Consider the following 55,289-nt stretch of genomic DNA (forward strand, 5'->3'; position numbering starts at 1 on the left):
GCGCGCCGTCACCGGCCCGGACTATGGCCGCATCTACGACCATGAGCTGGTCTCCGCTGTGCAGCGCATCGCGGGCGACGGCGTCGGCGACACGCGCTGGAAAGTGCCGGGCGTGCTCGACTGGTCGACCGGCATCTACAACCCGATGGTCGACGTCACCAAGGACACGACCACGCTCTACGCGTCCGATCGCGATGTGTTCCTCTTCCTGGTCGACGATCTGAATCCGATCGAGGCGGGCACGCTGCCCGATGGCTCGCCCGACCTTTTCTTCCGCGGCTTCTACTGTTGGAACTCGGAGGTCGGGGCGAAGACGCTCGGCATCGCGAGCTTCTATCTCCGCGCCGTCTGCCAGAACCGCAATCTCTGGGGTGTCGAGGACTTCCAGGAGATCAGCATCCGGCATTCCAAATACGCCGCCAACCGCTTCGCGCATGAAGCAGCACCTGCGCTCGCGAACTTCGCCGACTCTTCACCGCAGCCTTTCATCCAGGGCATTCGCTCCGCACGTGAACGGATCGTTGCGCGCAGCGACGAGGACCGCATCGACTTTCTGCGCAAGCGCGGCTTCTCGAAGGCGGAGACCGGCAAGATCGTCGAGACCGTCCTCGCCGAGGAAGGCCGCCCGCCCGAGAGCGTGTTCGATTTCGTGCAGGGCATCACCGCTGTCGCGCGGGCCAAACCTCAGCAGGATGCGCGCCTCACCATGGAGAGCCGTGCCAAGAAGCTGCTGGAGGCGGCCGCCTAGGCCCGCCGTTCCGCTTCGGTCCTTACGCTCCGTCCACGGTCCATCGCTTCCGGAGAGGAAGAGGTGGGCCGTGGTTTTCGCGACGGGTTTGGAGGTCAGAGAGAGTCTCATGGCCGCCCGTCGCGGAGAAATCTAATGACGAAGTCCAAAAAGATCACCCTCAGCGCCTCGCGCGACTTTCCCTTCAACAAGCTGGTTCTGAGCCAGTCCAACGTCCGAAAGGTCAAAGCCGGCGTCTCGATAGAGGAACTGGCCGAGGACATCGCCCGGCGCACGCTCCTGTCGTCGATCACGGTCCGGCCCGTCCTCGACGATGATGGCGCGGAAACCGGCATGTTCGAAATCCCGGCCGGCGGGCGGCGCTACCGCGCGCTCGAACTGCTCGTGAAGCAGCGTCGTCTGAACAAGACTGCGCCCGTGCCGTGCATCGTGCGGACCGAAGGTCTGGCGGAAGAGGACAGCCTCGCCGAGAACATCCAGCGCGCACCGCTGCATCCGCTCGATCAGTTTCGTGCCTTCCAGGCCATGCGCGAGAAGGGCAAGTCGGAGGAAGAGATCGCCGCGGCCTTCTTCGTCTCGGTCAATGTCGTCAAGCAACGCCTCAAGCTGGCCGCCATCTCGGCGACACTGCTCGACGCCTATGCCGAAGAGGAGATGACCCTCGACCAACTCATGGCCTTCACGGTCAATCCCGACCACGAGCGCCAGGAACAGGTCTGGGACGCGCTCAAGCAGCACTACAACAAACAGCCCTACGAAATCCGCCGAATGCTGACCGAGGGCGCAGTGCGCGCTTCCGACCGGCGTGCGCAATTCGTGGGTCTCGACAACTATGTCGAAGCGGGTGGCGAGGTGCTGCGCGATCTGTTCCAGACCGATGATGGCGGCTGGCTGCAAGACGCCGCCCTGCTCGAAACCATGGTCAGCGAGAAGCTGAACGAAGAGGCGGAAGCCATCCGGGCCGAAGGCTGGAAGTGGATCGAGGTTGCGACCGACTTTCCCTACGGTCACACCTACGACCTTCGGCGCATTCGCGGCGAAGCGGAGCCGATGAGCGAGGAAGAAGAGAAGACCTACGAGGCACTCAAGACCGAGTACGACAAGCTCGAAGATGACTACGCCGAGGCGGATGAACTTCCCGAAGAAGTCGATGCGCGGCTGGGCGAGATCGAGACGGCGATGGAAGAAATGCAGAACCGTCCGATCCGGTTCGAGGCGGAAGACTACGCCATCGCGGGCGCATTCGTCAGCATCGACGGCTCTGGCGGATTGCGGGTCGAACGCGGCTACGTCCGGCCCGAGGACGAACCGGCAGTCGAAGCCGAGGACGATCCGGAGGGCACGACCGTCGACCCCGATACGGACGATGCAACCACTGACGCACCCGATCCGGTGACGGTTCAAGATGAGGACGAGGATGATGACGTCACCAAGCCGCTGTCTGATCGCCTCGTCTGCGAACTGACCGTTCATCGCACCATGGCGCTGCGCGATGCGCTGACGAACGATCCGCAGCTAGCGATGCTCGCCTGCCTGCACGCGATGGTCCTGCAGCTCTTCTACCATTGCGGCCAAGACAGCTGCGTCGAGATCAGCCCACGCTCAACGCAGTTTGGATCGCAAGCCCCGAACCTCGGCGACGCTGCTTACGTTCAGTCGATCGATCTCGGGATCGAGACCTGGGCGGGCAATCTGCCGAAGCAACCGGAAGAGCTGTGGGATGCGCTGACCGAGTGGGACAGCGACAGCCGGGACGCGCTCTTCGCCCATTGCGTGGCGATGACCGTCAACGCCGTGCAGGAGCCGCACCACCGCAAGCCGCGCCAGATCGCACATGCCGATATCCTCGCATCGACGCTCGGGCTCGACATGGTGAAGGCGGGCTGGACGCCGACGGCCGACAGCTATCTCGGTCGCGTGACCAAGGCGCAGATCCTCGCCGCCGTCCGCGAGGCGAAGGGCGACAAGGACGCCGACCGGATCGCCGGGTTCAAGAAGCCCGACATGGTCGAGGCAGCGGAAGAGCTGCTGGCTGGCTCCGGCTGGCTCCCGCAACCGCTGCGCACGGCCCCACTCGCGGAAGACCCGGACGAGCCGGAATTCGAGATCGTCGATGATGGCGATGTCGCGTCAGAGGAACCCGCCGTCGAGGACGACGAGGAAGCGGTCGCGCTCCAAGCCGCCGAGTGAGGGCACAAAGGCAGGCGTTCGGCGGCTCTTGGTCGATGGTTCGAACCACCCGATTGGGTGATGATCAACCTGTCGCCGAAGCCGCCTTCGCCCAATTCTTCGAGCAGTTGGCGACCACCAACCGAGGGAGACGCTCCCCCAACTCCCTCACCCTGGGGCCTGTCGGACGCGGCAGGCCCTTTTTTTGTGTATTTTTCAGGAGACCGACATGGACAGTCCCGCAACGGACCTATCGCAAAAGCTGAGCCGCGAGGCCGAGGCTGTGTGCCGCCAATACCTCTCCAATGGTCGAAAGCATGGCAATTACTGGGTCGTCGGCGACGTCGACAACACTCCTGGTCGCAGCCTCTATATCCGTCTCTCTGGGCCGACCCGCGGCAAGGGTGCGGCGGGCAAATGGACCGATGCCGCCACCGGCGAACATGGTGATCTGCTCGACCTCATAGCAGCCAATCTCAATCTCTCCACACTCCGCGACACGCTCGACGAGGCACGACGCTTTCTGAGCCTGCCACGTCCCGAACCGCCCGCAAGACAGCCCCAGACGCCGGTAGCGCGTGGATCGCCCGAGGCGGCACGGCGGCTTTGGGCGATGGGTCAGCCGATCGCGGGCACGTTGGCGGAGCGTTATCTCTCGGCACGCAAATTGAAAGACCTTCGAAGCGTGAGCGCGCTTCGATTCCATCCGAACTGCTACTATTGGCGAGAGGACGCGGACCCCAACGACGCACCCGAATCCTGGCCCGCCTTACTTGCGAAAGTCACCGACACTACCGGAATGCTGACTGGCGTACATCGGACCTGGCTTGACCCGGAGACGACCAAAAAAGCTCCGCTCGCTCCCAACCGCAAGGCGATGGGCAATCTGCTCGGCCACGCCGTCAGGATCGGATCACCGACCGACATTCTCGCCGTCGGCGAAGGCTTGGAGACGATGCTCTCGCTGAGGCTGGCACTTGCCGGTCTGCCGATTGCAGCGGCGCTGTCGGGCAATCATCTCGCAGCGTTCGATCCGCCGACCGATCTTCGCCGACTGTATGTCTCCATCGACAATGACGAGGCGGGACGGACGGCTTTCAACGCATTAACCGATCGCTTGGCGGACCGTGACCTGCACCTCCTGCCGCTGCGCCCAATGTTCGACGATTTCAACGGCGATCTCCGGAACTGCGGCATCAACGAGATGCGCAGCCACTTGCGTCCACAGCTCGTGCCGGTCGATGTTCCGAATTTGCTCGCAGCCGACCCCGACTGAAGCAGAGAACCGGGTCTCGTCAGCTGGACAGGCGACATGAGCCCTCGCCAAAGAGCCGCGCCCGTCGGCCTTCCCGAGAGGGGCGAGCCGGAGCGGAACCCGCCCGGTCCGGCAATGGCTGCGGCGACACCGTTTTCCGCCGCCGAGCGAAGCTCGACTTTGCATCGCGATCCAAAACGGCGTCGCCTCCGCCATCCTCCGCTGACGCTCCGGCCGACGCAGCCACGAGGTCCACACGAAGTACCACTTCGTGGAGAGTTGCGTCGGTGCAGGCCCGGTCGCGTCCCGCTTTCCGTCACCCATGAAGGCCGCGCGAGGCGCGGTCAGCGACAAAGAGGCCTTTTTCACCCATGACCCAGCACGAGCCCGACACCCGCTCCGCCACAGCCCTCGTCCTCGACGAGTTGCAGCTCTTCGGACATCGACCGTTTGCCGACGAACCCGACCCGCGGCCACTCCCAGACGCCGGAACCGTCGAAGGCGCGATCGCGGATATCTTCGACGCCTTGGTCGTCGCTCTCGGCGACACCCGGCTCGAACCCGATCTCGAAGACCTGCTCTGGTCGACCACCAACGTCTTCCACCGGATGGCGACGCGCAGCGACCGCAAGCTCGACGACAACGAACAGGCGCAACGGCGCGCGCAGCGCAGCCAGGACGGATCCGAAGTCCGCTCGGTCGAACTGGAACGCCTGATCGCCGAAGGGCTGACTCTCACCGAACAGCGCAACGCCTATGAGGGCATGCGCGATCTCGCCGCCGAGCACTTCGAAGCCCATCTCGGCCAGACCTGGCATCCGCGTTCCGGCAGTCACGTGGATCGCAAGCATATGACCGCCGCGATGATCGACAGCCGCGATTATCTCGATGCCAAGCGCAAGACCGAGCTCGAACCGCTGCTTCCCACCGGCACCAAGATCGCCTTCACCGGCGGGCAGGACGTGGCCGACACCGGTGCCATCTGGGCGGCCCTCGACAAGGTGCGCGCCAAGCATGACGACATGGTGCTGCTGCATGGCGGTTCGCGCAAGGGCGCCGAACGCATAGCCGCCTGCTGGGCCGACAATCGCAACTGCCAACAGATCGTCTTCAAGCCGGATTGGACCCGCCACGGCAAGGCCGCGCCGTTCAAGCGCAATGATCTCCTCTTGGAGACGCTACCGATCGGTCTGATTGTCTTCCCAGGCTCCGGCATCACCGACAATCTCGCCGACAAGGCCAAGGTGCTCGGCATCCCGCTCTACGATTTCCGCGCGAAAAACGGCGTGTCGTCATGACCCGTGATGCGCATATCGCATCGCGATGCGATCAGGGGGAATATTCCGTGAACACCGCAGCTATGCTATGCTTCACTAGCGCCGTGGCGGTGGTGGAGGCGCATCCCATGAGAGGAGACCGCCCATGTTCGTATCAGCCTTCCTAAGTGTCATCGGCCTCGGCTTCCTCGTCTGGGTGTTGTTCGCACTCGCTGTCTACGCGCTCCCCGCCTTTGTCGGGATGAGCGTCGGCATGTATGTCTACGACACCGAGGCGGGCGTGATCGCGGCATTAGTGGCTGGTATGTTTGCCGCCGTCTTCACCTATCTCATTGGCCAGATTGTCTTCGCCAAGGTCCAGTCCGTCCCCATCCGTCTCGCCGTCGGCGCGCTCTTCGCGGCGCCTGCCGGCGTCGCCGGTTTTTCCGCGATTAAGGGCCTGTCGCAGATCGGGGGTGCTTCCGAAACTTGGACACTGGCATTCGCGATCATCGGCGGGATCGTCACCGCAGGCACCGCTTGGGTGCGGATCGCAAGCCTCGCCGGTCCTATTGGCGAGGATGATGGGCAGCACATAGACGCCATCCAGGCGAGCCCTTTCGCGAACGATCGCTGACACTTGCCGTTTCAGAAAGCCTGACATCACGGTATAGCGCAGGTCAGGCCGAAGCTCGGATATGGGCGTTCGGCTGAGCGCGTTTGATCTCGTTAAAGCGCCTCGACCAAGCACAACGCATATCAAACACTTCCAAGCCTCAGTGGGAGGGAGCATTCTCGCAATGCCGGGAGAGCTTGTCGATGAACATGCTCTACGCCGTTCTGCACGCCAGAGCCTGTCTTTCTCCGACCGACATTGCCGATGGATTGCCCGGTCCGAGGGTGGCGGTCATTTCTCATCCCATGCCCTCGTCACCCGCGTCCGTCACGGCCTCTCATTGGGCTGATCTGACCGGGATCGGCTGACGCCTCGACCGCCTCAGCCGCAACGCCGGGTTCGGACTTTCTTCCCCTGGGCTATCGCCCATTCCTCGCGGGACGACCCTGACGGGTCCAAGAAAGACCGCCCCCGGCGTCCTCCGCTGGCGCTGCGGGCCAAGGGCTGCGTCGGCGGATCGTCCCGGTCCTGACGATCGCCATCGAGACCGCGATGGGCGCGGGATCGAAAGCCAAAGGAGAAATGACATGTCCACCATCGGAACCTTCAAGAAGATCGGCAACGAATACGTCGGAGAAATCGTCACCCTCAACGTGCAGGCGCAGAACGTCCGTATCGTCCCTGAGGAAAGCACTTCCGGCGAGAACGCTCCCTCCCACCGGGTCTTCGTCGGCCGCGCCGAGATCGGCGCCGCCTGGTCGAAGCGCTCGAACGAGAGCCGCGACTATCTGAGCCTCAAGCTGGACGATCCGAGCTTCACACAGCCGATCTACGCCAACCTCTTCGATGACACGGTCGTCGAAGGCGGCGAAGAGACCTTCAGCCTCATCTGGTCCCGGGCACGCCGGAAGAACGGCGACTGAGCACCGCGACCTCAGCCCCGCCTGGGACACCGGGCGGGGCTTACGTCTGTTCAACGTCCTCGGTAGCGCTTTCCCTCAACAAAAGATCCGGCCGCACTTCCAGCGCCAGCGCGGCGTGCCAAAGCGTGATGATGGTGACGTTCTGTTGGCCGCGCTCCATCGAGCTCACATGGGCGCGATCCACGCCCATCTTCACGGCCAATGCCGCCTGGCTCATGTCAGCTAAGGTTCTGTAGTGCTTGAGATTGTTCCCAAAAATCTGCCGGATATCCATCCGACGACAAAAGACCTATCGCGTATTTTAGTGCGACGTATTATAATGCACGCTCTACGCCACGTCGTTCAGCGATCAGATACGGGAATGCAGCCTTTCAGCCGTGCGGCAGTTGCGCGAAGCCATGTAAATGAGGCATTAACCATATGGGCATCGACGGTGCTCATGGGGGATAAGATGAGCAGTGAGATTAGTCGAAAACTTACCGATACCCCGCCAAACAGCGACCACCTGACCGACTATGACCGCGCCCAACTCAAGCTTTACGCACGCCTCCTCGACGCGGAAGCCGATGGGGCGGCGCTTTCGGAAGTCGCGCACCACCTGTTCGGGATCGACGCCGAAGACGAACCGGAGCGCGCCAGACGCGTGCATGACAATCATCTCGTGCGCGCTCATTGGGTCGCAGAGCAAGGCTACCGTGAGCTTCTGACCAACCCATAAAGCTGCAAGAAGCGTGCAGACGCGTGATGCTTTTCGCGCATCACTCTATGCCGCCCGGCTCCCTACGCTTTCCCGTTTAACGCGAGCATATTGCTGAGTCCAAAGCTTCTGACGCTCGGCGCGTAACAGTGGGAGAGCGGATATGCCGACGAACTGGCGAGACGAAACCGATTACGCTTACATCGAACAACTCGATGCGTCCGGCCTGGCTTGGGAATGCCTCAGGCGCAATCCCGACTACCGGGCCGCGTTTCCGAACATGACCGAGAACGAGGCGGCCGCTTGGGGGTTACGATTTCCCGGTCGATCCTGAGCTCAAGGCGACGGACGCGAAACTCTACTGGCGACCTTCTATTGCACCAGCCGTGACCTCTTTGATGACGGCCGGGACACTCCGCGACGCAGAGCCAACGGCTTTGAATCATGTGATCGTGGAAGCAAGGCGCGGCGCCCGTGGCCGCTATTGGACCCGCATTCGTTCCGGATTGATCGTCGTTTCCGACGATGAATTGACCGCAGAACGGCCGCGCGCTTTCATCGTCCCATGGTCGCCCGACTGGTCGATTAGGATCGCCACCGCGGAGCGCCTTAGGCGCGTCTGGGGTGGTCAGATACCGCGCGCTCTGTTCACCCTTCAACGGCGTAAACGCATCGGTCATGCGCTGCGCACGAACGATGCGCGGCAATCGGGGGTGCGTCTGCGCGACATTGCGGTGACCTATTTCGGCGCACGACGGGTCGCCGCCGAACCTTGGAAGACGAGCGCTCTGAAAGCGCAGGTCGCGCGTCTTGCAAACTACGGCAGGCATCTGACGGAAGCGGGTTTCAAACAGCTTCTGCGCGGAAAAACGAAATAATGCCAAATGATTGCGGCATGCTATCGGGCTGATACTCTAAAATCATGTCGATCGAGTCTAAACCTTCAGTCAGCCCTCCGCGCATTCTCGGTCGCACGCGCCGTCTGCCTACGAAATCGCGAACAATCTTCGATCAGATTTTTCACAGCGGTGGCGGATACGTTCTCGATTTCTCGGACCGGACGATGGCCGAATGGTTCGAGGAGACGTTCGATCTGAATATCTTCCAAGAGCGTTTCCAGATCGAAGGACACAGCAAGGGAAAGACGCTGCGCGGTTTCGTCGAAGTGGCGGAACCGCGCTTTGTGGCCCAAGTCATGCGCGCGCTTTGGGACTACCGATGCAGCCTGGCCGACTACCGCGAGGACGATGCAGAAGAAGAAGCGCGCCTCGCAGATTGGCTTCAACGCTTCGCAGACGAACTCGAGGCCGCATCGACCATGAAGCTCGAAGATGCGCTGACCGACTTCTCGCGCGACACGACCCTGCCGAAGCTACGCGCCGCCATCGCAAACGATCTGGTTGCCGAGAAGCCCGACGTCGCGCTTGATCGCGTGCATACCTACTGCGTCAAACGCTTCCGCCATTTGCTCTCCGAACGCGGCCAGCCCGTCGACGCCAAGACACCGCTTCATGCGATTTTCGGCGCCTATGGGAAACTTCTCCGCGATGCAGGCGAGGTCACGCAGTTCGCGTTACCGACCCTACGCGTGCAGCATAAGCTGTTCGAAAGTCTCAACGACGCACGCAACAAGCGATCCTTCGCGCATGACAATGACCTGCTGTCGGTATCCGAAGCGCAGTTTCTGATCGACTGCGTACTCTCTTCCCTGGCCTTCATCGAACGGATCGAGAGCAGCCGTCCGCGATCCCAAGACGACATTCGCTTCTGAAAATTACTGTCTGAGCATACGCGTATCCCGATTTTCAGGGGTGACGATTCCGCGCGAAAATCTTCGTCATCCCTCCCGGGCGCTCTTCTCCGCTTCTCTGGCCACGAGCCGTCCCTCGCATCCCGCGACGGACCCGCGATGACCAGAGGAGCCCCAAATGCCCGATCCAAATGCCGGCCTGCCGCCGCGCTATCTCAGAACCCCTGAAGCCGCCCGTTTTCTCGGTCTGTCCGGCCGCACGCTGGAGAAACACCGCACCTACGGGACCGGCCCGCGCTACTCGAAGATCGGCGGTCGCGTCGTTTACGCGGTCGAAGATCTGCAAGCCTGGGTCAGCCGCGGCGAGAAAAACTCGACCTCCGACGACACCGGCGACACCGTCCTCCCTGCGAAACGCCATGCCGCGATCTCGCCAGCCTATAGCGGCGAGAAGCGCTCGTGAGCGCGCGCACGACCATCGAACTCACGTGGGTCGAAGACCGCATCGAACGCTGGCTGCGCTTCGGTCGGATCGTTCAGGAGACGATCAGAAGCCGGTCGGTCCGCGTGGTCGGTATCGATCCCGGCGGCATCTTCGCCTTCGTCCGCTGGGCTGCGAACGACTACGGCACGGTCGAGAGCCGGATCGATATCCTGCAAGCCGCCTGTCCCGGCGAGCGCTATTCGACGGTGCCGTTTGTCACGCCTGGCGGGGTGTCTCTGTTGCGGCTGTCCGGCTGGCCCAAGGTCGAAGCGGTACTTCTCTCGATCGATCAGATCGAGGCGGAGAAGATCGCGCCGGAAGACGTCTGTCCGGACCATTGGCGGCACGTCCATAACCGCCTCAGCTGCAATCTCGAGCCGCGCCGCTACACGTCGTTTCGGCATGGCGCCTGGCTAAAGAGACAGGCGCTGGCGGCATGAAACGCGCGCGCCCCTCGCTTCTTATCGGCGGCGCCGGTATCGCGTTGATCGCGCTTTCCGCGATCATTCGCGCCAACCCGATCCTCGTGTGGAACGCGTCGGCCAGCGTGCCCATTGGCTTCTACGCCGTGCAGCAGCTCGACACGCCGAATGTCGGCGATCTCGTCGTGCTCGAACCGCCATCACCGCTCGGCGACTGGCTCCTGGAGCAAGGCTATCTCGGCGCCGATGTGCCGCTCATCAAGCATGTCGCCGCGCTTCCCGGACAGCGCGTCTGCCGCACCGGCGTAACGATCAGCATCGATGGCGTTGCAGTCGCGACCGCCAAGACACACGACCGTTTCGACCGCCCACTACCCATCTGGCAGGGCTGCCAGCAGCTCACCGACGATCAGCTTTTCTTCCTCAATCCCGACACCGAAGGGAGCCTCGACGGCCGGTATTTCGGGCCGCTTCCGAACAACACGATCATCGGCCGCGCAGTGCCGATCTGGACACGGGAGGGCTGACCGTATGGCTTTCCTCCTTCCTTCCGGCCATCGCCTTGTTGCCGCTTCTGCGATCCTGATCGCGCTTTCCGGCTGCGCCAACCCGCATGCCGCAGACGCACAGGATACGGCTTCCCGTTCCGATCAGGCGGCCGCGCCAACCTCCGATATCGACGGGCACATCGCAGAAGCCGCGCAACGCTTCCGTATCCCCGAGCGATGGATACGCGCTGTCATGCGCGCCGAAAGTGCGGGCAACGCGCGCGCCGTCAGTAGCGCCGGTGCGATGGGTCTGATGCAGATCATGCCCGGGACCTGGGCCGAGCTTCGCGCAGCCCATGGCTTCGGCTCGGACCCATTCGACCGCCGCGAAAACATCCTCGCGGGCGCTGCCTATCTTCGCCAAATGTACGACCGGTTCGGCGTGCCGGGGTTTTTGGCTGCCTATAATGCTGGCCCTGGACGGTATGCCGAGCACCTGCGGACCGGGCGCGTGTTGCCGCGTGAAACGCGCCGCTACGTTGTAGCGCTTTCGCAGGAGCTTGGCTTTTCGGATGCAGCGCCGTTGCAGCCGGTACGCACCGTTTCTGCCGACCGATGGCAAGCGGCCCCGCTCTTTGCGCCTGTTTCCGCATTGCGTGAACCGCAGCGAAATGCAGATCCAAACCGCACATCCGTCGATGTTAAGATCGCGGAACGACCGACCGGGCCGGGTTCGCAGAACCACCAACCGAACCCGCTCTTCGTCTCCAGAACCGGGGAGCCAGAGCGATGATCGCACCGATCTGGCTCCGCCCCGTTCTGTCGTGCTGCTTCGTATGGAATGCGGCAGACGGGGGATTGCAGCCAAACTCAACGACGGGAGGGCAAGATAAAAGGCCGGACGCGCGGAGGCGCTACGGCGTTGTTGTTGTTGGATTTTTTGCGTGCTGCACACTTGAGCACAGTGCTGCGCCCACAGCTATCGCTCTGATTCTAATCAGCTTTCACCGTGCCATGCCTGACTTTTGGGAGGCACGAACATGAGCCAGCGCGATAACGACATTCGCATCAAGCCGGGGCGTATCCGCGACAAAGGCCCGTCAGCCAAACGCGCCAAGAGCTTCATCGGGCAGGTCATGCGCGCCGCGAAGAAAGCGGGGCATACCGGCAATCATTTCAGGACGAGCGGCAGTCGCGCTGGTCGTTCGACGTTTGGACGAGGACGCTTCGTGCGAGTCTCAAGTGGCCTCGCGCGAACCCAGCGTCGGGTTGTCGTGAATGCGCGGATCGTTAGACATCGCGGCCAGAAGTTTCGCTCGGCGCCGCTTGCCAAGCACCTCGACTATCTGAAGCGCGAGGGCGTCACCAAGGATGGCCGAAATGCGGTGATGTTCGACAAAGAACATGAGCAGGCCGACGACCGCGTTTTTGCCGCCAGCACCGAGGACGATCGGCATCATTTTCGCTTCATCGTCTCGCCGGAAGACGCCGGACAGATGGAGGATCTGCGCGCCTTCACTCGTGACCTCATGGCCCAGGCCGAGCGCGATCTCGGCACCGAACTCGATTGGGTCGCCGTCGATCACTGGAACACCGACAATCCGCATGTCCATGTGCTGGTCCACGGCAAGGCCGATGACGGCAAAGACCTGGTTATCTCCCGGGACTACATCAGCCGCGGTCTGCGGGGCCGGGCCGAAGAGCTTGTGGAGCTGGAGCTCGGTCCCCGCAGTGAGAAGGAGATCGCGGCCGGGCTCGATGCCGAAGTGAAAGCCGAGCGCTGGACCGGTCTGGACCGAGTGCTGCGGTCTTACGCCGATGACACCCTCGGCGTCGCTGACTTGCGGCCCGGCGCACCCGATCTCGACGACAAAGACCTCAAGCGCCGAATGATCGGACGGGCACAGACGTTGGAACGGTTCGGCCTCGCCGAAAAACTCGCGCCCTCGGTCTGGCAGCTCAGGCCAGGCATGGAAGACACGCTGCGCGAAATTACCGTGCGCGGCGACATCATCAAAACGATGCACCGGGCGATGGCTGGTCAGACGCGGTCGCCATCCGAATTCGCTATCGAAGGTCAACCGGACAATCCGATCCTCGGCAAGCTGGTCGATCGCGGCCTGCACAACGAACTCTCCGGCGAGGCCTACGCGATCATCGACGGGGTCGATGGGCGTCTCCATCATCTGCGCTTCCGCGATCTCGATCTCACCGGCGACACGCCTATCGGCGGGATCGTCGAGACGCGGACTTGGGCCGGGAAAGATAGTGGGGCGCGACGCCTCGCCTTAGTCGGGCGGTCGGACATCGCGCTCGACAATCAAGTCGATGCCGACGGCGCGACCTGGGTCGATCGGCTGGCGCTCGCCAAGACCCGTGCGCCGCTCGCGCAGAGCGGGTTCGGAGCCGAGGTCCACGACGCTCTGGAAAACCGAGCCGAGCATTTGGTCGGTCAAGGTCTGGCGACGCGCCAAGGTCAGCGCGTCACCTTCGCGCGCGATCTTCTAAAAACGCTGCGCCAGCGCGATCTCGATAAGGCGGCAAGAAAAGTCGCCGACGACACCGGCCTAGCATTTCGAAAGTCCAGTGACGGCGAGACCGTTGCTGGCACGTATCGCCAGCGCCTCGACCTCGCCTCCGGTCGCTTCGCCATGATCGATGACGGGATGGGCTTCGAACTCGTCCCCTGGAAGCCCCAGCTCGAAATGCATCTTGGCCAGACCGTCTCGGGAACGATCACGGCAAGTGGCGGCATCGACTGGTCGCTCGGCCGCAAGCGCGGCCTGTCGATCTGACCCGGAGAGCCCTATGACCTCGAAGAAACACGCATCGCCGGCCACCGCAATCCTCTGGGGTCAGATCTTCATCGTGTCGACCGTCGCTCTGCTCTTCGTCTGGGCCGCGACGCAATGGGTCGCCTTCCGGCTCGGGTTTCAGTCCGAATTGGGCGAGCCGATGACGACGATCCTCGGCCTGCCCATCTACGCGCCGTGGAATGTCTTCGTCTGGTGGTATTGGTACGACGCCTATGCGCCGCGCGTCTTCATGGAAGGCGCGATCGTCGCCGGTGCGGGTGGTATCGCTTCTGTCTGCGTCGCGATTTTTCTTTCCGTCCTGCGCGCCCGCGAAGCGAGCAACGTGACCACTTACGGCTCCGCCCGCTGGGGCACCGAGAAAGATATGCGCGAGGCCGGATTATTCGTCGACGACGGCGTGGTGCTCGGACGCTACCAGTCTCGCTATCTCCGCCATGACGGACCCGAGCATGTGCTCTGTTTTGCGCCGACAAGATCCGGCAAGGGTGTCGGGCTGGTCGTGCCCTCACTTCTAACCTGGCCGGGCTCGGCGATCGTCCACGACATCAAGGGCGAGAACTGGCAGCTCACGGCCAGTCACCGGTCGCGATTCAGCCGGGTGTTGCTCTTCGATCCGACCGATCCGACCTCGGCTGCCTACAACCCGCTGCTCGAAGTGCGGCGCGGCGACAGCGAAGTGCGCGACGTCCAGAACGTCGCGGATATCCTGGTCGATCCCGAAGGGCTGCTCGAACGGCGGAACCATTGGGAGAAAACCAGCCACTCGCTTCTGGTCGGTGCGATCCTGCATGTTCTCTATGCCGAAGCCGACAAGACTCTGGCGGGCGTCGCGGCCTTTCTCTCCGATCCGAAGCGTCCGATCGAGTCAACGCTCGCGGCGATGATGCGGACGCCACATCTCGGCGACCACCCGCATCCGGCCGTCGCACAAGCCGCGCGGGAACTCCTGAACAAATCCGAAAATGAACGGTCGGGCGTGCTCTCGACGGCGATGAGTTTCCTCGGGCTCTATCGCGATCCGGTCGTCGCGAAGGTCACGCGTCGTTGCGATTGGCGAATCGACGATCTCGTGACCGGCGACAGGCCGGTGACGCTCTACCTCGTCGTGCCGCCCTCAGATATTTCGCGCACCAAGCCGCTGATCCGTCTCGTGCTCAACCAGATCGGCCGCAGGCTGACCGAAGACCTGCACGCGAAGCGCAGCCATCGCATGCTGCTCATGCTCGATGAGTTCCCAGCCCTCGGGCGGCTCGACTTCTTCGAAAGCCAACTCGCGTTCATGGCGGGCTATGGGATCAAGGCGTTCCTGATCGCGCAGTCGCTCAATCAGATCGAGAAGGCCTACGGGCAGAACAACGCGATTCTCGACAACTGCCATGTGCGCGTCGCCTTCGCGACCAATGACGAGCGGACGGCAAAACGGGTGTCCGATGCCCTCGGCACGGCGACGGAGATGCGCGCAATGAAGAACTATGCCGGCCACCGGCTGTCTCCATGGCTTGGGCATTTGATGGTCTCGCGACAGGAGACGGCACGGCCGCTGCTCACCCCCGGCGAGATGATGCAGCTCCCGCCGACCGACGAGATCGTCCTCGTCTCCGGTGCGCCGCCGGTGCGGGCGGAGAAGGCGCGCTATTATGCTGACCCGCAGTTCAAGGCACGGATTGGCCCTCCGCCGGATCGCAATGCGCAAGCTAAGGGAGTCCGCACTTCGGCAGACGATTGGAGCGACCGCGAACCGATTGTCGCGCCGCCACCGAAGAAACGGAAGGGATCGAGCGAGGATGTCGATGGCGGCATCCGTCGGCAGCCCGACCTTCCGGAACATGAAGACATCGCCCCAGAACCGACCCCAGCCCGCAGCGAATTCGCCGATCTCGACGACGAACCGGAGGACGATGCGCAGAGGGCCAAGGCCATGCGCGACCGGTTCGGAACGGTCGCGCGGCAGGCCTCGCTCGATCCCGATGACGGGATCGAGCTGTGAGGTGCCCGGAATGAGGAAGGCCAGATGAAGAAGGAGCGCCTCAACGTGTATTTCGACCCGTCGCTGTCTGGAGAATTGGAGGCGCTCGCGGCGCGACGGAAGGTCTCCAAATCACAGGTCGTAGAGGCAGCGCTCGCGGCGTTTCTATCTCCCGATGGAGCGGATCAGCGCGAGGCGGCAATTGTGCGTCGATTGGATCGCTTGACCCGGGCCGTCGAGCGCCTTGAGAGGGATCAGTCAATCGGCAACGAAGCCGTGGCACTCTTCGTGAAATTCTGGCTCACCACCACGCCGCCGCTGCCGGACGAAATGCGCGAGGCCGCGCAGGTTTCAGGTAAGGAGCGATATGGCGGGTTCCTAGAGACGCTTGGGCGTCGGTTGGCGAAGGGGCGCACGCTGACGAAAGAGGTCTCGGAGGACAGATCCTGAATCGGCAAAATGTGACCCTTCTTTCAGATCAGTGCTCACTGCTGTCCGAGAGCAGCATCGCCTTGGTGAAGTCGATGAAGACCCGCAGTTTCAGCATGACCTGCGAGCGACTGGCAAAATAGACATGAAATCCCGGGATCTTGGGCAGGTGATCGTTCAGGACGTGGACAAGCTCGCCTTCTTCGACATCGGCCCGCACCATGGGCTCGATCTCATAGGCAAGTCCGAGGCCAGACCGGGCCGCGTGCAGCTTGGCGTTCGGGTCATTGACGATGACGTCACCGCGCACCGGGACATGGCGGTCTTCGCCGTTTTCCACGAACCGCCAATGATAAAGCGTCTTGCGCGTCGGTCGCCGGAAATTGATGCAGCGGTGATTTGCGAGATCGTCAGGTGTCTCGGGCGTACCATGCTTTTCGAGATAGGCGGGAGACGCGACGACGGCCATGCGCGAGGACGGCGTGATCGCCGTCGACACCATGTCGGTTTCGACCATCTGCCCGAGCCGGATGCCTGCGTCGAAGCCGTCTCCGACGATATCAGCAAGCCCGTCGTCGAGGAAGAGTTCGACCTGGACGTCGGGAAAGGCGTCGTGGAATGGCGTGAGCACCCGCTCGAAAATCACCGGCAGGGCGAGCCGGGGCGCATTGATCCGCAAGAGCCCCGAGGGCCGTTCGCCAAAGTCTCGGACGCTGTCAAGCGCATCGGAGATCTCAGTCATTGCGGGGCCGCATCGAGCGGCCAGCACTTGGCCGGCCTGGGTCATACCGACGCTTCGGGTCGAGCGCGTGAGCAGCGGAACGCCCAAACGCTCTTCGAGCGCCTTGACGGACTGGCTCACGGCAGACGGCGTCACGTTCAATCGCCGGGCGGCGGCGCGGAAGGTCCCTTCTTCCACGACTGCAAGGAAGGGTAGAAGCCCGTCGGTATCGGTCCGCTTCATTGTTAAGCCCTGCTAATTGGGTCATCCAAGATATAGCGGATTATCTTATCAGTTGGCAGATGTCATCTTTTCTCTCGAAGACGCGGAATGATCTGCGTCGCAAAAGCAAAGGAGAAAACCGATGACCAACGAAACCAACAATGACCGCCGCGACTTCCTGCGCCTCGGCGCTGCCAGCGGGGCCGCCATCGCCGGAAGCGCACTGGCCGCGGCGACCGGTGCTAACGCGCAGACCAGTGGCCAGACAGGTCAGCTCGAGGGCAAGGTGGCCTTGGTGACGGGCGCCGCCCGCGGCATCGGTCGTGCGGTTGCTGAAGCATATGCCCGCGCAGGCGCTTCGGTCGTCATGCTCGACATCGCCGACCCCAATGCCGTCCCGGCCGTCGACGGCTTTCGCATCGCCAATGCCGAGGAGTTCGAAGCGGCCTATCAGAGCGTGCGGGCGATCAATCCCGATACGCTGAAGATCGTCGCCGACGTCCGCAGCGAAGGCGATATGGCCGGCGCCGTCGCCCGCACGGTCGAACGCTTCGGCGGGCTCGATATCATGGTCGCCAATGCCGGCTATGTGCGCTGGCATGGCTTTGCCGACGGCACCGAGCTCGATTGGAAGAGCGTCTATGACGTGAACGTCCACGGCGTCTTTAACTCGTTCAAGGCAGCCATCCCGGCATTGCGCGAACGCGGCGGTGGATCGCTGATCTCGCTCTCCTCCATCGCGGGCCGACAGGGCGTGCGCGGCAACGGGGCTTACAACTCATCCAAATGGGCCGTCATCGGACTGACCAAGCAAGCCGCATTGGAACTCGGCCCGGACAACATCCGCGCCAATGTCATTGCTCCGGGTCCGGTCGACACGCCGATGTACCGTTCCGATGGGCAGAAGCGGTCGATGGGCATCGACGTCGCATCCATGACGGCGGCGGAATCGAGCGCCCGTCAGGACGAGATGCTGAACCCGGCACTGCCGCTCGGCGAAAAGCCAGCGAGCGAGCCCCGCGAGATCGCCGATGGTGCTGTCTACCTCGCCTCGGATGCGGCGACGTCCGTCTCCGGTCTCGTTCTCGACGTCGCGCTTGGCTACAACGCCAGTTATACGGCATAGACCCTCGACGCTCAGCGAGTGAGGGCGCAAAGCACTCAATCGCAGGCACATCGAACTGCCAGAAGGAGCCACAAAACCTGTCGGCTCCTTCTTTGCATCTCGATAGCGTGAACAACTTGGCGGGCTGCGATCCACCACGCAGCCTGCCTTTCCACGCTAGCCCACTACGACACACCAAAACTTGTTGCCGATGATCGATTAACGGTCTTCTTGATCGACCCCGTAACCAGATGCGGGGCCGCCAATGACCGTCCACAAACTCAAATCAGCAGCGATCGAGCGCGGTTCCCGCATGCTCCGCACGGCGCTTGGGGCCGATATCGCGGCCTGGCTCGACGAGGACGCCGTAGTCGAAGTGATGCTCAATCCATGCGGACGCCTCTGGGTCGACCGGCTCGGCGAGGGTCTCTGCGATACGGGCGCCACGCTTACTGCCGACGATGGCGAGCGGATCGTCCGTCTCATTGCCCATCACGTCGGCGCGGAAGTCCATGCCGAAGCCCCGCGCGTCTCTGCCGAGTTGCCCGGCACCGGCGAACGCTTCGAAGGATTGCTCCCTCCGGTCGTCGCCGCGCCCACGTTCGCGATCCGCAAGCCCGCCGTCGCCGTCTTCACGCTCGACGATTATGTCCGCGCCGGGATCATGGACGCCGCCGCAGCCGGTGCATTGCGCGAAGCCGTCGCATCCCGTGCCAATATCCTCGTCGCAGGCGGCACATCCACGGGCAAGACCACGCTCACCAATGCGCTGCTGGCCGAAGTGGCCAAGACTTCCGACCGCGTCGTCCTGATCGAAGATACACGCGAGCTGCAATGCACGACGCCCAACCTCGTGGCGATCCGCACCAAGGACGGCGTTGCGACGCTCTCCGACCTTGTCCGCTCATCGCTTCGCCTGCGCCCGGATCGTATCCCCATCGGTGAGGTGCGCGGGTCTGAAGCCCTCGATCTGCTCAAAGCCTGGGGCACCGGCCATCCGGGCGGGATCGGCACCATCCACGCGGGCTCGGCCATCGGCGCGCTGCGCCGCCTCGAACAGCTCATCCAGGAAGCCGTTGTCACCGTCCCGCGCGCCCTGATCGCGGAGACCATCGACGTGCTCGCCGTCCTTCAAGGGCGCGGCAGCGATCGCCGTCTCGCGGACCTCGCCCGCGTCACCGGCCTCACGGGCGACGGCGATTACGCGCTCCATTCCCTTCTCACCAAACCGAAAGGAACCGCCCCATGACCCGAACTCTCCAACTCTATCCTCGCGCGCCGCTTTACGCGTTCGCCATCGCGATCGGATTTCTGCTCGCCGCCGGACAGGCCGAGGCCGCGGGGTCGGGCATGCCCTGGGAAGCGCCGCTCCAAGCGATCCTGGAGTCGATCGAAGGCCCTGTCGCCAAGATCGTCGCCGTAATGATCATCATCATAACCGGCCTGACGCTTGCGTTCGGCGACACCTCGGGCGGCGCGCGGCGGCTCGTACAGATCGTCTTCGGCCTCTCTATCGCGTTCGCCGCATCCAGCTTCTTCCTGTCTTTCTTCTCCTTCGGTGGCGGCGTCCTTGTATGAGCGATCCCACCGACATCCCCGGTTTCACCGCGCCGGTTCATCGCGCACTGACCGAACCGATCCTGCTCGGCGGCGCACCGCGAACCATCGCGATCGCCAACGGCACCATAGCGGCCGCCGTGGGTCTGGGCCTCCGGCTCTGGCTGGTCGGGCTCGCTCTCTGGGCCATCGGTCACATGCTGGCGGTCTACGCCGCCAAGCGCGACGCGCAGATCGCCGACGTGGCGCGCCGCCACCTCCGTTACCCAACGTGGATGGGGGTGTGAGGAGATGATGCGTCTCGCCGAATACCGTTCCAAAGCTGCGTTGCTCGCCGACTTCCTGCCTTGGGCGGCACTCATCGGCGAAGGCGTGATCCTGAACAAGGACGGCAGCATCCAGCGAACAGCTCGGTTCCGCGGTCCCGATCTCGACTCCGCGACGCCCGCCGAACTGGTCGCCACAGCCGCGCGTCTGAACAGTGCCTTGCGGCGTTTGGGGTCGGGCTGGGCGATGTTCGTCGAAGCGCAGCGCATCCCGGCGCGCGATTATCCGCTGTCGGAATTTCCTGATCCAGTATCCGCATTGGTGGATGCGGAGAGGCGCGCACAATTCGAAGAAGCGTCATCTCATTATGAGAGCCACTACTTCCTGACGCTGACCTGGATGCCGCCCGCTGACGATACGAGCCGGGCGAGCGGGTGGCTGTTCGAAGACGCGCCGAGCAAGGGCGCCAATCCGAAACAACACCTCGCGGCGTTCCAGTCGCGCGCGGACCGGCTGCTAGACCTGTTCGAGGGCTTCATGCCCGAAGCTGTCTGGCTCGATGACGCGGAGACGCTGTCTTATCTCCATTCGACGATCTCGACACGGGCACAATCCGTCCGCGTTCCCGAGACTCCGATGCATCTCGACGCCTATCTGGCGGACGAGCCGCTGGTCGCCGGGCTCGCGCCAAAGCTCGGCACGGCGCATCTGCGCACGCTGTCCATCGTCGGGTTTCCGACATCGACTTGGCCCGGACTTCTCGACGAGCTCAACGCGCAGGCTTTCGAATATCGCTGGGCGACGCGCGCCATCTGCCTCGACAAGATTGACGCTACGAAACTCTTCACCCGCATCCGCCGCCAGTGGTTCGCCAAGCGCAAATCGGTCGCGGCGATCCTGAAGGAGGTGATGACCAACGAAGCTTCGACACTTCTGGATTCCGACGCCGACAACAAGGCGCTCGATGCCGACGAAGCCTTGCAGGAACTCGGAAGCGACATCGTCGGAGCTGCCTATGTCACGGCGACAATCACCGTCTGGGACGCGGATGAGCGCGCGGCGGACGCCAAGATCAAGCTCGCCGAAAAGGTCGTCCAGGGCCGCGACTTCACCTGCATCCCCGAAACGCTGAACGCGATCGAAGCCTGGCTCGGATCGCTGCCCGGGCACCTCTACGCGAATGTCCGACAACCGCCAATCTCGACGCTCAATCTCGCGCATATGATCCCGATCTCGGCGGTCTGGGCTGGACCCGCACGCAACGAGCATCTCGAAGGACCGCCGCTGTTCTACGCCGAAACACAAGGCGCGACGCCGTTTCGCTTCTCTACCCATGTCGGCGATGTCGGCCACACGCTCGTGGTCGGCCCGACCGGTGCGGGCAAGTCGGTGTTGCTGGCGCTGATGGCGCTGCAGTTCCGGCGCTATTCAGACGCGCAGATCTTCGCTTTCGATTTCGGGGGGTCGATCCGCTGCGCGACCCTGGCTTGCGGCGGAGATTGGGAAGATCTCGGCCTCGCGCTGTCCGACGAAGACGACGCGGTCCAGCTACAACCGCTCGCCCGGATCGACGATGCCGCGGAACGCAGCTGGGCGCAGGACTGGCTCGCCGGGCTGCTCGCCCGCGAAGGCGTCACCATCGACCCCATAGCGCGCGATCATCTTTGGTCTGCGCTCACCTCGCTCGCGTCAGCCCCGATCGAAGAACGCACACTGACGGGCCTCGCGGTCCTCTTGCAATCGAACGACCTGAAGCGCGCACTCGCGCCGTTCTGCCTCGGCGGTCCGTTCGGGCGCTTACTCGATGCGGAATGCGAACATCTTGGCCCGGCCGACTTTCAGGCCTTCGAGACGGAAGGGCTGATCGGCTCCGCCGCAGCTCCCGCCGTCCTCGCCTATCTCTTCCACCGGATCGAAGCGCGGCTCGACGGACGGCCGAGCCTCATCATCGTCGACGAGGGCTGGCTCGCGCTCGACGACGCCACCTTCGGCTCGCAACTGCGCGAATGGTTGAAGACGCTCCGCAAGAAGAACGCCTCCGTCATCTTCGCCACCCAATCGCTCGCCGACATCGACGGGTCCGACATCGCACCCGCCATCGTCGAGAGCTGCCCGACCCGCATCTTCCTGCCCAACGAGCGCGCTTTCGAGCCACAGATCGCGGCGACCTATCGCAGTTTCGGCCTGAACGACCGGCAGATCGAGATCATCGCGAGGGCCACGCCCAAGCGCGACTATTACTGCCAGTCGCGCCGCGGCAACCGGCTCTTCGCCCTCGGTCTCGGCGAAGTGGCACTCGCTTTCACCGCGGCGTCGTCGAAGTCCGATCACGCAGCCATCGACGCGATCCTCGAAGAACACGGGCGGGACGGCTTCGCCGCCGCCTGGCTCGCCTGCCGCGGCCTCGATTGGGCGACCGAACTGCTCGGTCCCTCCGATGCCGTGATCGAGGCCACCCCATCCGCAACCCCTGAAGCAAACGACGACAAGGAGAAGACTGATGTTAAAGACCAGGACACGTAATCTCGCAGGCCGCGCCGCCGCGGCCCTGTTGCTATCGAGCGCGATTGTGCTGACGCCCGCCACGGCACCGCCCGCCCACGCGTTCTTCGGCGGTGGCTTCGGCGGGATCGTCTACGACCCGACCAACCACGCCGAGAACCTGCTGACCGCCGCCCGCACGCTGGAGCAGATCAACAACCAGATCGCCCAGATCCAAAACGAGACGCAGATGCTGGTCAATCAGGCCCGCAATCTCGCGAGCCTGCCGTACTCTTCGCTTTCTCGGTTGCAATCCTCGGTCCAGCAAATACAGCAGCTCTTGAATCAGGCACAGCGCATCGCCCATGACGTGGCGACAATCGACGAAGCCTTCACGCAGGATTACGGAGCGGCCGCCGCGCGCGGAGATTTCGACGAGATGATCGCGGGCGCGCAGGACCGCTGGCGCACCTCGGTCGCCGGGTTCGAGGACGCGCTCAAGGTTCAGGCGGGTGTTGTCGGCAATATCGAGACGGCCCGCGCGGAGATGCAGGCGCTTGTCGGTCGCAGCCAGGCCGCCACTGGTGCGCTTCAAGCGACCCAGGCCGGCAACCAACTCCTCGCGCTGCAGAGTCAGCAGATCTCCGATCTGACCGCCGCGATCGCCGCACAGAACCGCGCGCAATCGCTCGAAGCGGCGCGTGTTGCCACGGCCGAGGCACAGGCACGCGAGAACCTCACCCTCTTCCTCGACTACGGTTCCGGCTACGAGCCGACCACCGTCCGGATGTTCCGGTAGGCCGCGATGAAGCTGACCGCCGAGACCACGCTGAAAGCCATCGCCATCGCCTTGGGCGCCATTGCCGCGCTCATGGCGGCGATGGAACTCCAGCGCGCCCTTGAAGAGGAGCGTGCGACCGAGCCGGAGACGGTGGTCTCGGACGATCCGCTGCGCGAGACCCTCCAGCGGTGCCGCACGCTCACCCCGGAAGCGCTCGAAGCCGACACCGAGTGTCAGGCCGCCTGGGAGGAGAACCGTCGCCGGTTCTTCGGCACCTCCACCAACGATCCTGAGACGGAGTAGGGCATGGACGGCGTCGGCGTCATCGATCGGTTCCTGGAGGTCTTCACAACCTATATCGACAGCGGGTTCGGCCTGCTCGGTGGCGACGTTGCCTTTCTCGCCACGACGCTCATCGTCATCGACGTCACGCTCGCCGCGCTCTTCTGGGCCTGGGGTGCTGACGACGACATCATCGGGCGGCTCGTCAAGAAGACACTCTTCGTCGGTATCTTCGCCTACATCATCAGCAACTGGAACACGCTCGCGCGGATCGTCTTCGAGAGCTTCGCGGGGCTGGGCCTCGTCGCCACAGGCGGCGCGATAGGCGCGGGCGAGCTCCTGCAGCCTGGACGCATCGCAGCCGTCGGGCTCGAAGCCGGGCAGCCCATTCTCGAATCCATTGCCGACCTGATGGGCTTCGTTTCCTTCTTCGAGAACTTCATCCAGATCTCGATCCTGCTCTTCGCTTGGATCGTCGTCCTGCTCTCCTTCTTCATCCTCGCGATCCAGCTCTTCGTCACCCTGATCGAGTTCAAGCTGGCGACGCTCGCGGGCTTCGTCCTCGTGCCCTTCGGCCTCTTCAACAGAACCGCCTTCATGGCCGAACGCGTGCTCGGTCTCGTGATTTCCTCGGGCGTCAAGGTACTGGTGCTCGCGGTCATCGTCGGGATCGGCTCGACCATCTTCGGCGAGTTCACCGCAGGCTTCACGGGCGAACCGACTATCAATGACGCGATGGCCGTCGTTCTCGCGGCGCTGTCGCTCCTCGCGCTTGGTATCTTTGGCCCCGGCATTGCGAACGGGATCGTCTCAGGCGGACCGCAACTTGGTGCTGGCGCTGCCGTCGGAGCCGGTCTCGCAGCGGGCGGCGTTGTCGCCGGAGGCGTTGCAGGTGCGAAAATAGCTGGGGCCGCCGGTGGCGCAGCTTTGCGCGGCGGGTCTGCCGTCGCAGGCGGCGCCTCGACCGCCTTCAAGATCGGCGCGGCCTCGGGCACATCCACCGCCGGGAAGGCCGCGAGCGGCATGGCTGCGGTCGGTCAGGCCGGAGTCAATATGGCCGTCAGCCCCCTCAAGCGCGCCGTCGGTGACAGCTACCGCTCCGGTTCACGCGCCGCTTTCGAAGCCACCGGCGGCAAGTTCAGCAATTCCCCGGCTTCCATGCCCACGCCCGCGAATGACGGTCCGCCCGCCTGGGCGCGCCGGATGAAGCGCCAGCAGAGCCTGCAACACGGCACCGCCGTTGCCGCCCACGCCATCCGCTCCGGCGATGGCGGCGGCGCTGGTACGGCCATCAGCCTTTCGGAGAGATCATGAGATTCAAGCGACCCAGCGTGCGATACGCAAAGACCCCAGACCCCGTGACCCCCTACCAGAAGGCTGCCCAGGTTTGGGATGAACGCATGGGTTCGGCCCGCGTCCAGGCCCGCAACTGGCGGCTCATGGCCATTGGTTGTCTCGCCACGACAGCGACATTCGGCCTCGCACTGGTTTGGCAATCCACCCAGGGCACAATCGTCCCTTATGTGGTCGAGGTCGATCGCTTGGGAGCCGCCCAGGCCGTCGCCCCCGCCACCGCCAACTACCGTCCCACCGATCCGCAGATCGCGTTCCACCTCGCGCGTTTCATCGAGAATGTCCGCCAGATTCCCGCCGATCCGATCGTGCTCCGCCAGAACTGGCTACGCGCCTACGACTTCACCACCGACCGAGGCTCCGTCGCGCTCAACGACTTCGCCCGCGAGAACGACCCCTTCGCCAACGTCGGCGAGCTCCAGGTCACCGCCGAAATCTCCAGCGTCATCCGCGCTTCCGATTCCAGCTTCCGCGTCGCCTGGATCGAACGCCGATACGTGAACGGCCAGCTCTCCGGCACCGAACGCTGGACCGGCATCCTCAGCGTCGTCGTCCAACCGCCCCGCGACGCTGACCGCCTCCGCAAGAACCCCCTCGGCGTCTTCGTCCACGCCATCAACTGGTCACGGGAGAACGCCCAATGAGTGATTACATCACACGCAAAATCTGCATGTCCGCCAAACCTGCCATCGCAACCCTTCTCGCCGGCTCGATGCTAGCCGGGTGCGCTACATTCAAACCACCAGAGATCGCATATGACGATCCGGTCGCAGCAACGCTGGTCGCGGAACCGGCGCGCCCCGTTCGGATCGTGGAGACGCCGGAGCCCTTGCCTTTGCCGGGCCAGCTCATGCGGGTCGATGCGGACGATCGTCCGGCAGAAGCGTCCGAGCCGACCGAGCGTGTGACCAACGCCAACGCGGCTGCCCGGATCGAGCCGGTGCGCGACGGCTTTATCAACGCCGTGCAGCTCTATCCCTACAGCTCCGGCGCGCTCTATCAGGTTTACACGTCGCCCGGGCAGGTAACCGACATCGCCCTGCAAGCAGGTGAGAGCCTAGTCGGTTCGGGGCCGATCGCAGCGGGTGATACCGCACGCTGGATCATCGGCGACACCGAGAGCGGCTCCGGCGACAGCCGCCGCATCCATGTGCTCGTTAAACCGATCCGACCCGATCTCGTCACTAATCTCGTCATCAACACCGACCGGCGGACCTACCACCTCGAACTGCGTGCGACGCCGCAGGCCTATATGGCGTCGGTCTCATGGCAATATCCCGAAGACGATCTGATCGCGCTGCGCCGCCAAAACGACCGCACCGAGGCGAGCCTCCCTATCGGACGCAATGTCGATCTCGACGACCTGAACTTCCGCTATCGCATCACCGGCGACCGCGCGCCCTGGCGGCCGCGAAGCGCCTTCGATGACGGGCGGCAGGTTTTCATCGAATTCCCGCGCGGGATCGGCCAGGGCGAGATGCCGCCGCTCTTCGTGATCGGGCCGGAAGGCGACGGTCAGCTCGTAAACTACCGTATCCGTCGCAACTACATGATCGTCGATCGCCTCTTCGCCGCCGCCGAGCTTCGGCTTGGGGATCGTCAGCGGGTCGTCCGGATCGTGCGCACCGATGGGGTCCGGCGTTCAGCGCGGCGGGAGGAACGCGTGGTCTCTGCGTGGCGTCCCGATGAGGACCGCTGAGCCATGACCGGGACCGAAGACCAGCAACAAGACTACCGGCCAGAAGAGCCGCTACGTACCGAACAGGACATCGCCAAGAAACTGCGCTTACGGCCCGATCCGCCGCGCGTCATGCGGCTCTCGCGCAAGGCGATCACGGTTTTCGCCGTAGCGGGTGGGCTCGGCATCGGAGCGATCCTGATCGTCGCCTTGCAAGGGTCCGATCCAGGCGATGGGCCATCGGAACTCTTCTCGACTGAACGGGTCCAGGAGGCCGAGGGCCTTTTGGGTTTGCCGCGCGACTACGCATCGATCCCACAGCTCGGACCGCCGCTTCCGGGTGAACTCGGGCGGCCGGTTCTGTCTGCACAGCGGCGGGGTGAGCCCGTGCCCGTCGTGCCCGCGACAGGACCCGTCGTCGATTCGGAAGAACAACTGCGTTTGCAGGAGGCGGAGGCCGCGCGGCTCGCAACGCTATTCGCAGACACAAGGACGACTGGCGCAGGGGCGGCGCGGCCACAGGCTGCATCCACAACATCTCCGGCGCCCGGACTGCAGAGTCTATTCCCGGCGTTTGCCGGGCCGACACGCCAACCTGACACGACCGAGCGACAGGAAGCGTTTCTCGACCGTGAAGTCGATCGACGAACCACCGCCGCAGATCGGCTGCAAAGCCCACCGAGCCCCTACATCCTTCAAGCGGGATCGATCATCGAAGCCGCGCTTCTCACCGGGCTTCGCTCCGATCTACCCGGGCAGATCACCGCGCAGGTTACCGCAAATGTCTATGACAGCCCGACCGGGCAATTCCGGCTGATCCCGCAAGGATCGCGTCTCCTCGGCGAATATGATAGCCGCGTTGAAGCCGGTCAGCGGCGCGTCCTCTTGGCGTGGACCCGATTGATCCTACCCGACGGGCGCTCGATCGTCCTCGAACGCCAGCCCGGCACCGATCAGGCGGGATATGCCGGGCTCGAAGACGGTGTCGACAATCACTGGGGCCAGTTGTTCCGTGCCGCCGGTCTCGCCACGATCCTCAATATCGGTCTCGAAACCGGCGAGGATGGCGGCGACGAGATCGCCGAAGCGATCCGCGATGGCACCCAGGACACGATCGGGCGCGCAGGCGAAGCCATTGTGCAGCGCCAGCTTGGCATCCCGCCGACGCTGACGATCCGGCCGGGTTTCCCGGTTCGGGTCATGGTGACGCGCGATCTGATCTTGGAACCGCAAGGAGAGGCCCGTTGAACAAGCTAAAGCTAGGCGACATTCGTGACGACAAGCCGGTCAAGCTGACAGTGGAATTGCCCGCGCAAGTGCATCGGGATCTGACCGCCTATGCAGAAATTCTTGGTGCTGAGAATGGGCAAATACTTGAGCCTGCGAAACTCATTGCGCCAATGTTGGAGCGATTCATGAAGACTGATCGGGGGTTTGCGAAGCTCAAGAAAGAACGCCGTTCTCCTGCGCCTCGATCCGCGCCAGGCTCAGAAACCGCCTGAGGGCCGGGTTGTCATTCTCGGCACGCCACGTCAGCGAGAACACTACTCTCTCGTCTGCATCGCCCACCGGAACGAAAGTCACATTCGGATAGCTTACGCCGCGCCAATGGTCGGCTACAAGACTGACACCGAGAGTCAAACCGACAAGTGTCATGATCCCTTCGCGTCCAAGACGGTGGCGTCGCACATTCGCGGGTCGGCCGAGGTCCGTGACCTTACGAATGATGTAATCATGTATCTCTGGCCCTGGCTCGCGCGCGCTCACGATGAAGCGCCGGGTCGCCACCTCCGCCCAGCTAAGCCGAGACGCTTCCGATAAAGCATCCGACGTCGGAACCGCCAAGAAGATCGGTTCGCGCGCAAGTATGAAGCTGTCTCCGATCTCCGGCGGCGGTTCTCCTGCTGCGATCACCGCATCGAGTCGGCGATGGTTGAGCTCAGTGAACAGCTGTCTGAGATGCGCTTCGACGAAACAGACGTCGACCTGCGGATGCTTGTGCCTGAATTCTCCAACGATCTTGCGAAATGATCCTTTCGAGAGCGACGCCACCAAACCGATACGTAGATGGCCGTTTTCGCCCGTCCCAGCTGACTGCGCAGTCTCAATTGCGGACGTGAGATCATCGAGCACGGTATGCGCACGTGCGAAGAATGCGCGTCCGGCAGCCGTCAATTGAGCACCAGTCGTCCGTCGTTCAAAAAGCGATACGCCGAGGACATCTTCGAGCTTACGAATGCGCCTGGAAATCGCTGATTGACCGACATCGATCTGGGCGCTTGCCTTACGAAAACTGCTGGCTTCAGCGACCGCGATCAGGGTTTGGAGATCGCTAACGTCGATCTGGCTCAAGGCGCGGGTTCTAGGGCTCTCCACAGCTTCATTCCCCCGGTGGGGCTTCAGGCTGTTTCGATCTCTTTCGGGCTTGCGCACCGACAACCGCCAGCAGCACGCCAGCGAGCACGATCAGAACGATAGCCGCGACAACAAACGATCCCCTCAGTCCGACAATTAGCACCACCGGAGCCAGCACGATGGGAGACATGAATTGACCGAAGAAGGTGATCGAACTGAGTCCGCCAACGACACGCCCACGCGCCTCATCCGAAACGGCTCCAACGATCCAGGATTGAATGTTTGGCATCATGACGCCGCCTGCCATACCGGCGAACGCCATCACCACGAAAAGCAGCGGTCCGTCGATTTGCGACAGCAAGATATAGGCAATGCCCGTTCCACCAAATCCAACGGCAAACAGGGTCAGGCGTGACATCCACTTGTGCAACCGGCTGAAGTTCAGCGCCGTGAGAGCAGCAAAAAGCGTCTGTGTGGCGATCAATGCACCCGTGATCGTGGCGGCTCCGCTTTCGAAAGAGGATGCAACGACAAAAGGAAGCTGCGTCGGTAGCATGTAGAAGGCTATCTGATTGAGAAAGGCGACGGAGTAGAGGAAAACGATCACATTCGGCTGTGTCGCCTCCGTCGGAGCCGGAACGGCTTCATGCTCGCTTGATAAGGCTGACGATGGCGAGCGCGGGAGCGCTATGAAAGCGAGCGGCGCGACTAGAAACGCGAGGCCGTAGACTAGAAACGGGCCCCGCCAGGAGATCTCCGCCAGCATTCCACCGCCCAGCATAAACACGATGCCGCCCCCGGCCATCGCAGCGGATTGCAGCCCGACGAAGCGATCGCGCTCTTCGCCGCGGAAGAAATCGCCGACCAGCGTCGTCGCCACCGTCATGGTCACTGCGACGGCCGCGCCAAGCAGCGCCCGACTGGCGAGCAAAGCGACTAGATTGTCGAGCCAGAGTCCTGCCGTCCCGGCAAGGCCGTAGAGCAAGGCCGCGGCAACCAGCATCGGTTTGCGGCCCACGCGGTCGACCAGCAGACCGCCAAGTGGCGCTATGACAGCAATCGCGAGGCCATGGGTCGTCAAAAGCACGCGTGACAGGACATCGGCGTTCGGAACATTAGCGAAATGCGCTTGCAGGTCCGGCAGACCCGGCGCGATCGTTGCTCCGGCCATGACGGTAAGCGAGGCTGCCGCGAGGATCGACCAGTTCCGCGCGGCGTTCTGCCCCGTCAAAAGGGGCGTGGCAGCCCTCTTCGGTTCCGGTCTCTCCCTCATCGTGCTATTCCAAAACCATCACGCTTACCTCATGGACAGCGCGAGCTTGCCAGCATGTCCGGCTTCGCCTTTTTCATGGGCGCGCGCGACGTCCGGCATGTCGAAGGGTGTTACCTGCGGGATAGGCAACGTGCCGGCAACGAACAGGTCGCCAAGTTCCTTGAGCGCAGCGGCATCGGGTATGACTTGCAGCATTTCACCCGTGATCTCCTGTGCGTGGGAAACGTCTGGCGGCTGCACAGTCGAGACCACGCGTCCGCCCGGCCGAACGAGCGTGATCGCCGTCTCCAACACCTCGCCGCCGACCGTGTCGATCAGGACATCGATAGCCGGCACCCTTCGCTCGGGCAGCACGTCGTCGACGGCTAGCAGTGTGAGCCCAGTTGGCCAGTCCACGCGATCGAGATCGGCTTGCTTGCCAGCGGCAATCACCTGCGCACCATCGTGCTGCGCGAGCGCCACGCACAAGCGCCCCACGTTCCCGGCTGCCCCGAGCACCAGGACCGTCTCGCCGGGCTCCACAGGGGTTTGCCCGCGCACGAGCTGATGCGCCGCGAGGCCGGCAACAGGGATCGCAGCGGCTTCGTTCGGCGCGAGCGCCTGCGGCTTCGAAGCGAGAGCCGATGCCGGGATCACGGCTTTCTCAGCATAGGCGCCGGATGCGCCGATGGGGATCATCCCAAAGACGGCCTCGCCCTGTGTAAAACCCCGCACATTCTCGCCCACCGACGCAACGGTCCCGGCGACGTCCCAGCCGAGTATGAAGGGCAGCGGCAAGGGCATAAGTTGTGTCAACGCGCCTGACCGGATTTTCCAGTCGAGAGGATTAATCCCCGCCGCATCGACATCGAGCAGGACATCGTCCGGGCCGATTGCAGGAGCCTGAACCTCCTCCACGCGAAGAACGTCTGGACCACCATAGGCATGAAACCGGACCGCTCTCATTGCGCCGCCTCCCGGCCTTCTGCGATCCGATACGCCGGGAAGTCAGTATAGCTTGTCGGGCCTTCGCCATACCATTGATCATGGCTGACTTCTGCGAGCGGCCAGCCGTTTTGGAGGCGTGTCACGAGATCTGGATTTGCGATGAACGGCACGCCGAACGCCACGAGATCGGCGACACCGTCGTCAATCAGCGCTCGGGCGGCCTCCAGATCCAATCCGCCATTGGCAATGAGCTTGGTCCCGACGAAAGGGCGAAGGCTTCGTGCAACCGCCTGCATCGGAGCCGTGTCTTCAGATCCGGCAGGTGGCTCCATCAGGTGAATGTAAGCGATCCCCAGATCAGACAGGCGTTCGCAAGCAAAGGCGAAGAGCTTTTCAGCGTCGCTATCGCCCATGCCATAGAAGGTGTTCGCGGGTGACAGTTTCACACCGACCCGCTGTGGCTCCCAAGCGTCGATCGCCGCTTGCACGGCTTCAAGCAGAAACCGACAGCGGTTCGGGACCGATCCACCGAAAATATCGTCGCGGTGATTGCTGACGTCCTGCAGAAATTGATCGATCAGGTAGCCGAACGCGCCGTGAAGTTCGACGCCGTCGAACCCGGCCGCTCGCGCCCGTCTGGTGGCGTGTCCAAACGAGGCTGCAATCGGCAGGACTTCAGAGGTCTCCAACGATCGGGGCGTCTCAAACTCCACGTAACCATTGGGTGTGTAGATCTGCCCGCTGGCAGCCCGCTCGGATGGGGCGACCGGCAATGCACCGTCGCGAAACGATGAATGCGCCACGCGCCCGCAATGCCAGATTTGCAGGAAGATCTTGCCACCCGCCGCATGGACTGCGTCTGTTACGCGTTGCCACCCAGCGACATGCGCGTCCGTCGCAATCCCAGGAGACCGGATGATTCCACGGCCCTGTTCGCTTATCCAGGTGCAGTCTGTGACGATCAGGCCAGCAGACGCGCGTTGTGCGAAGTAGTCCGTCATCAAGTCGGTTGGCACGCCATCGTCTTGGGCGCGGGTCCGGGTCATCGGAGCCATGACGATGCGGTTGGCGAATTCCAGATCTGCCAATTGATAGGGTGAGAAGAGGTCTGTCATAGCTTGTCTCCAATCGATCAGTGAGAACGGCATGCGGCAGCGCTCTGGCCTGCAATCCCGTCGCCGGTAAGAGCTCGTCGGAATAGCGCCTGCATCTCTTCGACCGTCGCGACCCGTGGGTTCGTTGCGGCGCACGGATCAGCCAGGGCGTAGTCGGCGAGATGCGGCACGTCCTCGTCTTTGACGCCCATCTCGCCGAGATTGGCCGGCACGCCGAGGACATCGTTGAAGTGCAGGATTTTCTCGATCAAAGCCGAGACCACGGCATCCGTGGAACGCCCGGCCGTTTCGACACCGAAATACCCCGCAATCTCCGCGTATCGTTCGCCAGCGGTCACAGCATTCCAGGTGATGACATGCGGCATCAAAACCGAGTTGATCACGCCATGGGCGAGGTTGTGATACATGCCGCCAACCTGGTGTGACATGGCGTGCACATAGCCAAGGCTCGCATTGTTGAAGGCCATGCCAGCGAGGAACTCCGCATAGGTCATATCGGACCTGGCCGCCTCGTCATGTCCGTCGCGAAATGCACTGATCAAGGACCGGTCGATCAGTTCCACGGCTCGAAGGGCTCCCGGATCGGTCAGATGGCTTGCAGCCGTCGAGACATAGGCCTCGAGCGCATGACTGAGTGCATCCATTCCCGTAGCGGCTGTCAGTCCGGGGGGCATGCCTTCCATGAGCTTCGGATCGTCCACCGAGACGCTTGGCGTGCACCGCCAGTCGACAACCGGAAACTTCGAGCGGGCCTCTTCGTCGGTGATGATTGCGAAGCGGGTGATTTCACTCGCTGTCCCTGACGTGGTGTTGACAGCGAACATGGGAGCCATCTTCACCTTCATCTGGTCGACGCCGGCATAGTCGCGGATAGACCCGCCATTGGTCGCAACGATACCGATCCCCTTGCAGCAATCATGGGGCGACCCGCCGCCGAACGAGATCAGAAAATCGCAGTTCTCATCGGCAAACAGAACCGCACCTTCATCACACTCCGCGACCGTCGGGTTCGGTGTCACCTTGTCGTAGACGACATAGCCGATCCCTTTGGCGTCGAGGCGGTCCAGAAGCGGCTTCGTTGCGTGGACCTGTTTGTGCAGCGGCCCGTCGGTGACAATGAGCGCTTTGGAAAACCCTTGGGACGCCATCTGGTCAACGGCGGCATCAAGGGCGCCGTCACCGGCAATGTTCATGGGTGGGAGGAAGAAGAAGTCGGGCATGATAAAGCTCCTGTTCTCTAAGTTTCGGGCGATCCAAAAAAGTGAGGCCGGGCGGACCGCGTCATGGAGAGACGCGGTCGCGGGTGGACTTGGGGGGATAAAACCACACCGCCGGTTGGGGCAGGATGCGCCCGGCCTCAGTCGGGGAGGATCGATCAGTTCAGCTTGACGTAAACGGCCTTGGTTTCGGTGAAGGCCTCGAATGCCTGTCGTCCACGGTTGCGCCCCCAGCCGGATTGCTTGTAGCCGCCAAAGGGCATCGCCGCGTCGAAGACGTTGTAGCAATTCACAAACACCGTTCCGGCACGGATCGCAGATGCGACGTGATGGGTTTTGCGAACGTCTGTCGTCCAGATGCCTGAACCGAGGCCGTAGTCCGTATCGTTTGCCCGGCGGATGACATCGTCGACATCTGAAAATCGTTCAATCGTCGCGACTGGCCCGAAGATCTCTTCGCGGACAATCGACATGTTCGGGTCGACATCCGTGAACAGCGTCGGCTGCACAAAGAATCCTTTGTCACCCGCGCGCGCGCCACCGACGGCGACGGTCGCACCATCGGACTTGCCAGCCTCGACATAGCCCATGACGGTATCGAACTGGTTCTGTGAGACGAGCGGCCCCATGTCGGTCTCAGCATCCTGGCCGGATCCGAGACGGATCTTCTCCGCCGCAGCGACCATCCCGGCGACGACCTGGTCATAAACCTTGTCTTCTACGTAAATCCGGGTGCCCGCACAGCAGCATTCGCCCTGGTTGAAAAAGACGCCCATCGCGACCCCCTCGATGGCAGCGTCGAGATCTGCATCGGCGAAGATGATGTCCGGCGACTTCCCGCCAAGTTCAAGCGTAACCTTCTTGAGGTTCGAGTCCGCAACCGACTTGAGCAGTCCGCGCCCTGTGCGGGTCGAGCCGGTGAAGCCGATCTTGTCGACTTGCGGATGCTCCACGAGCCGCGCGCCGGCGTCACCGCCATACCCTTGAACGATGTTGACCACACCGGGCGGGATACCTGCTTCGAGCGCCAGTTCACCGAACCGGATGATCGACAGTGGTGTGACCTCTGACGGTTTGAGGACAATGGTATTGCCCGCCGCAAGCGCGCCAGCCATCTGCCAGCCTGCTGCGATCAGAAGCGGATAGTTCCACGGCGTGATGAGGCCAACAACGCCAACGGGTTCCTCCACGGTGTAGGCGTGAAACTCCGCGCCCGGTATTGCGAAATCGGAGGTCGGTACGACGTGTCCCTCGCGGGTGCGCGCATGGGCGGCCATGTAATGGAAGAGATCAGCCGTGAGCGGAATATCAGCCGCTTGAGCGACTTTGACCGGTTTGCCGTTGTCGAGGCTCTCGATCCAGGCGAGCTCTTCGCCGTTCTCTTCGATCAAATCGCCGAGCTTCTGCAAGATGCGCTGACGTTCCGCAGGCATCATGCGTGGCCAAGGTCCTTCGTCGAAGGCTTTGCGCGCAGCAGCCACTGCAGCGTCGATATCAGCTGCGCCGCCAAGCGCCACCGAGGTGATCGCTTCTTCGTTCGCCGGGTTGATGGTTTCAAAGATCTCGCCTGATTTGGCGTCCACCCATTTGCCGTCGATCAGGAGACGGTGGTCTTTCTTCAGAAAGGCCTCAGCGGGTCCGAAGGTTGTCTTTATGGGGGTTATGACATTCATATCTTAGCTCCTTCCAGATGCGGGTTGATGCAACTGGCTCGGAGCGAGAGGGCCCGCGTCCGAACCTGCGGCCACAATGAAGGAGCGCCGCGCACACGTATTCCGTAGGCCACTTCTCGATTCTGGATTTCTCAGCCAAAAAATCGGGAGACTGACGTAGTCAACGGATTCCAGAATGCGGCAACAGAATTCAGAAGAAATGGTTATTGAGAATCTGGCACACTAAGGCACTATTCTAGCTTAGGAGCCCCTATGGCACCGGACGCTCGCCAGGTGATTTCAGGTGGCCTGCTGCGCCTGCTCGCCGATACTTTCGTCCTGCTCTACAAGGCACGACATCTTTCTTGGCGCGTGAACGGTGATGTCGGTCAGGGTGTGCGGGCAATCATCAAGCAGGATCACAGGGATCTGGATGATGCCGCCGACAAGATCGCGCGACAGGTTCTTGCACTCGGCCGGGAACTCGCTCCGAGCTACAGCGACCTGATCCGCAGTTCATCGATCAACCAGGAACTGGCGCTGCGATCCGAAATGGACATGATCCGGCAGATCGAAGCCGATCACGCTCAAATCTTGGACGATATTGAGACGCTGGAGGTCGCGCTTCCGCTTCAAGAAGATCAACAGTCGCAAAGCCTTCTGGATCACTTGCGCAGCTGTCATGAAAACTGTCGCGTCAGCCTCGCTACACTCTTGCCCGCCGAAGGTGAGCGCAAACACTGAAGCTAGAAACCGCTATCAGCTCCGAACTTCTTTGCGATACCGCCCCGGCGTAACACCGAGCTTCTGGCGGAAGACGTCGGTCATATGGCTCTGCGAAGCGAAGCCGCAGGCATAGGCGATCTCGGCCAGCGGCATTGCTCCCGCCGCAAGCAGCTCTTGCGCCCGCGCAATCCGGCGAAAGAGCACGTATTGGTAGGGCGTTTGGCCCGTGGTCGCCTTGAAAGCCTTTAGGAAGCTCGCCTCCGGCATATCGGCAAGAGAGGCAAGTTCGCCAAGACCAGGATTGCCGTCCAAATGCACGTCGATGAACTCTGTGATCCTCCCACTCAGATCATCGGCGAATGGCGCAGAGGTGCGATGCGCGTGCTGTTGGTCGGAAAGACCGGACAGAGTGACGGCAAGAGTTACAAGAGCGGCGTCGGCGAACAGGTCGCCATGGGGGTTGCCGGCCTCGCTCTCCCGCCACAGTCTTTGACACAGTTGTTCAAGAAAAAAGTCCCGGAACGGAGCGGCGTGCAAGCGGCCGAAATCACCGTCTGACCCCGCTAAGTCGTTTCCAAGAACACGTTGCATTCGAATAAAGGGAATCAGGAACACGCGTAATTCGTGATTACCCTCGGCCAAGATTGTCGATGCAACATGGGGGGACTGAACCTCGAAGTCTCCGGAACGTTGCTGAACCCGTAGCCGACCGGCGCCGTAATCGCGCGTAATGGGCGCTTCGGCGCCAAGCATCTGCACCACCATGACGTCTTTGTGCGCTGGATCGGAAAAATCACCTTCTGGCTGTGCAGCATGGATCATGCGGATCGGATGCACTCCTGCAGAGCGGGTTTCACGCACGAAAGGCGCGTAGGGACCACGTGTGTAAAAGTCGAAATGATCGGCGTACTCGGCGCTCATCCCCGCACCTCCTTCCGATACCGCCCTGGCGTGACGCCGAGCTTCTGGCGGAAGACATCGGTCATGTGGCTTTGCGAAGCGAAGCCGCAGGCATAGGCGACCTCGGCAAGCGGCATCGTCCCCGCCGCCAACAGTTCCTGCGCCCGAGCGATGCGGCGGGAAAGCACGTATTGGTGTGGGGTTTGGCCAAAGGTGCCCTTAAACGCTTGCGTGAACAAGACTTCTGGCTCATCCGCCAGCGCCGCGAGTTCGCGCACAGTGAAACTTTGATCAATATGGGCGTCGATGAACTCGTCGATCCAAACTCGGACCTTATTTGCCAACGGCGAGCCAGCACTGTCGGAGACAGCCGCATCCTTCAACCGCAGTAGTGTCGAAAAGAAAGCAATCACTGCGCCATCGGCGAAAAGATCGCCATGCGGGTTTCCGCTCTCACCTTCTCGCCAAAGCTGATGGCAGAGTTGCTCGAGAAAGAAGTCGCGGAACGGCGCAGCATGAAGTCGCCCAAAATCACCGTCAAACACTCGCCCATATTCTGCCGAAACAGTCTGGATACGGTCAAAGGGCAGGACGAAGACGCGCAGTTCGTGATCACCTTCCGTCTGCGCAGCATGGATCATGTTGACAGGATGCGTCCCAGCGGTACGGGTTTCCTTTGCGAACGGTGCGTAGGGACCGCGTGTATAGAAATCGAAGTAATCGCTGTACTTTTCGCTCATCCCCGCACCTCCTTCCGATATCGCCCTGGCGTCACGCCAAGCTTCTGGCGGAACACATCGGTCATGTGGCTCTGCGAGGCGAAACCGCAGGAATAGGCGATCTCGGCCAGCGGCATGTCGCCGACGGCCAGCAGTTCCTGTGCACTGGCGATGCGGTGGGCGACAACAAACTGATAAGGGGTGTGACCCGTCTCGGCCTTGAACATGTCCCGCAGGCGCACGGAGGGGACCGCCACATGGCTTGCCACCGCGTCGAGAGACAGGGATTCAGACAGGTTTTCCAACAAGAAGTCCTTCGCCTTTCCTACTACCTCCTTATCTACCATAACCTTGGCCCGGTCCAAAGGATTGCAAGCCGAGCCAAGTGCCGAGGTGTATGTTCTGATAAAATGACGGGCGAGAACGACGTAGCAACTATCCAATAACAATCGATCTCTTGGTGCGCCTCCCTTTATTTCTTCGAATAGGGCCGGTGCTAAATGACAAAGAAACGCATCATCTGCCCCCAATACGCTGTGAACCGATATTCCTGGTTTCGAGATCTCCATATCCCTTTCAATGAATTCCGCCAGTTTGACGCCATCGAAGTAGATATGAAGGACATCCACGAGACCGGGGGCACGCCAGGACGTCTCCTCGCCCTTCTGAATGACGGTGACCGCGTTCGGGCGTTCGACCACACCCGCAAGCCGCGTCCGGTCGTACTTCTCGACCGCGAAACACGCCCCCATACTAATGTTCACCGTGTGATCGCGGGACGGTTCCATATCGACGCGCTCAGGAAATCTCTGCAGCAGGCGGCTCACGCCGAACCTGTCGGAATAGTACCCTCCCAACTCGCAGACGCTGTCGAACCGCTCTTCCATGATTGAGCGGAAATTCCAGAAGGGCGTTAGGCGTTTCGATGCTTTGGGTGTCATGCAAGACCCCCAATCCGACCCTTCCGTCCATTCGTAATGGCTGCTCCGGAGAACCTTATGGGCCCGGACGCGTCAGGAGCGCTCAAGGTGGCGCGAACGAACGCATTCATTGCGACTGCGCCTGTGCATTTGTCGACCTGCTCCCACATCATAAGGATCTATCCCACTTGAACCACCTATCCTGCCCGAACCTCAGATCAGAAAAAACGAGCCGCAAACAATCATAGCCGTCGGAACCATATTGTATTCTGAAATTTCCCGGCTTTTCTGAATTCCCAACCGTAGAAAAAAATCCAGAATCGCGGGGTCAAAGGCAGAATACTCCGGATCGGACGGCGACTAACCTTACCCCAAACACATACCATCACTATGGGGATGCACATGGCGACCGAGTTTACTCCAAAGAACAGCGCACTTCTTCTGATCGATCACCAGATCGGCACCATGCAGCTCATCAAGAACATCGCCATGGAGGACGCCCAACGCAACGCCATCGCGCTGGCGAAGATGGCACAAATTTTTGACATCCCCGTGATCATGACTTCGAGCCAAGAGGATCGAGTTCAGGGACCGCTCGTTCCCGAGCTCGAGGCGTTGCATCCCAAGGCCTTCGCAGACCGGATCAAACGGCCCGGAGTTGTGAATGCATGGGCTTACGCACCTTTCAAGGAGGCCGTTAAGGCGACCGGCAAGAGGAACCTCATCATGGCCGGTGTGACGACAGATGTTTGCCTCGTCTTCCCTGCAATTGACGCCGCCAACGAAGGATATGGTGTTCAAGCCGTGATGGATGCTTCGGGTTCGCCCTTCGATCTGTCTGAGGACATGTCGCGACGGCGGATGGAGCATGCCGGAGTTGTGCTAACCGCGACGAACACATTGATCGCCGAACTCGCGCAGGACTGGTCAACCGAAGAAGGGCAGCAACTGATCCAAATTCTCTTCTCCGACGTCCTGCCCCCAATCGGCTGAGTTGCTCCAATGCCCGATCCGAAGACCCACAGCATGCTCGACGAAGCCTTGGATGAAAGCTTTCCAGCCTCTGACCCGCTGCCGATCAATCCAGGCACGGACCAGCCCACACCACTGCTGCATTTCATGCCGGGCACTTGCGCTCTCGGCGTTCATATCGCGCTCGAGTGGAGCCAGGCGCGCTATGAAACGCATGAAGTCGCGCGATCGGACCTCAAATCACCCACCTATCTGAAGCTGAACCCGGCTGGCGTCGTTCCGACTCTTGAGATCGGGCGCACCGTGCTGACCGAGGCGTCGGCCATTATGCTGCATTTGGCGCGACGGTTTCCGTCGCTGGGCCTTGATGATGACGCGCCTGCAGATCAGCGCTTCCGGTTCGAGCGTCTTGTCATCTTCTTGGGTGGCTCTCTCCATCCGCATTTTTGGCCCTGGTTCCTGCCCGAGCGCTATGGCGCGGAGAGCGCGGCGGAAAGGGCGCGGGTCAAGGCGGCTGCGGAAACCCTCATCGCCGACGCGCTCGAACGCTTGGATGCAGATCTCGGCGATGGTCAGTACTTCATGGGAGACCGACGCAGTGTCGTCGACGCTTATGCCTTTCCGATGCTGCGGTGGGGGTATCAACTCGACAGGCCAACCTCCGCATATCCCAATCTCGACCGCCTGATGCGACACCTCGCGACCGACCCCGAGGTCCTGAAGGCGATGACCTCGCAAGGTCTGCCACCACTCTTTGCCGATTGACGAAAGGATCCGCCATGCACCCGACCAAAAATGACCTTGCTGACAATGTTCGTGCGGCGGCGATCGAGCTTTTGCAAGCCCGTCTGTCCGACGCCATCGATCTGACCACGCAGACCAAACAGGCCCATTGGAACGTCAAAGGGCCGAGTTTCATTGCACTACACGAACTGTTCGACCAGATCCACGGCGAGATGGAAGAGCATGTCGATACCATGGCCGAACGGTTGGTCTCTATCGGCGGTCAGGCTTACGGGACGGTCCGAACCTCCGCCGAACGATCGACCCTCCCGGAATATCCGCTCGATATCAGCGAAGGGTCGGCACATGTCGACGCCCTGTCGTCTGCACTTGCAGTGTTTGCGAAGTCGACACGTGAGGCGATCGATCAGGCCTCCGAGATCGGTGACGAGGACACCGCAGATGTCTTCACCGGCGTTTCACGCGCCATCGACAAGTCGCTCTGGTTCGTGGAAGCGCACGGGGCCTAAGCATGGCGGAGTGGGGTGCCACACGTACAGCAATGCCCGTGGCAAGTGGGCAGACCGCGCAGCTTCTGACCGCCTGTCTGCTTGCTGCACCCAGACCGATCCGATCCCGTCAACTCGAGATCATCGCAGAGAGCGATCTCGATCTCGCGACCTCGCTGTGCGCGCACCTGCTCGACGCAGACGACCTGCACGAACACCGCGCCTGACAAGCGCTTTCGAGGCTCATCTCGGCGCCCAAAGGACGACCACCATTGATTGCCAAAAGGAGATCACCATGCCGTTCACAAGTTTCAAAACCGAGGTCGATGCCAGTTCGGAGCGTCTGTGGGAGATGATGGTCGAAAAGTTACGCCGTCCGGACAAGTATGTCCCCGGTGTCGTGTCTGTCGATGTCGTCCAGGAGTTTTCGGGCCTCTCCATCGAGCGCCGGATGACGGCCAAGGAAGGTGATGCCGAGAAAACGATTCACGAGATCATCACCGCCGACCCTGAAACCATGACCGTGATCTTCAAGCTGAAGGACGATCCTGTCTACACCGGGTATGTGATCAACATGATCTTCGACGAAGATGGCAAGGTTGAGCTCGACTACACCATGCACTGGACGCCGAAGGACGCCTCGGCAGTGACCAACGAACCGGACTGGGCGCGCGCCATCCAGGGTGCCGTTCTCCACGCCAAAAAACTCGCCGAAGCATGACCGCCTGATGTTGACTGTCGAGCATCATCGCATTGACGCGCCCGGCGTCCGGCTTCATGTCGCAGTAGCAGGTGAAGGTCCGACGGTACTGGCTGTCCATGGGTGGCCACAGACATGGCGCGAATGGCGCGGCCTGATGGAGCGACTCGGAGATCGGTATCGCATAATTGCCCCCGATCTACGCGGCTGCGGAGACAGCGAAAAACCCTACGAAGGCTATGATGCCCTTAGCGTCGCGGACGATCTGCGAGCCGTGCTCGACCACTTCAAGGTGAAGGCCGCGCATGTTGTCGGTCACGACATCGGCGGCGCGCCCGCCTACGCGTTCTGTGCCGCGCAACGGGACCGCGCTCTCTCGCTCGCGCTCCTCGAGGCACCGCTCTGGGGCGTTGTGTCAGAGGATGTTCCTGATTTGCCCGACCTATTCTGGCATCTCAAGTTTCATCAGGATGTCGATCTCGCGGGTGCGCTCATTGCGGGCCGCGAGGAGATGTATCTCCGGCACTTCTATCGCAGCTTTGCGTTCAACCCCGCTGCGATCGGCGATGATGACATAGCAGCATATGTCGCTTCCTATACCGCGCCCGGCGGGTTGCGGGCGAGCCTGGAACACTACCGCGCGATCCCGGCAAGCGCGGACCAATTGGCAAAGCTCTCTGAGACGAAGCTGCGCATCCCCGTCCTCGCACTTGGCGGTTCCGAGGTCATGGGTGACTACGTTCTCAATGCCGCAACGCTGATCGCTGAGGCAGTGTCTGGCGGGATTGCGGAGCGCTGCGGCCACTGGGTCGCGGACGAGCGTCCGGATTTCATTGGGAGCCAATTGGCCGAGCACTTCGAGGCGGTGCAGAATGCATCAGAGGCCTACTATCCGTGACTGAAGAGGCGGAAGAGCGTGCAGGCTCGACGAATTCCGGTGCAACGACAATAGTGCACGTGCCGCTCCGACACGCCACCTGGTTCGAGCTCTTCTTCGATCTCGCCTTCGTCTTGGTCGTCGCCGCGTTGGCACAGCGGCATGCCCAACAGTTCACCGTGAGAGGCGCATCCGAGTTCGCCCTTCAGTTCGTGATCCTCTGGCAACTCTGGGTCGGTCATACTTTCTGGGCCAGTCGGTTCGATCGAGACCGTATTGATCAGCATCTGTTCGGCTTCGCGAAGATCTTCGCAATCGTCGCAATGGGATATGGCGTGAGTGGCATAGAGGCGGGTGCTGTCTGGTTCTCGGCAGGTGCCGCCGCCTTCAAGTCGCTTGTCGGGTTCGCCTATCTCCGGGAGCGAAACAATGCCTCACCGCAGCCGCCAATGACCTTCGGCCTCCTGTATCTCGTTCAGGCCGGAGCCTGGGCTGCCGCAGCATTCCTTCCCGAAGTGGCCCGGTTGGTCGTTTGGGTCGCGCTGCTCGCCAGTGATGTTCTAACCCCTTACCTCACGGCGCGCTTGAGCGCCGCGCTGCCGGCGCACCCCGAACACCTGCCCGAGCGCTTCGGCCTCTTCACGATCATCCTGTTAGGCGAAACCGTCGCCTCCGCCCTACATGGCCTTGCCCATGCCGGGGCGCCCGACATCGCCACGGTCTTTATCTCTTGCGCTGGAGTCGTATTTGGCTGCCTCTTCTGGATCGGCTATTTCCACCACGCCGGAAGCGCGCGTTCGCGCGAAGCGGAGGCCTGGGACGAGCGCAAGGTGCGCCGCTGGGTCCATGCGCATCTGCCATTCAATCTCGGCATCGTCGGCCTCAGCGCCGGCGTCGTGGCGCTCGCTTCCCACGGTCACGCCGGGCCGGGCGCTCTGGTGATGCAGGCGCTGGCGGTGGCGGTCGCGATGACAGGTTTGACGCTCATCGGTCTCAGCTCTCCGGGGGCGTTGATCCGCAGACGAACGGTTTGGCGACATATGGTCTTGATCGCGCTCGTTCTGCCTGTCGCATTTCTTGGTTTGAGTGCCGGTGCCTCCGCGATGACCGCCGGGCTGGTCGCGTTGGTGGTGTTGCAGACTATGGCCGCTCTCATCCCGACATTTGCAAAAGCTGAGAAGGGTGCCACCGGCTGACTCAGATCGAGCGGATAATCTCGTAAAGCGCCGGCTGGAAGGTGCTGACTTCTCGGTAAAGCGGTGCGAGACGCTTAAGCTCACTATCTTTCAGAGCAGCGGCGTAGACATCGCGGGACTCCCATTCGGCGACGTTGATGTGGGTGAACGGCGCACTTTGCCCGAGCGCTTGGTCGTCGAGCGCCCTGACGAGCCGCGCGCTCACATACCCAGGCGAAGCCCGAAAAATCGCCCCCGTCCGGTCCCAGAGATCGAGGAACTCGGCCTCGCGCCCTGGGAAGACCGTGAAGGGGTTGATGAGAAGGATCATGATTGATCGTAACCTGACGAGGCCCAGAGGTGGAGTCTGTCGCGTCAGGCGCCCGGCAGCGTATCCTGCGCCTCGAGAAACTCAGCCGCGGAATGCGGCTCGATATCCGGAAACCGGTCATTGTCGGTCGCGGCCAGCTTGCCGCGTCCCGACGCCATGGCGAGGTGGTATTGCAGCGGCGCCCACTGCATCAGGTCCTGAGGGGCTTCGGCCTGCCTCCTGGCGATCTCCGCTTTCAGCGCCTCGATCGATCCAAGTTGCTTTAGATTGAACTCCCGCCCGATGACGTCTGTAAGCGTGACCGCCAGCTCTTTCGGACTGAGGCTCTGGCCCGCAATCCGGAATGGCCCGTCCGGCATGTTTGCATCCATCGCGGCTGCCGCAACATAGGCGGCGGTGTCGTCCATCGACATGAAGTCATAGGGCTGATCCGCATCGCCCCAATGGGTGATGCGCGCATTCTCCCAGTCGACCAAGCCGAGAAACGGCCAGAGCAGCACCTCCATGAAGGCGCCGTTGAACGTATTTGTCTGCGGCAGGGCGATCTCGGCGATCGCCGCATCGGCGGCCTTGCGCCACGACAGGAAGAGATGATCCTCATCGGCAATCTCACGAAAATCGACAGAAAAGTCCGAGGGAAAGATCCGCTTCACGCCGGCCTCGTATCCGGTACGCGCCAGCGCGGTCTGGCCCTCGACGATTGCGTCCGGACCGCCCTGCAATGCGGAGACGATGACGTCGACACCTTGAAGCGCGCGCTCGAGCGCGGAGGAGTCATCGAGATCGCCGTCCACAATCGCCGCACCCTTGGCGAAGACGTCGTCCAGGGAGTTCGCCTTTGGATGATTTGCTCCGCCACGCACAAGGAGCCGGACTTTCGCCCCTCGCTGGACAAGCGCCGAGGCGATCCTGCGGCCGAGATTGCCGGTCGCGCCCGCGATCAGGACTGTGCGGGTCACAGCGCGCACCGTCTGTTGACGTCCATGCGCATCAAATCGATCCGTGCTCGCATATTCCGATCTCCGGCAATTCCTGTAAGTTCAAATCAAGGTTTTGCACTTCCCGATCCTCGCTGTCTTCAGGAAGACGCCCGTGGATTCTGTATTTAGGGGGCGAGTGCGTGACAGCTTCCAAAGCTAATCCGGAATCTGCACACCGATTCTGGAATACAGAATTCGATACGCTTGATAATTTGTTCGACGAATACTGGAAAGGAGTTCCGAAACATGTCTCTCACTCGTTTAAAGGGCGCTTTGATTGCGCTTCTCGCCGCCCTTGCCGTCCTGCCCGGCACGACAGCCTTCGCCCAGACAGCACAGCCGACGCCCTCGGCTCAGCTCCTGACACCTGACAACCACACGCTGATCCTGATCGACCACCAGCCGCAGATGGCATTTGCCGCGAACTCGATCCCGACCGAGAACCTCATCAACAACGTGACGCTTGTCGCCAAGTCCGCAGCACTCTTCGAAGTCCCGACCATTCTGACGACAGTCGCCGAACGCACCTTCTCCGGCCCGATTTTCCCCTCGGTGCAGGCCGCCTTTCCGGGCCAGACGCCGATCGACCGCACGACCATGAACACCTGGGAAGACGGCCGTGTGACGGACCGGGTCAACGAGATCGGACAGCCGAAGATCGTCATGGCGGCACTGTGGACCGAGGTTTGCGGCGTCTACCCCGTGCTCTCCGCGCTCGAACAGGGTTTCGAGGTCTACTTCATCACCGACGCCTCGGGCGGTATGACCACGCAGATCCATGACGACGCGGTCGCCCGCATGGTCGAGGCGGGCGCGATCCCGATAACCTCGATGCAGTACCTGCTCGAACTGCAACGCGACTGGGCGCGCTCGGAAACCTATGTCGGCGCGAACGACATCATCAAGGAACATGGCGGCGCCTACGGGCTCGGCGTGCTCTATGCCGGCGACATGTTTGGCGGTGGCGAAGGCGGCAACTGAGCTGAAGGAGAGACACCTATGCCCATCGTCCGCCCGCTCACCCTGGCTGCCTTGATTCTCGCCGCATCGCCAGCCCTCGCTCAGGATGGGGAGATCGACCTCATCCTCACGGGCGGCAACGTCATCACGCTCGACCCGCTGCGCCCGCGCGCCGAGGCGCTCGCCATCGATGACGGGATCATCGTAGCCACCGGAATGGACGAGACGATACTCGCCCGGCGCGGTGAGGAAACCGAGGTGATCGACGTCGAGGGACGTACCATCGTCCCCGGCCTCAACGACAGCCACACTCACGTCGTTCGCGGCGGGCGGTTCTACACGACCGAGTTGCGCTGGGACGGTGTGGACACGCTGGAGCGCGGCCTCGCAATGATCGCCGAGCAGGCCGAGCGCACCCCGGACGGGCAATGGGTCCGCGTCATCGGTGGCTGGTCGCCCTTCCAGTTCGATGAACGCCGGATGCCGAGCCCCGCCGAGCTGACGGAAGCGGCGCCCGACACGCCGGTTTTCGTACTCTATCTCTACAGCCAGGGCTTTCTCAATCGTGCGGGCGTCGAGGCGCTCGGTATCACCGCCGAGACCGAGGCTCCCGCAGGCGGGCGCTACGAGATCACGCCCGATGGCGGTGCGATCCTGCATGCCGAGCCCAACCCGACGATCCTCTACCAGACGATCGGCGCGCTGCCGGGTTTGTCCGAAGAAGATCAGGAGACCTCCACACGCCACTTCTACCGCGATCTGAACCGCTTCGGGATCACCAGCGCCATTGATGCCGGCGGCGGCGGGCATGTATTCCCGGACGACTATGTCGGCACAGGACGGCTCGCCGATGCGGGCGGCATGCCGCTGCGTGTCTCGAGCTACCTCTTCCCGCAGCGTCCGGGCGCCGAACTCGGGGACTTCCGGACCTGGACCGACGAATGGGCAGTCAACGTCAACATTGCCGAGGAGCTGTCCCATGGCTTCGTCGTCGAGGGCGGCGGCGAGTTCCTCGTCTGGTCCGCGGGCGACTTCGAGAACTGGATGGCCGAGATGCCCGACATCACGACGCGCGAGGGCTGGCGAGACGAACTGATGGCTGTAACGCGCCATCTGCTGCAGGCGCGATGGCCGATCCGCATCCACGCGACCTACGACGAAAGCATCGGCCACATCATGGACGTCTTCGAGGAGGCGCACCGGCTCGAACGCGCCGAGGGCCGTCCCGGCTTCGAGGGTATCCGCTGGGCGATCGACCATGCCGAGACGGTGAGCCGTGCGAACCTCACCCGCATTCGCGCGCTCGGCGGTGGCATCGCGATCCAGATGCGCATGGCCTATGCGGGCGAATACTTTGCCGAGCGTTACGGCGATGAGGCCGCAAGCGCCGCCCCCCCGATCCGCGACATGATCGAGATGGGCATTCCTGTCGGCGCGGGCACCGACGCGACCCGGGTCGCGAGCTACAACCCCTGGGTCGCACTGCACTGGCTCGTCACCGGCGAGTCCGTCGGAGGTCTGGAAACTCGCTCGGAACGCCATCGCCTGACGCGCGAGGAAGCGCTGTCCATGTATACGGTCGGCAGCGCCTGGTTCTCCGGCGAAGAGGCGATCAAGGGCCGCATCGCGTCAGGGCAGTTCGCCGATATCGCGGTGCTCTCGGCAGACTATCTGACCGTGCCCGAGGACGAGATCGCCGGCATCCAAAGCGTGCTGACAATCACCGGTGGCAAGATTGTCTACGGCGCCGGTCCGTTCGCAGAGATGTCTCCGTCACTTCCGCCAGTAAGCCCCGACTGGTCACCGGTCGCGGTCTTCGGCGGGTATCAGACACCGACAAATGAGGATTGATCCATGTTCAGAACGCTTCTGCTCTCTGCCGCCTTGGCAGTGTCCGCAATGACCGCGTCGCAAGCCCAGACAACGGATGACCCGATCCGCCTCGGCCAAGTCGGCCTCAGCTTCTATGCCGTGGTCGGCGGCGTCACCCAGGAGGTGCTCGAGGCGCAGGGCTACGCGGTCGAGGTCATCGAAGGCTCGCATGCCGAAATCTTCCCGCGGCTCGGCGCCGGCGAGGTCGATCTTTTGGCTGCCGCCTGGCTGCCGAACGGCCATGCCGGACTCTACGCGCCGGTCGAGGACGCGACCTTCCAAATCGCGCCCGTCTACGAGGATGCGACCTTCTTCTGGGTCGTCCCGTCCTATGTGCCGGAAGACCAGGTCAGTTCGGTCGGAGATCTTGCCAAACCGGAGGTTGCCGACCGCATGCCTAAGCGCATCGTCTCTCTGCCCGACTCGACCGGCCTGACCATCGGCGCGCGGCGCGTTATGGATGCCTATGGGTTGGAGGGTGCGGGCTACGAACTCGTTGCGGGCTCTCCGGCCGAGTGGATCGGCGCCTTCCGCGCCGCCGTCGAAGCCGAGGAATGGATCGTCTTTCCGCTCTGGCAGCCGCAATGGGTCAACGCGGCCTTCGATGTGCGTCGGCTGGACGAACCGCGATACGCTTACGGCGACGCCGACGCCGCTTGGCTCATCGGCCATGAGAGCCTGCGCGAGAAGCTGGATGCTGATACGCTCGCGATCCTCTCGCGCGTCCGCGTGTCGGTCGCCGACGTCACCGAGATGGACCGGCTGGTGAATGTCGAGGGCATGAGCGCCCGCGAGGCCGCGCGCGCCTGGATGGACGCCAACCCGGACGCCGTCGCCGACTGGCAGACTGAATAGCGTGCAGAGCCTTTATGAATGCTTTCCCGTCTTCCGTTCGCCCTTTGCCTCGCTTGTGCGTCACTCGCTCCCGTCTCGGCGCTCGCGCAGTCCTTCGAGTTGCTGCGCTACGAGGAGCACCGTTGCGAAAAGGAACCGGAATCCAACCTCTGCCTGCTCGATGATCCGGAAACCGGTCTGGAATTCTCCATCGGCGGCGAGGTTCGCCAGCGCTACGAATACACGCATTACCCGACCTTCGGGCAGGACCCGCAGGACGAGAACGGCGTCTGGTTCCAGCGTCTGTCCATCCATGGCGACCTCAGTTTAGGCAAGCTAGTCCGCGCCTTCGTCCAGCTTTCGAGCGCGCTTGAAGCCGGTCGCGCGGGCGGGCCGAGCCCGGTCGACGAGAACGAACTCGACATCCAGAATGCCTTTGTCGATCTGACCGCCATCTCCCGACCCGATACGAGCCTTCTGTTCCGGATCGGACGGCAGGAATTGAATCTCGGGTCCGGCCGCCTGGTATCGGTCAGGGAAGGCCCGAATGTACGCCGCACCTTCGACGGCGCAGCCGCCATCGCAACGACGGGGTCTTGGACCCTGCAGGGTCTCTACATGCGTCCGCGCGAAGATCGGCGCGGCGTCTTCGACGACCGGACGAACGACAAGCAGGAACTATGGGGTGTCTACGCGACAACGGCACCAGGCACCTTCCCGCTCGGCGCGGTCGACCTCTACTATCTCGGTTTCCGGGACGACGATGCGCTTTACGCGCAAGGCACAGGCCAGGAAACCCGACATTCGCTCGGTCTCCGCCTCCATGGTGCCGAGAATGGATGGGACTGGAATTGGGAAGCGATCGCCCAGTTCGGCGACTTCGCAGGCGGCGACATCCGCGGTTGGACGCTCGCGACCGATACCGGCTACACCTTCGAAGACAAAGCTGGTCGGCCGCGGATTGCGCTCAGCGCAAATATTGCGAGCGGTGACGATGACCCCTCCGATGCCGATCTCGGCACGTTCAATCCGCTGTTCCCGCGAGGCAATTACTTCTCCGACGCCGCCGTTCTCGGCCCGCGCAATTTCTTCAACATCAGCCCGTCGATCTCAATCGAACCGGCGCCCGGCTGGCGGGTCGGCGCCAACGTCAACGCCTTCTGGCGCCTATCTACGAATGACGGCGTCTATTCGCCTGCAGGTCGACTTCTGCGCGCGGGATTAGACAGCGACGAGCGCTATGTCGGCACATCGGTCTCGTTGAATGCCAGCCGTCAGATCACGCCGAACCTGTCAATCGGCGCCGTCTACACGCATTTCGCGGCGGGCGCGTTCATTGAGGAAACTGGTCCGGCGGAGCCAATCGACTTCTTCGAGGTTACAGCGACGATGAAGTTCTAGAAAATGTGCTTACCGACACCCACACTCATGAACATTTACTGCGAGCTGACCGATGGAGCCAATTAAGCACACCGACGGAAAGCATGACGGGCAAACCGGCACGGTTTCGATGGCCGCTCATGTAACCGCTCACTGTTTGGCCGGCTGCATTGTGGGCGAAGTCGCAGGCCTCGCCATCGGGGTCACCTTCGGTCTTGGCGTCGCTCTGACCATCGCTTTGGCGACTGTGCTGGCCTATCTCACTGGTTTCGCGGCAGGTGTGATTCCCGTCATGCGGCGAGAGAACATGCGCTTCTGGCCGGCGTTCCGACTGATCTGGCTCGGCGAGGCGGTCTCCATCGGAGTGATGGAGATCGCGATGAACGTCTCTGACTACAGCCTCGGGGGCATGTCCTCCGGTTCTGTGTTCACAATCGTATTTTGGGTCAGCATCCTCGTCGCGGCTCCGATCGGCTTTCTCGTCGCGTGGCCGGTCAATATCTGGCTGCTTCGATCAGGATTGCGCAAGGGGCATTGACGCTACACGTTCTCGGTTATCGTAGTGCAATAGCGAACGAATAGTTCGCAGATTCATCGCGCGTGGCCCGCCACATGAGAAATGGCTCGCTGCTGTGCGAGGGACTATGGGTTGATGCGAAGAGACCGCCGACGGTTCGACTGCCACCTGGCGGGGCACGTGAGATTCGAACCCACGACCAGCGCAGCGTGAGTGAACAGCTCACTTAAGTCTTCAGTGCGCCAGAATGAGCCGATTGCTTCCGAAAAATGGCCGCGTAAGCACCGCGTAAGCACAATTTCCCGATAGACGGAAATTTCTAAGATGCCGATTTTATTTAGAAATTTGGCGCACCCGAGAGGATTCGAACCTCTGGCCTCTGCCTTCGGAGGGCAGCGCTCTATCCAGCTGAGCTACGGGTGCATACCGTTCGCGAGATGCTTACGCCATGCTTACGCGAGATTTTCGGCTCCTTGAAGAGCGAACCCGATATCCGCTCAAGCCGTTGTTTAGTCACTTCTTTCTTCCAGCACCTTTCGCCATCGCCAGACTTGACATCCGCCTTCGGAGGGCAGCGCTCTATCCAGCTGAGCTACAGGTGCCTTGGCCGTTAGCTAACCTTGTTCCGATCCGGGTGCAACTGCAAATCCACCCGGAACAGACAGGTTTCACGCAAAGAGATCATGCGCCAATTCCAGCGCGTCAATCAGCGTGTCGACTTCATCCTTGGTGTTATAGAGCCCAAAGCTCGCCCGGCAGGTGGCCGTGACCCCGTAGAAATCCATCAACGGACCGGCGCAATGGTGGCCCGCGCGCACTGCAACGCCTTTCTTGTCCAGAATGGTCGACACATCATGCGCGTGCCCCGCCCCGTCCAGCGTAAAGCTGAAAATGGCGGCTTTGTCAGCACGAGTGCCCTGAACCTGCAACCAATTCAAACCTGTCAACCGCTCCATCGCATAGTCGCGCAGACCAGCTTCGTGGGCGGCAATGTTCTCCATCCCCAAATCCATCATGTAATCCAGCGCCACGCCCAACCCGATGGTTTGCACGATACCCGGCGTTCCGGCCTCGAACTTCATCGGTGGATCATTGTAGATCACCTGATCCTTGCTGACCTCTTTGATCATGTCACCGCCACCGATGAAGGGGCGCATTTCGGCCATGCGATCGGATTTGATGTAGATCGCGCCGGACCCGGAGGGACCATACAATTTGTGGCCCGTAATCGCATAAAAGTCGCAACCGAGGTCCTGAACATTGACCGGCATGTGTACCGAACCCTGGCTGCCATCGACCAGAACCGGAACACCTTTGGCATGGGCCCCTTCGGTGATCGCTTTGACGTCCACAACGGTGCCTAAAACGTTGGAACATTGAGTGACGGCAACCAGTTTGGTCTTGGGGCCAATAGCGTCAATGACAGCCTGTGGGTCCAGCCCACCTTCGGCATCCACGTCAACCCATTTCAGGACAACACCTTGCCGTTCGCGCAGAAAATGCCAGGGGACGATGTTGGCGTGATGCTCCATCACGCTCAGCACGATCTCATCCCCTGCCTGCAGACGCGGCATGGCCCAGCCATAGGCGACGAGGTTGATCCCTTCGGTCGTACCAGAATTCAGGACAATCTCATCCTCATCTGCAGCGCCCAGAAACTTCGCAATCGTGCCACGCACGGACTCGTATTTCTCGGTCGCCAGATTGGACAGATAGTGCAAACCACGGTGTACGTTTGAGTATTCTTCAGCGTAGGCGCGGGTCACCGCGTCGATCACCACCTGCGGCTTCTGGGCCGAAGCGCCATTATCCAGATAGGTCAGCGGTTTTCCGTTCACTTCACGCGAAAGGATCGGAAAGTCCGCGCGGATTTTCTGTACATCGTACATGGTATTCTTCCTAGACAGGCCCGCTGGGCGCCAGAGCAAGGACCAATGGCATCGCCACAAGAGCGGACAGCACAATGACCCCAAAGGATTTCAAGATCGAGCCGAATTTATGCGCCTCATTGATGAAATGCAGTGTGACGTAAAGGCTTACGATGACCGTTGCCAGAAGGAACAGCGCCATCAGGAACGGCACCACCAGTGACACCAACAAAGTAACGGTCAGGGCAGCCGTTTGCAGAAACTGCAGCCAGACAGACAGGATCATTATGTCTTCGAACTGCGCAACGCCGCCTAAAAACCGACCGATCAGAAAAAAGGCCACGATGCCCATCAGCATTGTCCCCGCAGACAGGAACAGATTCATGACTACCGGGTCGGGCGGTGGAACCGGCACACCTTCGGGCACTGGGACCAGTTGATCAATCCCGACCTGAACAAGCCCGTTCAAAACCACGGCCAGAAAAAAAGCAAGCCAAAGGACTTCACGCCCCGGACGCAGGGCCAAAAGATGCCGTGCCGCCTGAGCCGGGTCTGTTAGCGTCATGATCGCAAGATCGGGTAAAGATATTCCGTTCATTGCGTAATCCTCTGCGCTTGTCGCAACCCTGCCAGCCAGAACCACAGGAAGACCACGAACCAGATCAGCCCGACCGCAGTCAGTGTCGGCCCTGGCCCGATGAACCCTGCCACCAGACCGTTCAACAGCACCAGCGGGGTAGAGGACAACAGCGCCCAGAACAAAGCAACCCGCGCGCCGTAAGCTGTCCCCTTCCCTCCAACCAACCGCGCGGCGCCGTGTGAGACGAACGCCAGCAGATAGAAGAACAGGGGCAGGATGATCACCGTGCCCAGCAACGCCCCGCCCATGAGCATATTCAGCTCCAGCCCTTCCAGATGGGCACGGCGAGACAGGCCGGGCAATTGCGCAACGAAAGCTACAATGCAAAACGCCATCACAAAGACCAGCGCGCGATCTTCGCGTTGGCCCAGATCGAGCAGCCGACGCACAACGCGCCCTGGCCCGCGATACGTGGCGGCGATATCCGACGTCACCGGCATCAGCTGTGCCGCGACAACCAGCCTTCAAGGCGATCGACAATGGCCTTCGACAGGGCGTCATCTTCGATCTCGTCCACGGCCTCGGCCAGAAACGCCAGCGTCAGCATGTTGGTCGCCTCTTTGGTCGGAACCCCGCGCGAGCGCAGATAGAACAGGGCCGTTTCATCAATCGCGCCCGAGGTCGAACCGTGCGAACACGCCACGTCATCAGCATAGATCTCAAGCTCGGGCTTGGCGAGGAACTGGCTGTCGTCGTCCAGCAACAGCGATTGGCTGATCTGATAGCCATCCGTCTTCTGCGCGCCCTCCTTGACAAGGATCTTGCCCTGAAACACGCCGGTGGCACCGTTGCGCAACACCTTCTTGAACACCTGACGGCTTTCGCAATTCACGGCGTCATGCGTGATGAAGACGGTATCGTCGTGATGGAAATCGCCGTCACCAACGCAGGCACCGGCAACATGGGCCACCGCATCGTCTCCGGTCAGCTCGACCACTTGTTCGTTGCGCGTCAGCACGCCATTCACAGTCAGGGTGAAGGATTTGTAGACCGATTCCTGCCCCAGACGCGTGAACATGTGGGTCGCGGCACGACGTTCGTGATCGCGGCCTTGCGCCCGCACGTGATGCAACACTCCACCATCGGCAATGTCGATCTCCATGCATTTGTTGAAACGCGAGGCGGCAGGGCCATTTTCAAGGATCGTCACCTCGGCACCGCTTTCGACGCGGATGATATGGTGCAGCATCGCGTCAGAGGTTTCAGAGGCATGGCGATAAATAAAGCTGATCGGCTTGGACGGCTTGCCTGAGACATGAATCGCAATCCCATCCGCCGCAAAAGCCGTGTTCAGCGCCGCCAGAGGACGTTGCACAGGCGATTGACCCCGCGCTTCCAGCACGCCGTACAGCTCTTTCGCCCAGTGAATATCTTTAAAGCAAATGTCCTCGATCCGGTCGATGGTGACACCTTCCAGAGTCAGATCATCGGATTCCTCAGGGCTGAAAACGCCATCGACGAAAACGATCTTCAAACGGTCCAGATCGGCGAACAACATGGCCTCGTCCGGATCGAACAGTGCGGCCCGAGGGGCCTCGGGCGCGACCAGCGTATCCGGGCGGGTGTATTTCCAATACTCATCCCGGCGACCGGGCAGACCCATTTCCAACACACGGGCCAGCGCGTCTTCGCGCGCGGCACGGGTGCAACCGGCGTCGGGCATGACCAGATTGGCCAACCGCGCCTCGGTAGCGGTTTGTTTCACTTCGGGCAATGCCATCAGTTCACCTCGGCCAGAATGTCTGCATAACCATTGTTTTCAACTTCCAGTGCCAGATCGGGGCCACCGGTTTTGACGATCTTGCCGTCCGCCATGATGTGCACAACGTCCGGTTTGATGTGATCCAACAAACGCTGATAGTGCGTGATCACCAGGAACCCACGTCCTTCGTCGCGCAGCGCGTTCACACCCTCTGCCACCAGCTTCATCGCGTCCACATCCAGACCCGAGTCGGTTTCGTCCAAGATGCACATCTTGGGCTCGAGCATCGCCATTTGCAGGATCTCGTTGCGCTTTTTCTCACCGCCCGAGAAGCCAACATTGACAGGGCGTTTCAGCATGTCTGCGTCGATTTTCAGCGACTTGGCCTTGGTGCGGACCTCTTTCAGGAAGTCAGCCGCTGACAGCTCATCCTCACCGCGCGCCTTGCGCTGGGCATTCACGGCGGTACGCAGGAAGGTCATGTTGCCCACGCCCGGAATTTCGACCGGGTATTGGAACGCCAGAAAGACGCCAGCGGCGGCGCGCTCTTCCGGTTCCATCTCCAGCAGATCTTCACCGCCCAGAGTCGCCGACCCATCGGTTACTTCATACCCGCCGCGCCCCGAAAGCACATAGCTGAGCGTCGACTTACCCGAGCCATTCGGCCCCATGATCGCGTGCACCTTACCGGCCTCGACCGTCAGATCGACACCTTTAAGGATTTGCTTCTCTTCTTCCTCAAGTTTCACGTGCAGGTTCTTGATTTCAAGCATGATGGAGTTCCGTTTCCTGACTGTTCGTTGAAAAGCTCTCCAACAGGTTCGACTGACTGCGTTCGATACCATCCTGGTATGTCAGCGTTGCCGGAGGCTCTTGTTTCGCTTTTTGCGCAATGTCATCCACCCCAAGAGGCATGGGCAAAGCACGTTCTATTCCGGTTGCATAATCGTAGAATTTCAAACCGGGCTTCGTATGTATT

At 61.9% G+C, this 55,289-nt stretch carries 62 protein-coding genes and 1 tRNA gene (2 of these 63 cut by a window edge); 43 read left to right on the top strand and 20 right to left on the bottom strand.

The window, feature by feature from the left end; all coding sequences use genetic code 11:
• The 7 genes from AC2FJ6_RS00850 to AC2FJ6_RS00880 form a co-directional block, all read left to right on the top strand.
• On the top strand, positions 1–748 hold the 3' portion of the coding sequence (locus AC2FJ6_RS00850) for a DUF932 domain-containing protein (RefSeq protein ID WP_496668136.1). 446 nt of this gene lie to the left of the window's left edge; the window shows 748 of its 1,194 coding nt (coding positions 447–1,194); its start codon lies off the left edge, out of view; the stop codon is at positions 746–748.
• A 135-nt stretch (positions 749–883) separates the two neighbouring features.
• Positions 884–2,938, top strand: a complete 2,055-nt coding sequence (locus tag AC2FJ6_RS00855; RefSeq protein WP_496668138.1) for a ParB/RepB/Spo0J family partition protein — start codon at positions 884–886, stop codon at positions 2,936–2,938.
• A gap of 208 nt (positions 2,939–3,146) precedes the next feature.
• Positions 3,147–4,193, top strand: coding sequence for a DUF7146 domain-containing protein (locus AC2FJ6_RS00860; RefSeq protein WP_496668140.1), 1,047 nt, complete (start codon positions 3,147–3,149; stop codon positions 4,191–4,193).
• 350 nt (positions 4,194–4,543) lie between these two features.
• Positions 4,544–5,470, top strand: coding sequence for a DUF2493 domain-containing protein (locus AC2FJ6_RS00865; protein ID WP_496668142.1), 927 nt, complete (start codon positions 4,544–4,546; stop codon positions 5,468–5,470).
• Positions 5,471–5,594: 124 nt separating this feature from the next.
• Positions 5,595–6,065, top strand: a complete 471-nt coding sequence (locus AC2FJ6_RS00870; RefSeq protein ID WP_496668144.1) for a hypothetical protein — start codon at positions 5,595–5,597, stop codon at positions 6,063–6,065.
• A 182-nt stretch (positions 6,066–6,247) separates the two neighbouring features.
• Positions 6,248–6,412: a hypothetical protein gene (locus AC2FJ6_RS00875; RefSeq protein ID WP_371224233.1), complete on the top strand. Its 165-nt coding sequence runs from the start codon at positions 6,248–6,250 to the stop codon at positions 6,410–6,412.
• Positions 6,413–6,631: 219 nt separating this feature from the next.
• Positions 6,632–6,967, top strand: coding sequence for a DUF736 domain-containing protein (locus AC2FJ6_RS00880; protein WP_496668146.1), 336 nt, complete (start codon positions 6,632–6,634; stop codon positions 6,965–6,967).
• 40 nt (positions 6,968–7,007) lie between these two features.
• Here the strand turns inward: AC2FJ6_RS00880 and AC2FJ6_RS00885 are convergent, their stop codons facing one another.
• Positions 7,008–7,241, bottom strand: coding sequence for a helix-turn-helix domain-containing protein (locus AC2FJ6_RS00885; protein WP_127772697.1), 234 nt, complete (start codon positions 7,239–7,241; stop codon positions 7,008–7,010).
• A 177-nt stretch (positions 7,242–7,418) separates the two neighbouring features.
• Between AC2FJ6_RS00885 and AC2FJ6_RS00890 the strand changes: the two genes are divergently transcribed.
• The 11 genes from AC2FJ6_RS00890 (at position 7,419) to AC2FJ6_RS00940 (ending at position 16,040) form a co-directional block, all read left to right on the top strand.
• Complete coding sequence (locus AC2FJ6_RS00890) at positions 7,419–7,685, top strand: DNA -binding domain-containing protein (protein ID WP_496668148.1); 267 nt, start codon at positions 7,419–7,421, stop codon at positions 7,683–7,685.
• Positions 7,686–7,827: 142 nt separating this feature from the next.
• On the top strand, positions 7,828–7,998 hold the full coding sequence (locus AC2FJ6_RS00895; RefSeq protein ID WP_496668150.1) for a transcriptional regulator domain-containing protein: 171 nt from the start codon (positions 7,828–7,830) through the stop codon (positions 7,996–7,998).
• A gap of 112 nt (positions 7,999–8,110) precedes the next feature.
• Positions 8,111–8,542 (top strand): DUF2285 domain-containing protein, encoded by a 432-nt coding sequence (locus AC2FJ6_RS00900; RefSeq protein ID WP_496668583.1) that lies wholly within the window; start codon positions 8,111–8,113, stop codon positions 8,540–8,542.
• A 185-nt stretch (positions 8,543–8,727) separates the two neighbouring features.
• Positions 8,728–9,435 carry an abortive infection family protein gene (locus AC2FJ6_RS00905; RefSeq protein WP_496668152.1) on the top strand — a complete coding sequence of 236 codons (708 nt, stop codon included), beginning with the start codon at positions 8,728–8,730 and terminating at the stop codon, positions 9,433–9,435.
• Positions 9,436–9,592: 157 nt separating this feature from the next.
• Positions 9,593–9,877 carry a helix-turn-helix transcriptional regulator gene (locus AC2FJ6_RS00910; RefSeq protein WP_496668154.1) on the top strand — a complete coding sequence of 95 codons (285 nt, stop codon included), beginning with the start codon at positions 9,593–9,595 and terminating at the stop codon, positions 9,875–9,877.
• Complete coding sequence (locus AC2FJ6_RS00915; protein ID WP_496668156.1) at positions 9,874–10,338, top strand: DUF2840 domain-containing protein; 465 nt, start codon at positions 9,874–9,876, stop codon at positions 10,336–10,338. Before AC2FJ6_RS00910 ends, AC2FJ6_RS00915 begins: the two co-directional genes overlap by 4 nt.
• A complete protein-coding gene (locus tag AC2FJ6_RS00920; protein ID WP_496668158.1) occupies positions 10,335–10,847 on the top strand; it encodes a S26 family signal peptidase in 513 nt (170 codons plus the stop codon). Before AC2FJ6_RS00915 ends, AC2FJ6_RS00920 begins: the two co-directional genes overlap by 4 nt.
• 4 nt (positions 10,848–10,851) lie before the next feature.
• Positions 10,852–11,601: a lytic transglycosylase domain-containing protein gene (locus tag AC2FJ6_RS00925; RefSeq protein ID WP_496668160.1), complete on the top strand. Its 750-nt coding sequence runs from the start codon at positions 10,852–10,854 to the stop codon at positions 11,599–11,601.
• Positions 11,602–11,848: 247 nt separating this feature from the next.
• Positions 11,849–13,603, top strand: a complete 1,755-nt coding sequence (locus AC2FJ6_RS00930) for a relaxase/mobilization nuclease domain-containing protein (protein ID WP_496668162.1) — start codon at positions 11,849–11,851, stop codon at positions 13,601–13,603.
• Positions 13,604–13,616: 13 nt separating this feature from the next.
• Complete coding sequence (locus AC2FJ6_RS00935; protein WP_496668164.1) at positions 13,617–15,611, top strand: conjugal transfer protein TraG; 1,995 nt, start codon at positions 13,617–13,619, stop codon at positions 15,609–15,611.
• Positions 15,612–15,635: 24 nt separating this feature from the next.
• Positions 15,636–16,040 carry a ribbon-helix-helix domain-containing protein gene (locus AC2FJ6_RS00940; RefSeq protein WP_496668167.1) on the top strand — a complete coding sequence of 135 codons (405 nt, stop codon included), beginning with the start codon at positions 15,636–15,638 and terminating at the stop codon, positions 16,038–16,040.
• Between the two features lie 28 nt (positions 16,041–16,068).
• Here the strand turns inward: AC2FJ6_RS00940 and AC2FJ6_RS00945 are convergent, their stop codons facing one another.
• A complete protein-coding gene (locus AC2FJ6_RS00945; protein ID WP_496668169.1) occupies positions 16,069–16,983 on the bottom strand; it encodes a LysR family transcriptional regulator in 915 nt (304 codons plus the stop codon).
• Between the two features lie 121 nt (positions 16,984–17,104).
• On the opposite strand from AC2FJ6_RS00945, the gene AC2FJ6_RS00950 reads away from it, so the two are divergent.
• The 12 genes from AC2FJ6_RS00950 to AC2FJ6_RS01005 all read left to right on the top strand — a co-directional run bounded on the left by AC2FJ6_RS00950 (position 17,105) and on the right by AC2FJ6_RS01005 (position 27,968).
• Complete coding sequence (locus AC2FJ6_RS00950; RefSeq protein WP_496668171.1) at positions 17,105–18,088, top strand: SDR family oxidoreductase; 984 nt, start codon at positions 17,105–17,107, stop codon at positions 18,086–18,088.
• 292 nt (positions 18,089–18,380) lie between these two features.
• Positions 18,381–19,316: a P-type conjugative transfer ATPase TrbB gene (gene trbB, locus AC2FJ6_RS00955; RefSeq protein WP_496668585.1), complete on the top strand. Its 936-nt coding sequence runs from the start codon at positions 18,381–18,383 to the stop codon at positions 19,314–19,316.
• Positions 19,313–19,645: a TrbC/VirB2 family type IV secretion system protein gene (locus tag AC2FJ6_RS00960; protein ID WP_496668173.1), complete on the top strand. Its 333-nt coding sequence runs from the start codon at positions 19,313–19,315 to the stop codon at positions 19,643–19,645. Before trbB ends, AC2FJ6_RS00960 begins: the two co-directional genes overlap by 4 nt.
• Positions 19,642–19,911 (top strand): VirB3 family type IV secretion system protein, encoded by a 270-nt coding sequence (locus tag AC2FJ6_RS00965; protein ID WP_081533694.1) that lies wholly within the window; start codon positions 19,642–19,644, stop codon positions 19,909–19,911. The genes AC2FJ6_RS00960 and AC2FJ6_RS00965 overlap by 4 nt, the downstream gene beginning before the upstream one ends.
• Before the next feature lie 4 nt (positions 19,912–19,915).
• Positions 19,916–22,414 (top strand): conjugal transfer protein TrbE, encoded by a 2,499-nt coding sequence (gene trbE / locus AC2FJ6_RS00970; protein ID WP_496668175.1) that lies wholly within the window; start codon positions 19,916–19,918, stop codon positions 22,412–22,414.
• A complete protein-coding gene (gene trbJ, locus AC2FJ6_RS00975; protein WP_496668177.1) occupies positions 22,392–23,171 on the top strand; it encodes a P-type conjugative transfer protein TrbJ in 780 nt (259 codons plus the stop codon). Before trbE ends, trbJ begins: the two co-directional genes overlap by 23 nt.
• Before the next feature lie 6 nt (positions 23,172–23,177).
• Complete coding sequence (trbK-alt, locus tag AC2FJ6_RS00980; RefSeq protein ID WP_496668179.1) at positions 23,178–23,456, top strand: putative entry exclusion protein TrbK-alt; 279 nt, start codon at positions 23,178–23,180, stop codon at positions 23,454–23,456.
• A gap of 3 nt (positions 23,457–23,459) precedes the next feature.
• Complete coding sequence (gene trbL, locus AC2FJ6_RS00985) at positions 23,460–24,749, top strand: P-type conjugative transfer protein TrbL (RefSeq protein WP_496668181.1); 1,290 nt, start codon at positions 23,460–23,462, stop codon at positions 24,747–24,749.
• Positions 24,743–25,432: a conjugal transfer protein TrbF gene (gene trbF, locus AC2FJ6_RS00990; RefSeq protein ID WP_496668587.1), complete on the top strand. Its 690-nt coding sequence runs from the start codon at positions 24,743–24,745 to the stop codon at positions 25,430–25,432. The genes trbL and trbF overlap by 7 nt, the downstream gene beginning before the upstream one ends.
• Positions 25,429–26,487, top strand: coding sequence for a P-type conjugative transfer protein TrbG (gene trbG, locus AC2FJ6_RS00995; protein WP_496668183.1), 1,059 nt, complete (start codon positions 25,429–25,431; stop codon positions 26,485–26,487). The genes trbF and trbG overlap by 4 nt, the downstream gene beginning before the upstream one ends.
• A 3-nt stretch (positions 26,488–26,490) precedes the next feature.
• Positions 26,491–27,714: a TraB/TrbI/VirB10 family type IV secretion system protein gene (locus AC2FJ6_RS01000; protein WP_496668185.1), complete on the top strand. Its 1,224-nt coding sequence runs from the start codon at positions 26,491–26,493 to the stop codon at positions 27,712–27,714.
• Between the two features lie 50 nt (positions 27,715–27,764).
• Positions 27,765–27,968: a DUF2274 domain-containing protein gene (locus AC2FJ6_RS01005; RefSeq protein WP_496668589.1), complete on the top strand. Its 204-nt coding sequence runs from the start codon at positions 27,765–27,767 to the stop codon at positions 27,966–27,968.
• On the opposite strand, the gene AC2FJ6_RS01010 is transcribed toward AC2FJ6_RS01005, so the two are convergent.
• The 6 genes from AC2FJ6_RS01010 to AC2FJ6_RS01035 form a co-directional block, all read right to left on the bottom strand.
• The gene (locus AC2FJ6_RS01010) at positions 27,910–28,818 is read right to left on the bottom strand and encodes a LysR family transcriptional regulator (protein ID WP_496668187.1); all 909 of its coding nucleotides are present in this window, start codon (positions 28,816–28,818) and stop codon (positions 27,910–27,912) included. The two genes, AC2FJ6_RS01005 and AC2FJ6_RS01010, sit on opposite strands and share 59 nt — an antisense overlap.
• 28 nt (positions 28,819–28,846) lie before the next feature.
• Complete coding sequence (locus tag AC2FJ6_RS01015; RefSeq protein WP_496668189.1) at positions 28,847–30,094, bottom strand: MFS transporter; 1,248 nt, start codon at positions 30,092–30,094, stop codon at positions 28,847–28,849.
• 24 nt (positions 30,095–30,118) lie between these two features.
• Positions 30,119–31,039, bottom strand: a complete 921-nt coding sequence (locus AC2FJ6_RS01020; RefSeq protein WP_496668191.1) for an NADP-dependent oxidoreductase — start codon at positions 31,037–31,039, stop codon at positions 30,119–30,121.
• Positions 31,036–32,136 carry an alkene reductase gene (locus AC2FJ6_RS01025; RefSeq protein ID WP_496668193.1) on the bottom strand — a complete coding sequence of 367 codons (1,101 nt, stop codon included), beginning with the start codon at positions 32,134–32,136 and terminating at the stop codon, positions 31,036–31,038. The genes AC2FJ6_RS01020 and AC2FJ6_RS01025 overlap by 4 nt, the downstream gene beginning before the upstream one ends.
• 17 nt (positions 32,137–32,153) lie before the next feature.
• Positions 32,154–33,356: an iron-containing alcohol dehydrogenase gene (locus AC2FJ6_RS01030; protein ID WP_496668195.1), complete on the bottom strand. Its 1,203-nt coding sequence runs from the start codon at positions 33,354–33,356 to the stop codon at positions 32,154–32,156.
• 155 nt (positions 33,357–33,511) lie between these two features.
• Positions 33,512–35,026, bottom strand: coding sequence for an aldehyde dehydrogenase family protein (locus tag AC2FJ6_RS01035; protein ID WP_496668197.1), 1,515 nt, complete (start codon positions 35,024–35,026; stop codon positions 33,512–33,514).
• Between the two features lie 252 nt (positions 35,027–35,278).
• Between AC2FJ6_RS01035 and AC2FJ6_RS01040 the strand changes: the two genes are divergently transcribed.
• Positions 35,279–35,749 (top strand): ferritin family protein, encoded by a 471-nt coding sequence (locus tag AC2FJ6_RS01040; protein WP_496668199.1) that lies wholly within the window; start codon positions 35,279–35,281, stop codon positions 35,747–35,749.
• A gap of 15 nt (positions 35,750–35,764) precedes the next feature.
• Here the strand turns inward: AC2FJ6_RS01040 and AC2FJ6_RS01045 are convergent, their stop codons facing one another.
• The 3 genes from AC2FJ6_RS01045 to AC2FJ6_RS01055 are packed head-to-tail and all read right to left on the bottom strand — an operon-like array spanning position 35,765 to position 38,291.
• Positions 35,765–36,652 carry a helix-turn-helix transcriptional regulator gene (locus AC2FJ6_RS01045; protein ID WP_496668201.1) on the bottom strand — a complete coding sequence of 296 codons (888 nt, stop codon included), beginning with the start codon at positions 36,650–36,652 and terminating at the stop codon, positions 35,765–35,767.
• Complete coding sequence (locus AC2FJ6_RS01050) at positions 36,649–37,371, bottom strand: helix-turn-helix domain-containing protein (protein WP_496668203.1); 723 nt, start codon at positions 37,369–37,371, stop codon at positions 36,649–36,651. The genes AC2FJ6_RS01045 and AC2FJ6_RS01050 overlap by 4 nt, the downstream gene beginning before the upstream one ends.
• The gene (locus AC2FJ6_RS01055; protein WP_496668205.1) at positions 37,368–38,291 is read right to left on the bottom strand and encodes a helix-turn-helix domain-containing protein; all 924 of its coding nucleotides are present in this window, start codon (positions 38,289–38,291) and stop codon (positions 37,368–37,370) included. The genes AC2FJ6_RS01050 and AC2FJ6_RS01055 overlap by 4 nt, the downstream gene beginning before the upstream one ends.
• 381 nt (positions 38,292–38,672) lie before the next feature.
• Between AC2FJ6_RS01055 and AC2FJ6_RS01060 the strand changes: the two genes are divergently transcribed.
• The 7 genes from AC2FJ6_RS01060 (at position 38,673) to AC2FJ6_RS01090 (ending at position 43,247) form a co-directional block, all read left to right on the top strand.
• Positions 38,673–39,263 carry an isochorismatase family protein gene (locus AC2FJ6_RS01060; protein WP_496668207.1) on the top strand — a complete coding sequence of 197 codons (591 nt, stop codon included), beginning with the start codon at positions 38,673–38,675 and terminating at the stop codon, positions 39,261–39,263.
• A gap of 9 nt (positions 39,264–39,272) precedes the next feature.
• On the top strand, positions 39,273–40,007 hold the full coding sequence (locus tag AC2FJ6_RS01065; protein WP_496668209.1) for a glutathione S-transferase family protein: 735 nt from the start codon (positions 39,273–39,275) through the stop codon (positions 40,005–40,007).
• Positions 40,004–40,495 carry a DNA starvation/stationary phase protection protein Dps gene (dps, locus tag AC2FJ6_RS01070; protein WP_496668211.1) on the top strand — a complete coding sequence of 164 codons (492 nt, stop codon included), beginning with the start codon at positions 40,004–40,006 and terminating at the stop codon, positions 40,493–40,495. The genes AC2FJ6_RS01065 and dps overlap by 4 nt, the downstream gene beginning before the upstream one ends.
• Positions 40,496–40,497: 2 nt before the next feature.
• Positions 40,498–40,701, top strand: a complete 204-nt coding sequence (locus AC2FJ6_RS01075) for a hypothetical protein (protein ID WP_496668213.1) — start codon at positions 40,498–40,500, stop codon at positions 40,699–40,701.
• 68 nt (positions 40,702–40,769) lie between these two features.
• Positions 40,770–41,195, top strand: a complete 426-nt coding sequence (locus AC2FJ6_RS01080; protein ID WP_496668215.1) for an AtaL-like protein — start codon at positions 40,770–40,772, stop codon at positions 41,193–41,195.
• 7 nt (positions 41,196–41,202) lie between these two features.
• Positions 41,203–42,072, top strand: coding sequence for an alpha/beta fold hydrolase (locus AC2FJ6_RS01085; protein WP_496668217.1), 870 nt, complete (start codon positions 41,203–41,205; stop codon positions 42,070–42,072).
• Positions 42,069–43,247 (top strand): low temperature requirement protein A, encoded by a 1,179-nt coding sequence (locus AC2FJ6_RS01090; RefSeq protein ID WP_496668219.1) that lies wholly within the window; start codon positions 42,069–42,071, stop codon positions 43,245–43,247. The genes AC2FJ6_RS01085 and AC2FJ6_RS01090 overlap by 4 nt, the downstream gene beginning before the upstream one ends.
• A gap of 1 nt (position 43,248) precedes the next feature.
• Here AC2FJ6_RS01090 and AC2FJ6_RS01095 read toward each other — a convergent pair whose 3' ends face one another.
• Positions 43,249–43,557, bottom strand: a complete 309-nt coding sequence (locus AC2FJ6_RS01095; protein WP_496668221.1) for an antibiotic biosynthesis monooxygenase family protein — start codon at positions 43,555–43,557, stop codon at positions 43,249–43,251.
• Positions 43,558–43,601: 44 nt separating this feature from the next.
• Complete coding sequence (locus AC2FJ6_RS01100) at positions 43,602–44,516, bottom strand: NmrA family NAD(P)-binding protein (protein ID WP_496668223.1); 915 nt, start codon at positions 44,514–44,516, stop codon at positions 43,602–43,604.
• Positions 44,517–44,783: 267 nt separating this feature from the next.
• On the opposite strand from AC2FJ6_RS01100, the gene AC2FJ6_RS01105 reads away from it, so the two are divergent.
• Genes AC2FJ6_RS01105 through AC2FJ6_RS01125 form a run of 5 tightly spaced genes read left to right on the top strand, consistent with a single transcriptional unit; the run spans position 44,784 to position 50,121 of the window.
• Positions 44,784–45,518, top strand: a complete 735-nt coding sequence (locus AC2FJ6_RS01105) for a hydrolase (protein WP_496668225.1) — start codon at positions 44,784–44,786, stop codon at positions 45,516–45,518.
• Between the two features lie 18 nt (positions 45,519–45,536).
• Positions 45,537–47,348: an amidohydrolase gene (locus tag AC2FJ6_RS01110; protein WP_496668227.1), complete on the top strand. Its 1,812-nt coding sequence runs from the start codon at positions 45,537–45,539 to the stop codon at positions 47,346–47,348.
• A gap of 3 nt (positions 47,349–47,351) precedes the next feature.
• Positions 47,352–48,224, top strand: a complete 873-nt coding sequence (locus AC2FJ6_RS01115; RefSeq protein ID WP_496668229.1) for a glycine betaine ABC transporter substrate-binding protein — start codon at positions 47,352–47,354, stop codon at positions 48,222–48,224.
• A gap of 18 nt (positions 48,225–48,242) precedes the next feature.
• Positions 48,243–49,604, top strand: coding sequence for an alginate export family protein (locus AC2FJ6_RS01120; protein ID WP_496668231.1), 1,362 nt, complete (start codon positions 48,243–48,245; stop codon positions 49,602–49,604).
• 52 nt (positions 49,605–49,656) lie between these two features.
• The gene (locus AC2FJ6_RS01125; RefSeq protein ID WP_496668233.1) at positions 49,657–50,121 is read left to right on the top strand and encodes a DUF4396 domain-containing protein; all 465 of its coding nucleotides are present in this window, start codon (positions 49,657–49,659) and stop codon (positions 50,119–50,121) included.
• Between the two features lie 325 nt (positions 50,122–50,446).
• On the opposite strand, the gene AC2FJ6_RS01130 is transcribed toward AC2FJ6_RS01125, so the two are convergent.
• From AC2FJ6_RS01130 to AC2FJ6_RS01160, 7 genes are all read right to left on the bottom strand, one after another.
• Positions 50,447–50,523: transfer RNA gene (locus AC2FJ6_RS01130), tRNA-Arg, on the bottom strand.
• Positions 50,524–50,768: 245 nt separating this feature from the next.
• A complete protein-coding gene (locus AC2FJ6_RS01135; protein WP_170769781.1) occupies positions 50,769–51,989 on the bottom strand; it encodes a cysteine desulfurase in 1,221 nt (406 codons plus the stop codon).
• Positions 51,990–51,999: 10 nt separating this feature from the next.
• Positions 52,000–52,566: a YIP1 family protein gene (locus tag AC2FJ6_RS01140; RefSeq protein WP_170769782.1), complete on the bottom strand. Its 567-nt coding sequence runs from the start codon at positions 52,564–52,566 to the stop codon at positions 52,000–52,002.
• A complete protein-coding gene (locus tag AC2FJ6_RS01145; RefSeq protein ID WP_170769783.1) occupies positions 52,563–53,048 on the bottom strand; it encodes a YIP1 family protein in 486 nt (161 codons plus the stop codon). Before AC2FJ6_RS01145 ends, AC2FJ6_RS01140 begins: the two co-directional genes overlap by 4 nt.
• A complete protein-coding gene (locus tag AC2FJ6_RS01150; RefSeq protein ID WP_170769784.1) occupies positions 53,048–54,328 on the bottom strand; it encodes a SufB/SufD family protein in 1,281 nt (426 codons plus the stop codon). The genes AC2FJ6_RS01145 and AC2FJ6_RS01150 overlap by 1 nt, the downstream gene beginning before the upstream one ends.
• A complete protein-coding gene (gene sufC, locus AC2FJ6_RS01155; RefSeq protein WP_496668235.1) occupies positions 54,328–55,083 on the bottom strand; it encodes a Fe-S cluster assembly ATPase SufC in 756 nt (251 codons plus the stop codon). The genes AC2FJ6_RS01150 and sufC overlap by 1 nt, the downstream gene beginning before the upstream one ends.
• On the bottom strand, positions 55,076–55,289 hold the final stretch of the coding sequence (locus AC2FJ6_RS01160; RefSeq protein ID WP_170790883.1) for a glycosyltransferase family protein. The gene runs 620 nt beyond the window's last position; only the last 214 of its 834 coding nucleotides appear in the window; its start codon lies off the right edge, out of view — the gene reads right to left on this strand; its stop codon occupies positions 55,076–55,078. The genes sufC and AC2FJ6_RS01160 overlap by 8 nt, the downstream gene beginning before the upstream one ends.

The organism is Ruegeria sp. CDSA089 (assembly GCF_059612205.1).

Bases quoted from the DNA above. Each gene is read 5' to 3' on its own strand.
- AC2FJ6_RS00940 (WP_496668167.1), top strand. From the start codon at position 15,636: ATGAAGAAGGAGCGCCTCAACGTGTATTTCGACCCGTCGCTGTCTGGA.
- AC2FJ6_RS00905 (WP_496668152.1), top strand. From the start codon at position 8,728: ATGGCCGAATGGTTCGAGGAGACGTTCGATCTGAATATCTTCCAAGAG.
- AC2FJ6_RS00920 (WP_496668158.1), top strand. From the start codon at position 10,335: ATGAAACGCGCGCGCCCCTCGCTTCTTATCGGCGGCGCCGGTATCGCG.
- trbK-alt (WP_496668179.1), top strand. From the start codon at position 23,178: ATGAAGCTGACCGCCGAGACCACGCTGAAAGCCATCGCCATCGCCTTG.
- AC2FJ6_RS01125 (WP_496668233.1), top strand. From the start codon at position 49,657: ATGGAGCCAATTAAGCACACCGACGGAAAGCATGACGGGCAAACCGGC.
- AC2FJ6_RS01095 (WP_496668221.1), bottom strand. From the start codon at position 43,557: ATGATCCTTCTCATCAACCCCTTCACGGTCTTCCCAGGGCGCGAGGCC.
- AC2FJ6_RS01105 (WP_496668225.1), top strand. From the start codon at position 44,784: ATGTCTCTCACTCGTTTAAAGGGCGCTTTGATTGCGCTTCTCGCCGCC.
- AC2FJ6_RS01075 (WP_496668213.1), top strand. From the start codon at position 40,498: ATGGCGGAGTGGGGTGCCACACGTACAGCAATGCCCGTGGCAAGTGGG.
- AC2FJ6_RS00925 (WP_496668160.1), top strand. From the start codon at position 10,852: ATGGCTTTCCTCCTTCCTTCCGGCCATCGCCTTGTTGCCGCTTCTGCG.
- AC2FJ6_RS01055 (WP_496668205.1), bottom strand. From the start codon at position 38,291: ATGACACCCAAAGCATCGAAACGCCTAACGCCCTTCTGGAATTTCCGC.
- AC2FJ6_RS01025 (WP_496668193.1), bottom strand. From the start codon at position 32,136: ATGACAGACCTCTTCTCACCCTATCAATTGGCAGATCTGGAATTCGCC.
- AC2FJ6_RS01065 (WP_496668209.1), top strand. From the start codon at position 39,273: ATGCCCGATCCGAAGACCCACAGCATGCTCGACGAAGCCTTGGATGAA.
- AC2FJ6_RS00935 (WP_496668164.1), top strand. From the start codon at position 13,617: ATGACCTCGAAGAAACACGCATCGCCGGCCACCGCAATCCTCTGGGGT.
- AC2FJ6_RS00930 (WP_496668162.1), top strand. From the start codon at position 11,849: ATGAGCCAGCGCGATAACGACATTCGCATCAAGCCGGGGCGTATCCGC.
- AC2FJ6_RS01145 (WP_170769783.1), bottom strand. From the start codon at position 53,048: ATGCCGGTGACGTCGGATATCGCCGCCACGTATCGCGGGCCAGGGCGC.
- AC2FJ6_RS00865 (WP_496668142.1), top strand. From the start codon at position 4,544: ATGACCCAGCACGAGCCCGACACCCGCTCCGCCACAGCCCTCGTCCTC.
- AC2FJ6_RS01135 (WP_170769781.1), bottom strand. From the start codon at position 51,989: ATGTACGATGTACAGAAAATCCGCGCGGACTTTCCGATCCTTTCGCGT.
- trbE (WP_496668175.1), top strand. From the start codon at position 19,916: ATGATGCGTCTCGCCGAATACCGTTCCAAAGCTGCGTTGCTCGCCGAC.
- AC2FJ6_RS01150 (WP_170769784.1), bottom strand. From the start codon at position 54,328: ATGGCATTGCCCGAAGTGAAACAAACCGCTACCGAGGCGCGGTTGGCC.
- AC2FJ6_RS00875 (WP_371224233.1), top strand. From the start codon at position 6,248: ATGAACATGCTCTACGCCGTTCTGCACGCCAGAGCCTGTCTTTCTCCG.
- AC2FJ6_RS00885 (WP_127772697.1), bottom strand. From the start codon at position 7,241: ATGGATATCCGGCAGATTTTTGGGAACAATCTCAAGCACTACAGAACC.
- AC2FJ6_RS01030 (WP_496668195.1), bottom strand. From the start codon at position 33,356: ATGCCCGACTTCTTCTTCCTCCCACCCATGAACATTGCCGGTGACGGC.
- AC2FJ6_RS01115 (WP_496668229.1), top strand. From the start codon at position 47,352: ATGTTCAGAACGCTTCTGCTCTCTGCCGCCTTGGCAGTGTCCGCAATG.
- AC2FJ6_RS01015 (WP_496668189.1), bottom strand. From the start codon at position 30,094: ATGAGGGAGAGACCGGAACCGAAGAGGGCTGCCACGCCCCTTTTGACG.
- AC2FJ6_RS01020 (WP_496668191.1), bottom strand. From the start codon at position 31,039: ATGAGAGCGGTCCGGTTTCATGCCTATGGTGGTCCAGACGTTCTTCGC.
- trbG (WP_496668183.1), top strand. From the start codon at position 25,429: ATGAGTGATTACATCACACGCAAAATCTGCATGTCCGCCAAACCTGCC.
- AC2FJ6_RS00965 (WP_081533694.1), top strand. From the start codon at position 19,642: ATGAGCGATCCCACCGACATCCCCGGTTTCACCGCGCCGGTTCATCGC.
- AC2FJ6_RS00880 (WP_496668146.1), top strand. From the start codon at position 6,632: ATGTCCACCATCGGAACCTTCAAGAAGATCGGCAACGAATACGTCGGA.
- AC2FJ6_RS00910 (WP_496668154.1), top strand. From the start codon at position 9,593: ATGCCCGATCCAAATGCCGGCCTGCCGCCGCGCTATCTCAGAACCCCT.
- trbL (WP_496668181.1), top strand. From the start codon at position 23,460: ATGGACGGCGTCGGCGTCATCGATCGGTTCCTGGAGGTCTTCACAACC.
- AC2FJ6_RS00960 (WP_496668173.1), top strand. From the start codon at position 19,313: ATGACCCGAACTCTCCAACTCTATCCTCGCGCGCCGCTTTACGCGTTC.
- AC2FJ6_RS00895 (WP_496668150.1), top strand. From the start codon at position 7,828: ATGCCGACGAACTGGCGAGACGAAACCGATTACGCTTACATCGAACAA.
- AC2FJ6_RS01045 (WP_496668201.1), bottom strand. From the start codon at position 36,652: ATGAGCGCCGAGTACGCCGATCATTTCGACTTTTACACACGTGGTCCC.
- AC2FJ6_RS00855 (WP_496668138.1), top strand. From the start codon at position 884: ATGACGAAGTCCAAAAAGATCACCCTCAGCGCCTCGCGCGACTTTCCC.
- AC2FJ6_RS01060 (WP_496668207.1), top strand. From the start codon at position 38,673: ATGGCGACCGAGTTTACTCCAAAGAACAGCGCACTTCTTCTGATCGAT.
- AC2FJ6_RS00890 (WP_496668148.1), top strand. From the start codon at position 7,419: ATGAGCAGTGAGATTAGTCGAAAACTTACCGATACCCCGCCAAACAGC.
- AC2FJ6_RS01120 (WP_496668231.1), top strand. From the start codon at position 48,243: ATGCTTTCCCGTCTTCCGTTCGCCCTTTGCCTCGCTTGTGCGTCACTC.
- trbJ (WP_496668177.1), top strand. From the start codon at position 22,392: ATGTTAAAGACCAGGACACGTAATCTCGCAGGCCGCGCCGCCGCGGCC.
- AC2FJ6_RS00945 (WP_496668169.1), bottom strand. From the start codon at position 16,983: ATGAAGCGGACCGATACCGACGGGCTTCTACCCTTCCTTGCAGTCGTG.
- sufC (WP_496668235.1), bottom strand. From the start codon at position 55,083: ATGCTTGAAATCAAGAACCTGCACGTGAAACTTGAGGAAGAAGAGAAG.
- AC2FJ6_RS01035 (WP_496668197.1), bottom strand. From the start codon at position 35,026: ATGAATGTCATAACCCCCATAAAGACAACCTTCGGACCCGCTGAGGCC.
- AC2FJ6_RS01040 (WP_496668199.1), top strand. From the start codon at position 35,279: ATGGCACCGGACGCTCGCCAGGTGATTTCAGGTGGCCTGCTGCGCCTG.
- AC2FJ6_RS01050 (WP_496668203.1), bottom strand. From the start codon at position 37,371: ATGAGCGAAAAGTACAGCGATTACTTCGATTTCTATACACGCGGTCCC.
- AC2FJ6_RS01085 (WP_496668217.1), top strand. From the start codon at position 41,203: ATGTTGACTGTCGAGCATCATCGCATTGACGCGCCCGGCGTCCGGCTT.
- AC2FJ6_RS00870 (WP_496668144.1), top strand. From the start codon at position 5,595: ATGTTCGTATCAGCCTTCCTAAGTGTCATCGGCCTCGGCTTCCTCGTC.
- AC2FJ6_RS01000 (WP_496668185.1), top strand. From the start codon at position 26,491: ATGACCGGGACCGAAGACCAGCAACAAGACTACCGGCCAGAAGAGCCG.
- AC2FJ6_RS01140 (WP_170769782.1), bottom strand. From the start codon at position 52,566: ATGAACGGAATATCTTTACCCGATCTTGCGATCATGACGCTAACAGAC.
- AC2FJ6_RS01080 (WP_496668215.1), top strand. From the start codon at position 40,770: ATGCCGTTCACAAGTTTCAAAACCGAGGTCGATGCCAGTTCGGAGCGT.
- AC2FJ6_RS00950 (WP_496668171.1), top strand. From the start codon at position 17,105: ATGACCAACGAAACCAACAATGACCGCCGCGACTTCCTGCGCCTCGGC.
- AC2FJ6_RS00860 (WP_496668140.1), top strand. From the start codon at position 3,147: ATGGACAGTCCCGCAACGGACCTATCGCAAAAGCTGAGCCGCGAGGCC.
- trbB (WP_496668585.1), top strand. From the start codon at position 18,381: ATGCTCCGCACGGCGCTTGGGGCCGATATCGCGGCCTGGCTCGACGAG.
- AC2FJ6_RS01110 (WP_496668227.1), top strand. From the start codon at position 45,537: ATGCCCATCGTCCGCCCGCTCACCCTGGCTGCCTTGATTCTCGCCGCA.